At 36.0% G+C, this 57,671-nt stretch carries 52 protein-coding genes (2 of these 52 cut by a window edge); 22 read left to right on the plus strand and 30 right to left on the minus strand.

The annotated features are described in order from the left end of the window. Nucleotides 1–200 carry the 5' portion of a (Fe-S)-binding protein gene (locus DN389_RS22315; RefSeq protein ID WP_001086763.1) on the minus strand. The gene continues 1,912 nt to the left of window position 1, outside the view, so the window shows 200 of its 2,112 coding nt (coding positions 1–200); its start codon is at nt 198–200; its stop codon lies off the left edge, out of view. Nucleotides 201–553: 353 nt separating this feature from the next. Here DN389_RS22315 and cls point away from each other — a divergent pair, with 353 nt between their 5' ends. The 3 genes from cls to DN389_RS22330 all read left to right on the plus strand — a co-directional run bounded on the left by cls (nt 554) and on the right by DN389_RS22330 (nt 5,540). Next, on the plus strand, nt 554–1,747 hold the full coding sequence (cls, locus tag DN389_RS22320; protein ID WP_149237630.1) for a cardiolipin synthase: 1,194 nt from the start codon (nt 554–556) through the stop codon (nt 1,745–1,747). Nucleotides 1,748–1,779: 32 nt separating this feature from the next. After that, nucleotides 1,780–2,733: a UV DNA damage repair endonuclease UvsE gene (gene uvsE, locus DN389_RS22325; protein WP_142343576.1), complete on the plus strand. Its 954-nt coding sequence runs from the start codon at nt 1,780–1,782 to the stop codon at nt 2,731–2,733. 128 nt (nt 2,734–2,861) lie between these two features. Beyond that, complete coding sequence (locus DN389_RS22330) at nt 2,862–5,540, plus strand: DUF4084 domain-containing protein (RefSeq protein ID WP_098189304.1); 2,679 nt, start codon at nt 2,862–2,864, stop codon at nt 5,538–5,540. Nucleotides 5,541–5,556: 16 nt separating this feature from the next. Here the strand turns inward: DN389_RS22330 and DN389_RS22335 are convergent, their stop codons facing one another. Together DN389_RS22335 and plcR are read right to left on the minus strand one after the other, a co-directional pair. Next, nucleotides 5,557–5,703, minus strand: a complete 147-nt coding sequence (locus DN389_RS22335) for a quorum-sensing peptide PapR (RefSeq protein WP_098189303.1) — start codon at nt 5,701–5,703, stop codon at nt 5,557–5,559. A gap of 87 nt (nt 5,704–5,790) precedes the next feature. After that, on the minus strand, nt 5,791–6,648 hold the full coding sequence (plcR, locus tag DN389_RS22340; RefSeq protein WP_088123792.1) for a transcriptional regulator PlcR: 858 nt from the start codon (nt 6,646–6,648) through the stop codon (nt 5,791–5,793). Between the two features lie 409 nt (nt 6,649–7,057). On the opposite strand from plcR, the gene DN389_RS22350 reads away from it, so the two are divergent. Then, the gene (locus DN389_RS22350; RefSeq protein ID WP_088123793.1) at nt 7,058–7,381 is read left to right on the plus strand and encodes a bacillolysin; all 324 of its coding nucleotides are present in this window, start codon (nt 7,058–7,060) and stop codon (nt 7,379–7,381) included. 12 nt (nt 7,382–7,393) lie between these two features. Here DN389_RS22350 and DN389_RS22355 read toward each other — a convergent pair whose 3' ends face one another. From DN389_RS22355 to DN389_RS22370, 4 genes are read right to left on the minus strand one after another with little or no spacing between them, the layout of a single operon-like run. Next, on the minus strand, nt 7,394–7,996 hold the full coding sequence (locus tag DN389_RS22355) for a response regulator transcription factor (protein WP_000619265.1): 603 nt from the start codon (nt 7,994–7,996) through the stop codon (nt 7,394–7,396). After that, a complete protein-coding gene (locus DN389_RS22360; RefSeq protein ID WP_149237631.1) occupies nt 7,993–9,123 on the minus strand; it encodes a sensor histidine kinase in 1,131 nt (376 codons plus the stop codon). Before DN389_RS22360 ends, DN389_RS22355 begins: the two co-directional genes overlap by 4 nt. Then, a complete protein-coding gene (locus DN389_RS22365; protein WP_064470371.1) occupies nt 9,124–9,858 on the minus strand; it encodes an ABC transporter permease in 735 nt (244 codons plus the stop codon). Then, nucleotides 9,855–10,757, minus strand: a complete 903-nt coding sequence (locus tag DN389_RS22370) for an ABC transporter ATP-binding protein (protein ID WP_064470372.1) — start codon at nt 10,755–10,757, stop codon at nt 9,855–9,857. Before DN389_RS22370 ends, DN389_RS22365 begins: the two co-directional genes overlap by 4 nt. A 157-nt stretch (nt 10,758–10,914) precedes the next feature. Between DN389_RS22370 and map the strand changes: the two genes are divergently transcribed. The 4 genes from map (at nt 10,915) to DN389_RS22390 (ending at nt 24,866) form a co-directional block, all read left to right on the plus strand. Beyond that, nucleotides 10,915–11,709: a type I methionyl aminopeptidase gene (gene map / locus DN389_RS22375; protein ID WP_002096176.1), complete on the plus strand. Its 795-nt coding sequence runs from the start codon at nt 10,915–10,917 to the stop codon at nt 11,707–11,709. Between the two features lie 778 nt (nt 11,710–12,487). Beyond that, entirely contained in the window at nt 12,488–22,453 is a 9,966-nt protein-coding gene (locus DN389_RS22380; protein WP_149237632.1) for a SpaA isopeptide-forming pilin-related protein, read from the plus strand. Between the two features lie 490 nt (nt 22,454–22,943). Continuing rightward, entirely contained in the window at nt 22,944–24,344 is a 1,401-nt protein-coding gene (locus tag DN389_RS22385; RefSeq protein ID WP_149237633.1) for a M28 family metallopeptidase, read from the plus strand. A gap of 147 nt (nt 24,345–24,491) precedes the next feature. Then, on the plus strand, nt 24,492–24,866 hold the full coding sequence (locus DN389_RS22390) for a hypothetical protein (protein WP_000738236.1): 375 nt from the start codon (nt 24,492–24,494) through the stop codon (nt 24,864–24,866). Between the two features lie 25 nt (nt 24,867–24,891). On the opposite strand, the gene DN389_RS22395 is transcribed toward DN389_RS22390, so the two are convergent. The 5 genes from DN389_RS22395 to DN389_RS22415 all read right to left on the minus strand — a co-directional run bounded on the left by DN389_RS22395 (nt 24,892) and on the right by DN389_RS22415 (nt 28,680). Next, complete coding sequence (locus DN389_RS22395) at nt 24,892–25,563, minus strand: ABA4-like family protein (protein ID WP_088123798.1); 672 nt, start codon at nt 25,561–25,563, stop codon at nt 24,892–24,894. Next, nucleotides 25,547–25,861, minus strand: coding sequence for a hypothetical protein (locus DN389_RS22400; protein ID WP_000133818.1), 315 nt, complete (start codon nt 25,859–25,861; stop codon nt 25,547–25,549). The genes DN389_RS22395 and DN389_RS22400 overlap by 17 nt, the downstream gene beginning before the upstream one ends. Continuing rightward, complete coding sequence (locus DN389_RS22405) at nt 25,848–26,375, minus strand: RNA polymerase sigma factor (RefSeq protein WP_064470135.1); 528 nt, start codon at nt 26,373–26,375, stop codon at nt 25,848–25,850. The genes DN389_RS22400 and DN389_RS22405 overlap by 14 nt, the downstream gene beginning before the upstream one ends. A 197-nt stretch (nt 26,376–26,572) precedes the next feature. Beyond that, complete coding sequence (gene argS, locus DN389_RS22410; protein ID WP_064470136.1) at nt 26,573–28,243, minus strand: arginine--tRNA ligase; 1,671 nt, start codon at nt 28,241–28,243, stop codon at nt 26,573–26,575. Then, entirely contained in the window at nt 28,243–28,680 is a 438-nt protein-coding gene (locus tag DN389_RS22415) for a YwiB family protein (protein WP_098189270.1), read from the minus strand. Before DN389_RS22415 ends, argS begins: the two co-directional genes overlap by 1 nt. Nucleotides 28,681–28,882: 202 nt before the next feature. Between DN389_RS22415 and DN389_RS22420 the strand changes: the two genes are divergently transcribed. Next, on the plus strand, nt 28,883–29,869 hold the full coding sequence (locus tag DN389_RS22420; protein ID WP_098189269.1) for a S66 family peptidase: 987 nt from the start codon (nt 28,883–28,885) through the stop codon (nt 29,867–29,869). Between the two features lie 25 nt (nt 29,870–29,894). On the opposite strand, the gene DN389_RS22425 is transcribed toward DN389_RS22420, so the two are convergent. Next, the gene (locus DN389_RS22425; RefSeq protein ID WP_000779928.1) at nt 29,895–30,257 is read right to left on the minus strand and encodes a YxeA family protein; all 363 of its coding nucleotides are present in this window, start codon (nt 30,255–30,257) and stop codon (nt 29,895–29,897) included. Nucleotides 30,258–30,491: 234 nt separating this feature from the next. Between DN389_RS22425 and DN389_RS22430 the strand changes: the two genes are divergently transcribed. Beyond that, entirely contained in the window at nt 30,492–31,529 is a 1,038-nt protein-coding gene (locus tag DN389_RS22430; RefSeq protein WP_000996323.1) for a PTS sugar transporter subunit IIC, read from the plus strand. 450 nt (nt 31,530–31,979) lie between these two features. On the opposite strand, the gene speB is transcribed toward DN389_RS22430, so the two are convergent. The 4 genes from speB to DN389_RS22450 form a co-directional block, all read right to left on the minus strand. Further along, complete coding sequence (gene speB / locus DN389_RS22435) at nt 31,980–32,852, minus strand: agmatinase (protein WP_001209823.1); 873 nt, start codon at nt 32,850–32,852, stop codon at nt 31,980–31,982. 215 nt (nt 32,853–33,067) lie between these two features. Beyond that, nucleotides 33,068–33,895: a polyamine aminopropyltransferase gene (speE, locus tag DN389_RS22440; protein WP_000424696.1), complete on the minus strand. Its 828-nt coding sequence runs from the start codon at nt 33,893–33,895 to the stop codon at nt 33,068–33,070. Nucleotides 33,896–34,081: 186 nt separating this feature from the next. Further along, nucleotides 34,082–35,245 carry an MFS transporter gene (locus DN389_RS22445; RefSeq protein WP_060487953.1) on the minus strand — a complete coding sequence of 388 codons (1,164 nt, stop codon included), beginning with the start codon at nt 35,243–35,245 and terminating at the stop codon, nt 34,082–34,084. Nucleotides 35,246–35,250: 5 nt separating this feature from the next. Then, complete coding sequence (locus tag DN389_RS22450) at nt 35,251–35,658, minus strand: MerR family transcriptional regulator (protein WP_000276564.1); 408 nt, start codon at nt 35,656–35,658, stop codon at nt 35,251–35,253. A gap of 152 nt (nt 35,659–35,810) precedes the next feature. Between DN389_RS22450 and DN389_RS22455 the strand changes: the two genes are divergently transcribed. Further along, the gene (locus DN389_RS22455) at nt 35,811–36,536 is read left to right on the plus strand and encodes a glycerophosphodiester phosphodiesterase (RefSeq protein WP_149237634.1); all 726 of its coding nucleotides are present in this window, start codon (nt 35,811–35,813) and stop codon (nt 36,534–36,536) included. A gap of 102 nt (nt 36,537–36,638) precedes the next feature. Further along, entirely contained in the window at nt 36,639–38,690 is a 2,052-nt protein-coding gene (locus DN389_RS22460; protein WP_149237635.1) for a transglycosylase domain-containing protein, read from the plus strand. A gap of 77 nt (nt 38,691–38,767) precedes the next feature. On the opposite strand, the gene DN389_RS22465 is transcribed toward DN389_RS22460, so the two are convergent. After that, complete coding sequence (locus tag DN389_RS22465; protein ID WP_000136686.1) at nt 38,768–39,277, minus strand: YwhD family protein; 510 nt, start codon at nt 39,275–39,277, stop codon at nt 38,768–38,770. 25 nt (nt 39,278–39,302) lie between these two features. Beyond that, nucleotides 39,303–39,977, minus strand: coding sequence for a site-2 protease family protein (locus DN389_RS22470; protein WP_000372469.1), 675 nt, complete (start codon nt 39,975–39,977; stop codon nt 39,303–39,305). 112 nt (nt 39,978–40,089) lie between these two features. Between DN389_RS22470 and DN389_RS22475 the strand changes: the two genes are divergently transcribed. Beyond that, a complete protein-coding gene (locus DN389_RS22475) occupies nt 40,090–40,275 on the plus strand; it encodes a 2-hydroxymuconate tautomerase (RefSeq protein WP_001147171.1) in 186 nt (61 codons plus the stop codon). A 39-nt stretch (nt 40,276–40,314) separates the two neighbouring features. On the opposite strand, the gene DN389_RS22480 is transcribed toward DN389_RS22475, so the two are convergent. From DN389_RS22480 to DN389_RS22505, 6 genes are all read right to left on the minus strand, one after another. Next, a complete protein-coding gene (locus DN389_RS22480; RefSeq protein WP_000262747.1) occupies nt 40,315–41,619 on the minus strand; it encodes an HD domain-containing protein in 1,305 nt (434 codons plus the stop codon). Nucleotides 41,620–41,765: 146 nt separating this feature from the next. Beyond that, on the minus strand, nt 41,766–42,710 hold the full coding sequence (locus tag DN389_RS22485) for an ABC transporter substrate-binding protein (protein WP_149237636.1): 945 nt from the start codon (nt 42,708–42,710) through the stop codon (nt 41,766–41,768). 190 nt (nt 42,711–42,900) lie between these two features. Further along, the gene (locus DN389_RS22490) at nt 42,901–43,713 is read right to left on the minus strand and encodes an ABC transporter ATP-binding protein (protein WP_000212066.1); all 813 of its coding nucleotides are present in this window, start codon (nt 43,711–43,713) and stop codon (nt 42,901–42,903) included. 15 nt (nt 43,714–43,728) lie between these two features. Further along, nucleotides 43,729–44,745 (minus strand): FecCD family ABC transporter permease, encoded by a 1,017-nt coding sequence (locus tag DN389_RS22495; RefSeq protein ID WP_149237637.1) that lies wholly within the window; start codon nt 44,743–44,745, stop codon nt 43,729–43,731. Further along, nucleotides 44,742–45,797, minus strand: coding sequence for a FecCD family ABC transporter permease (locus DN389_RS22500; protein ID WP_000388283.1), 1,056 nt, complete (start codon nt 45,795–45,797; stop codon nt 44,742–44,744). The genes DN389_RS22495 and DN389_RS22500 overlap by 4 nt, the downstream gene beginning before the upstream one ends. A 303-nt stretch (nt 45,798–46,100) precedes the next feature. Next, nucleotides 46,101–46,325 carry a YuzB family protein gene (locus DN389_RS22505; RefSeq protein ID WP_000526075.1) on the minus strand — a complete coding sequence of 75 codons (225 nt, stop codon included), beginning with the start codon at nt 46,323–46,325 and terminating at the stop codon, nt 46,101–46,103. A 286-nt stretch (nt 46,326–46,611) separates the two neighbouring features. On the opposite strand from DN389_RS22505, the gene DN389_RS22510 reads away from it, so the two are divergent. Together DN389_RS22510 and lipL are read left to right on the plus strand one after the other, a co-directional pair. Continuing rightward, nucleotides 46,612–47,304 (plus strand): RsfA family transcriptional regulator, encoded by a 693-nt coding sequence (locus DN389_RS22510; protein WP_000868353.1) that lies wholly within the window; start codon nt 46,612–46,614, stop codon nt 47,302–47,304. 128 nt (nt 47,305–47,432) lie between these two features. Then, nucleotides 47,433–48,278, plus strand: coding sequence for an octanoyl-[GcvH]:protein N-octanoyltransferase (lipL, locus tag DN389_RS22515; RefSeq protein ID WP_046955490.1), 846 nt, complete (start codon nt 47,433–47,435; stop codon nt 48,276–48,278). A gap of 48 nt (nt 48,279–48,326) precedes the next feature. Here the strand turns inward: lipL and pta are convergent, their stop codons facing one another. Then, a complete protein-coding gene (gene pta / locus DN389_RS22520) occupies nt 48,327–49,298 on the minus strand; it encodes a phosphate acetyltransferase (protein WP_000067215.1) in 972 nt (323 codons plus the stop codon). A 279-nt stretch (nt 49,299–49,577) separates the two neighbouring features. Between pta and hemQ the strand changes: the two genes are divergently transcribed. The 4 genes from hemQ to gerQ all read left to right on the plus strand — a co-directional run bounded on the left by hemQ (nt 49,578) and on the right by gerQ (nt 52,848). After that, the gene (gene hemQ / locus DN389_RS22525; protein ID WP_001287602.1) at nt 49,578–50,321 is read left to right on the plus strand and encodes a hydrogen peroxide-dependent heme synthase; all 744 of its coding nucleotides are present in this window, start codon (nt 49,578–49,580) and stop codon (nt 50,319–50,321) included. Nucleotides 50,322–50,523: 202 nt separating this feature from the next. Continuing rightward, nucleotides 50,524–51,795 carry a serine hydrolase gene (locus DN389_RS22530; protein ID WP_149237638.1) on the plus strand — a complete coding sequence of 424 codons (1,272 nt, stop codon included), beginning with the start codon at nt 50,524–50,526 and terminating at the stop codon, nt 51,793–51,795. 174 nt (nt 51,796–51,969) lie between these two features. Beyond that, nucleotides 51,970–52,392 (plus strand): cell wall hydrolase CwlJ, encoded by a 423-nt coding sequence (gene cwlJ, locus DN389_RS22535; protein WP_000538157.1) that lies wholly within the window; start codon nt 51,970–51,972, stop codon nt 52,390–52,392. Between the two features lie 27 nt (nt 52,393–52,419). Next, entirely contained in the window at nt 52,420–52,848 is a 429-nt protein-coding gene (gerQ, locus tag DN389_RS22540) for a spore coat protein GerQ (RefSeq protein ID WP_000068635.1), read from the plus strand. A 31-nt stretch (nt 52,849–52,879) separates the two neighbouring features. Here the strand turns inward: gerQ and DN389_RS22545 are convergent, their stop codons facing one another. The 3 genes from DN389_RS22545 to DN389_RS22555 form a co-directional block, all read right to left on the minus strand. Then, complete coding sequence (locus DN389_RS22545; protein WP_000688322.1) at nt 52,880–53,248, minus strand: DUF423 domain-containing protein; 369 nt, start codon at nt 53,246–53,248, stop codon at nt 52,880–52,882. A gap of 65 nt (nt 53,249–53,313) precedes the next feature. Then, a complete protein-coding gene (locus DN389_RS22550; RefSeq protein ID WP_001167358.1) occupies nt 53,314–53,601 on the minus strand; it encodes a YwdI family protein in 288 nt (95 codons plus the stop codon). Between the two features lie 6 nt (nt 53,602–53,607). Beyond that, nucleotides 53,608–54,600: a potassium channel family protein gene (locus tag DN389_RS22555; protein ID WP_149237639.1), complete on the minus strand. Its 993-nt coding sequence runs from the start codon at nt 54,598–54,600 to the stop codon at nt 53,608–53,610. Between the two features lie 95 nt (nt 54,601–54,695). On the opposite strand from DN389_RS22555, the gene DN389_RS22560 reads away from it, so the two are divergent. The 3 genes from DN389_RS22560 to DN389_RS22570 all read left to right on the plus strand — a co-directional run bounded on the left by DN389_RS22560 (nt 54,696) and on the right by DN389_RS22570 (nt 57,585). Next, nucleotides 54,696–55,979, plus strand: coding sequence for a purine/pyrimidine permease (locus DN389_RS22560; protein ID WP_060487946.1), 1,284 nt, complete (start codon nt 54,696–54,698; stop codon nt 55,977–55,979). 281 nt (nt 55,980–56,260) lie between these two features. Then, on the plus strand, nt 56,261–57,082 hold the full coding sequence (locus tag DN389_RS22565) for a Cof-type HAD-IIB family hydrolase (protein WP_149237640.1): 822 nt from the start codon (nt 56,261–56,263) through the stop codon (nt 57,080–57,082). A 209-nt stretch (nt 57,083–57,291) separates the two neighbouring features. Next, nucleotides 57,292–57,585, plus strand: a complete 294-nt coding sequence (locus DN389_RS22570; RefSeq protein ID WP_000953389.1) for a DUF3817 domain-containing protein — start codon at nt 57,292–57,294, stop codon at nt 57,583–57,585. Nucleotides 57,586–57,626: 41 nt separating this feature from the next. Here DN389_RS22570 and DN389_RS22575 read toward each other — a convergent pair whose 3' ends face one another. Next, nucleotides 57,627–57,671 carry the final stretch of a uracil-DNA glycosylase gene (locus DN389_RS22575; RefSeq protein ID WP_098189261.1) on the minus strand. Its footprint extends 633 nt past the window's final position, so 45 of the gene's 678 nt are visible here — the last part of the coding sequence; its start codon lies beyond the right edge, outside the window — the gene reads right to left on this strand; the stop codon is at nt 57,627–57,629.

Genomic DNA, 57,671 nt, shown 5'->3' on the forward strand with positions numbered 1-57,671 from the left:
TTATCTTTCAGCAGCTTTTTCTGACCGAAAACATTGACCTTAAGGAGATCCCAACGCTCTTTAAAACGACGGTCAAATTCAATCTTTTTTCCTAACTGTATGTAGGCCATCCTCGTCCGTATAAGATACACAAACAAATATCCTGCATAAGCAATAACAGCAATGGCAGCCAGCCAATTAATGATCAGTAAGCTATTCATTTTTATGCTACCCCTCTCTTTGTAAGCCCTCTTTCTTTTTTAGAATCTTCAAAAACATATAATTTTCTGAATTTTATCCCCTGTCTTCATTATATAATGAGTGAGCATTCAGTCAACAGTTTTTTGTTATACAACAACATATTTTTTAATAAAGCTGTTTATTTCGGTGAAACTATAAAGTGAAACTTTAATCCGTAGGGGGTTGTTTCCTCTCGCCTGATTCCTTTAAGTAAGCCTAATTTTTAAGTAGGAGGCTTACCGCCCCTTAATATGGGATAAGGTGAAGCCAATCGGGATTTTCCGGGCAGCCAGTAAAATGAAGGCGAAAAGAATGCAAAGGAGGGAATTCACTTATGTTCTTCTTATCTCTCTTGTTAATATGCGTTACTCTTTGGATCACAATTGACCTTTTATATGGGAGGATTCTTCATTTAAAGCGTGTGCGCTCTCGTACTTTGCCTTTACGTCAAAGTAATTTTCACCTTTATACATACGGGCAAGATTTATATGATGCTTTATTTACTGATATACAACAAGCAAGGCACCATGTGCACGTTTTATTCTTCATTGTAAAAAACGATAAAATCAGTCGTGAATTTTTAAAGTTACTTATCGATAAGGCACAGGAAGGAATTGAAGTAAGACTTTTACTCGATCGATTGGGAAGCCATTATTTATCAAACGAGGCAATTCGTTCCCTACAAAAACACGGCGTCTCTTTTTCATTTTGTCATAAAGTGAAATTTCCTTTTCCGTTCTTTTCTGCAAATCAAAGAAACCATAGAAAAATTACAGTTATTGACGGGAAAATTGGTTATATTGGTGGGTTTAATATTGGAGAAGAATATTTAGGGCATAATCAAAAATTAGGATTATGGCGCGATTATCATTTACGCCTTACAGGAGAAGGAATACAGGATTTACAAAAGCAATTTTTACATGATTGGCTCGACGATACGAAGCAAAATTTATTAGATTCACCTCTTTATTTTCCTAAGCAACAACCAGGAATCATTCTACATCGTTTTATCCCTACTGATGGTGCCTATTTGCAAAATACATTTTTACATTTAATCGAAAGTGCGGAAAAAGAACTCTTTATCGGTACACCATATTTCATTCCTGGGAAAAAAATTATGAATTCATTATTAAAAGCGCGAAAACGTGGGGTTCAAATCACGGTTCTCGTTCCAGAAAAAGCGGATCACGCCCTTGTTCGCGAAGCAAAATTCCCATATTGCCGAAAGCTAATAAAAGCTGGGTGTAATATTTACGCATTTCAACAAGGTTTTTTTCACGCTAAAGTTATTATAGTCGATGATTATATTTGTGATATTGGAACTGCAAACTTTGATATGAGAAGTTTATATATTAACCATGAAATCAACTGCCTTTTATATGATAAACATTTTATACAAACAGTAAAAAACAAATTCCATGAAGATCTAGAAAATGCGTCATTACTTTCCTTTAAAGATGTTAGCCCCCTTTCTCTTATTGATAGAGGGAAAGAATGGGTAGGAACGATACTTGCTTTCTTTCTATAGGAAAGATAATGGATAAAGGAGATGTATTCATTATGATTATGCGTTTCGGATATGTCTCACATGCAATGGCACTCTGGGACTGTTCTCCGGCTAAAACGATGACATTTACAAGCTTTCAAAAGCTTAGTAAACAAGAACGAGAAGATAAATTATACGATGTTACACGGCAAAATCTTGAGCATACAATACGTATTCTTCATTACAATATAGCTCATGAAATTCCATTATATCGCTTATCTTCTTCCATCGTCCCACTTGCAACACATCCCGAAGTCGAGTTTGATTACATCGGGTTGTTCACACCGCTTTGGCGTAAAATTGGGACATTAATTAAAGAATACAATTTGCGAGTAAGTTTTCATCCAAATCAATTTACGCTATTTACAAGCGACAAGCCACATATTACAACTAACGCTATTACAGATATGGCCTATCATTATAAAGTATTAGATGCAATAGGAATTGCAGATTCTTCTTATATTAACATCCATGTAGGTGGTGCCTATGGAAATAAAGAACAGGCGGTTGGACGTTTCCATGAAAATATAAAAAAACTTCCTGCACATATAAAAGAGCAAATGACGCTTGAAAATGATGATAAAACATATACAACTGCTGAAACTTTATCGATTTGCCAAAAAGAAAAGATTCCATTCGTATTTGATTATCATCATCACATGGCAAACCTTTGCGAAGAACCGCTAGAAGTATTACTCCCTGCGATTTTTGAAACTTGGTCACATACAAATGTCCCTCCTAAAGTTCACATTTCCTCCCCTAAATCAAAAAAAGAATTTAGGGCTCACTCTGAATATATTGATTTAGAGTTTATTAAGCCTTTCTTACACATTGCAAAAAAAATCAACCATAATTTCGATATTATGATTGAAAGTAAACAGAAAGATTTAGCAATGCTGCAATTAATACATGAATTATCCTCTATAAGAGGGATAAAAAGAATAAATAGCTCAACATTACAATGGTAAATTGTAATGTTGAGCTATTTTTTTCAAAAAAAGTAATTTTTATAGTAAAAAACAACCTATTGTATATGCTATGATTGGAATTAGCATTTTCCACCTGCGATTCAACTTTATTGAAACGGAGCCATAATATGATTAATCAAAAAAAATATGTACACTTTGTCACGATGTATATAATTATATTTTCCCTTTGGATATTTCTTATCCCTAAGGACTTGAATATAAAAGAAATTGGAATTCTCTTCTTATTTTGTTTTGCTGCACTCTTTTCTTGCTATTGCTTATATAAAGCTATTAAGAAAATGAAGCGTAGTGATAAATTATTTTGGGTTTTATTACTCTGCACTTGCATATGCGGACTAACTATGGAAATAACTTTATTCCTTCATTCACTTTCTATATATGATCAAGTCATATTCTCATATAAGGCACTACCTTTTTTCATCATACAATATATTTTGCTCTTTTCTGGGTTTGCTATCAAATTCATAAAACATTATTCTATTAGAGGCCTTGCTCAATTTTCATTCGATAGCATCTTTATTGTTATTATGAATATTTATTTTACCTTAACTTTTATTTTGGACCTCTCAAGCTTTCGTATGTTAACAACAGATCACTGGGTTTTAATTGGATACTTTATTGCACAAGCATTAGTAATTTACGCCGTTATTAGCCTATATAGACGAGAACAATATTCTGCTAGCAGAATTTCATTAATTATCGGTTTTACTATCATACTTGTGTACGGGTATATACATCTGTTCCAACTAAACATGGGGATGAAAACTTCTTCTGAAGTCTCTTATTTAGTACATACTGCTTCAATTTTATTAATTGGTTTATCTTCCATACTATACATTTTGGACAAACCAATGCAGCATGAAACGAAAACAAAGTATTATCGATTTGATTATGTGCGCTTTATATTACCCTATTTCAGTATAATCATTACTTTTTCCTTTATTCTTATTCAACCTTGGGATGATAAGTTCATGCTAATCGGTCTAGTATTATCACTCATCTTATTATTCCTACGACAACTTTACATGTGGAAAGATAATCAAGCACTAATCGATACATACGAACAGTTGACTACACAACTAGAAGGCAAAGTAGAAGAGGGTGCATCTGCGTTATCAAAGAGTGAACAACGCTATAAATCGTTATTCGAAGATCATCCTGATGCCGTTTTCTCTTTAAATATGGATGGTATTTTCCAACAATCTAATACAGCTTGTGAAAGCTTATTTACTGCCTACTATTGTGAAGTAGAAAGCTATTCTCTTCTACACTTTATTGACTCAAAAGACCATGATCTACTAAAGAAAGCTTTACAAATAACAAAAGAAGGTAGACCACAAACTTTAGAAGTTCGCACAAAAGAAAAAGAAGGCTATTACTATTACCTTCACGTTACACTCATCCCTACTTTCATAAACAAAGAAGTTGTTGGGATGTTCGGCATAGCACGTGATATTACAACTTTATATGAAAAACAAAAACAAGTAGAACATTTAGCCTTTCATGATGCACTGACTGGATTACCAAATCGCCGAAAGTTTGAAAAAGATTTAAAAAACATTTTAAATACAGCTCAAACTAGCGTGAATGATGTTGCCGTTATGTTCCTTGATTTAGATCGATTCAAAAAAATTAACGATAGACTTGGTCACGATGTCGGAGATCTATTATTAATTGAAGTAGCAAAAAGATTACGTGGTTGCTTGCGTTCAAAAGATATCGTTGCTCGCCAAGGTGGAGATGAGTTTACAATTCTATTACCAGATATGTACTCAGAAAAAAGTGCGGCTTTTATAGCTGAACAGATTTTAACCGTTTTAAACAAACCATTCTTCATTAAAGACGAAGAACTGTCTATTACACCGAGTATCGGAATTGCCATGTATCCTGATTACGGGACCGATGTTACTGAATTAATGAAAAATGCTGATATGGCTATGTATCGCGCGAAAGCAAATGGAAAAAACAGATTTGTTTTCTTCTCAAAAGAAATAAGTATCGCCCAAAATGAAATCCAATTCTTAGAAGGTGAACTTACAAAAGCATTACAACAAAATGAATTTTTCCTTGAATATCAGCCACAAGTAAGCACAAAAACAAAACAAATTATCGGTTTTGAAGCATTAATTCGTTGGAAGCACCCAAAACTCGGCATCGTGTCTCCTGCCCAATTCATTCCTCTAGCGGAGGAAACCGGATTTATTATTGAACTTGGAAATTGGATTTTACGTACCGCTTGCTTAGAGGCAAAAAGATGGCATAATCAAGGGTTTTCTCACTTAAAAGTTGGTGTGAATTTATCTGTTGTTCAATTTAACCATGCAGATTTAATCCCTACTATTTCAAAAGTGTTAGAAGAAACCGAACTAAAATCAGAAGCACTAGATATCGAAATCACAGAAAGTATCGCAATTAATCAAAATCAATCTGTCATTTCCAAACTAGAACAGCTTCAAAATCTCGGTATTCAAATTTCAATCGATGACTTCGGAACTGGTTATAGTTCTTTAGCTTATTTAACAAAATATCCAATCAACACATTAAAAATTGCTCGAGAGTTTATTTGTGGAATTACAAATAGTCCTTTAGAGGAAGCGATTATCTCCTCCATCATTACACTATCTAAAGAACTAAACTTAGAAGTTATTGCAGAAGGTGTAGAGACGGAAGAACAATGGACGTTTTTATATGAACAAAACTGTGACCACATTCAAGGATTCCTTATTAGCAAGCCTGTTTCTAGTAAAGACGTTTGGATGTTACTACACAAAAAAACAACCGTCTAAGTAAGACGGTTGTTTTTTAATATTCAAAAGGTAGATCTCCAGCTAATTGTACCTCTTGATCATTATGAGAAATTACTTGGCTTTTCTCTAATGCTGTATCACCTAATGAAATACCCCATGCCATTGCTAACGTTAATAGGCTACCAACAAGTAGTTTCTTCATATTCCATCACCCACATTTTTTATTTTAATATATCATGAAATTTTATCCATATCCTATGCAATTATGCATATCCATTTTTTGGGTTATCTATCTACTGATTTTATCTGCGAGCGCTTCTTTATATGCATGCATTTCTAATATATCAAAAAAGAAACTTGCCTTTTTATATGCATCTTCAATCTCTGCCTCATCATACCCCAATTTTCCTAGGCATTCGCCTCTTTGATAATATAGCTGTCCAATTAATGCCATACTATTAATTCGGCATGATATTTCAATTGCTTTATTTACTTGATAAAGTGACCCTTCATATTGCTCGTCTAAGTATAATGCTTTTGCATGATTATATCTTACCTTCACGTCGAATTCTTCATTATCATGCAATGTCTCTAATTGTTTTAATATATCTTCAAATAACTCAATACTTTTCTTAAAATAATTATTTTCAGCATAAATATTTGCAATTGCATTCTCTATATAGAGATTTTGGTATACGTCTATTCCAGCTAATTGTTGGTTTAACAATTTTTTTAATTCTAAAATACAATATTCGTAATCGATTTTCTTCAATATGTAAGCTGCTACATGATATTGCCATTGAAGAAACTGCTGGAATTCAGGATGATATTCTTCCTTTTTTAGCTCATTCCATACTCTATTATAAATCTCTTTATATTTTTTTTGCTTACACAGCATAATGACTTGATCTTTAAACTGTTTTTTTCTTTCAATATCAGAATAAATAAGTACCTCATAAAAATGAATAATGGGAACTTGTAACTTCGCTGCAATGCCTTGCAATATATCCATACTTGGGTATACCGCGCCCGATTCAATTCGACTCACTTCCGATTGATGACATATGTTATCGGATAACTGCTTTTGTGTTAATCCTCTCATCACCCTAATTTTCTTAATTTCACTTCCTAGTTTTTCTGCGTGCATACTTACTCACCATCCCATTATAACAATCTAATTTTTTAAGTTGTCATACCACTACAATAATGTGAATTCGACAATTTTTGATATGAAATAATGCATAATATATATAAAATTCGGCAAATTTTTCATACAATCCATCTCACATAATATAATAGACTAGTAATTTTATAGATAAATTATAGAAAATTTGCCCGTGCTTTCGTTGCATTCGGTCTTCTTTATCCTTTATCAGCAGAAGCTATTCACACCCAAGAACTAGATAGAAATGAAGTAAAAGTTGAAATCGCTCAGCCTAGTTTAACGATTTAAAAATTAACACAACCTCAAAATGATATAAAAATATATGGCGAAAAAGTATTTAAAGGGTGAGATAAACGAGGCTAAAGCTCAACAAGAGTGAGTGACAACTGAAATGAATGTAGATTCCCAACCTACAAATAAAGAAACAAAAGAAAATCAAACCGAAGTTCACCTTGCACAAACTTACAAAAATTACAAAGTATATTGCCAAGATTTTATTGTAAAAGTAGATAAAAATGGAGTAATTACAACTGTTAGTGGTAAAATTGCCCAAAATTTAGACCAACAACCTAATCTTACTATAACAAATTTTTTGTCGAAAAATGAAGTAAAATCTAAATTACGCGATATACTTCAAATTCTGAGCGATGCGACTGCGACGAAACTCTCTATTGAAATACTTGTTTATAAGAAAAAAGAAGTTTACCACTCATAGGTAAACTTCTTTTCATATCCATCCCTTTTCTTCCGCAATTGTAATTGCCTCAATTCTATTTTTCGCATCTAGCTTCGTTAATACTTCAGAAATATAATTACGTACTGTACCAGGCGAAAGATAAAGTGCCTTCGCAATTTCATTTGCCGTCTTTCCTTCTTTCGCAAGTAACAATACTTCTTTTTCACGATCTGATAACGGATTTTGCTCCTGCCATAAGCCGAACATCAAATCTTGAGAAATCTCTCGCTTTCCTTTCATTACATTACGAATCGCTGCAGCTAAATCTTCACTTGGGCTATCTTTTAATAAATATCCGTGCACGCCAGCTTTCATTGCTCGTTCAAAATATCCAGGGCGCGCAAATGTTGTTAAAATCATTACTTTGCATGCTGATTTTTCTTTCTGTAACGTTTCCGCAACATCTAATCCGCTTTGAATTGGCATTTCAATATCCATAATGCTTACATCAGGTTGTAGCGATTCAATTAGTTTTAGCGCTTCTTCCCCGTTCGCAGCTTGCCCAATTACTTCAATATCATCTTCTAGATCAAGTAGGGCCCCCAATGCACCACGAAGCATCCGCTGATCTTCTGCAATAATAATTCGAATCATGCCCTCACCTCATCTTTTCCTGTTCTAATGACAACTGGTACTTTTACTATTAATAGTGTCCCTGGATTGATCGTACCCAGTTCAACAAACCCGTCAATAAGAGCGATGCGCTCTTTCATACCACGAATGCCATTTCCATCATGGTTTTGATCTGCTAAACCAACTCCATTATCTTCTACTGTCAAAATTAATTCACCTTGTGATTCTAGTACAGAAACTGTGCAACGCGTCGCCTTACTATGCTTTACAACATTCGTCACAGCCTCACGTAAACACATTCCTAAAATATTTTGTTCAATTGGTGATAACGAACTTGCACTCGTTTCTTGTTTTATTTCTAATTCAATAGTAGCAGCTTGTAAGATTGCTTTTATTTGCTCAAGCTCTTCTTCTACTGTAATCATACGCATATCAGAAATTAGTTCCCTTAGCTGCTTTAAAGCGGTACGAGATGTTTGTGTAATTTCCTTTGCTTCCGCGCTTGCACGCTCCGGATTTTTTACAATTAACTTCTCCACGAGCTGGCTTTTTAAAGTAATGAGTGATAACGTGTGCCCTAACGTATCATGAAGATCTCTTGCAATCCGCTGCCGCTCTTCACGTTTTACTAAGTCTTTAATTTGTTCATTCGCTTCTTTTAATTGATTTCTTAACATCTTTTTTTGATTAAAGTTGCGCATACCAAATGGCGTAATAAGCATTAAAATAAACATCGGAACAATATTCACTAAACTTGTAGTTGATATTTGATTCATATTTACAAATATAAAAATTCCAAGCATTACAGCTAACAAACTTAACAACACTCGAAACTCTTTCTTATTTGGCGCAAACCCTATCGCACTTGCTGTGAAAAAACCAAAGAATATCATGAAGGCATTATAATAAAAAGCAAATAGCAGTGTGAGTATCATTTGCATACATGCCCATAAAACGAAAGTCTTATTAACAAAATAAAGTTGACGGTATGTGATAACAAAAAGTATCAACATACCACTCCCCATTACAAGCTTCCATCCCGATGCTTGTGCTAGATGGTAAATTGGAAATAACAGATACACAAGCCACATATACGGGAAGAAACCCATCTGTTTCGGAAAAATCTCAATCCTCTTCTTCTCTATCATTTATACCGCTTCCTGTCTTTTTCTTATATATATTGATATTACAACAAATATAAGGAAATAACCTCCTAGTACCGCGATATTTTCCCAACCAACTGATTTTCCAGCTACAATATCCCATGCACCGCTTCCGAAGTGATATGTTGGTGTCCATTCACCAATCGTTCTTAATATTTTTGGGAATACTTCAATCGGCATCCATAGGCCACCAATTACAGCTAGACTCATATTTAAAATATTCGCTAAACCCGCTGCTGCATCTGCCTTTTTAATAGAACCTATTACTGTTCCTAACGCTAAAAATGGTGTTACACCTAACAACAACCATAATCCAGCGCCAATCCATTGCCCTACTGTTAACTCGACATGATTAATTAATATTCCTGCGATAAAGATAACTAAGATTGAAAAAGCATTCACTACAGTTTGAGCGATGATTTTGGCTGTTATATATGCCCCCTCTGGAAGTGGTGTAATTTTTAACAAATGTGTCCACCCTTGCCCCTTTTCCTGAGAAATCCTTACACCGAAACTAAAAAGTGCCGTCCCTACAATACTAAAAGTCGCCATTGAGATTAAATAATGCGCTTTCCAAGCATCTCCGTTTTGTGGCACTTGAATAACATTTGTGAAAATGTAGTAAAACATAACTGGCATTAGTAATGAGAAAAAGATAAACAATTTATTACGAAACGTACGTAAAATTTCTATTTTGCATTGCATCCATAAAGCTCTCATGCGATTCCCTCCTCCTGATTTGCGATAAACTGTTCAAATGCTTCATCAAGACTTCCACGTTCAACTGAAACATCTGTTACAGGTAAGTTCTTTTGATAAATTGCTTTTAAAGTTTCATCTGTATCTTCAGTTGTTAAAGTGAAGTGCCCTTCGTTTGACTGTACTTCGGTTACGTTTGGTAATTCTTTTAGTAATTTTGCAGGAATACTTTCCTTCGAATAAAACTTGATTGTTTTTCGCGAAATCGTCGCCTTCATCTCATCTGGTGTACCATCTGCGATAATCTTTCCATTCGCAAATAATAAAATACGATTCGCCAATGCATCCGCTTCTTCTAAATAGTGCGTTGTTAAAATAATTGTTTTCCCTTCACTTGCTAACTTTCGAATTGTTTCCCAAAACGTTCTTCGAGACGTAATATCCATTCCAACTGTCGGCTCATCTAAAAATAACAAATCAGGATTTCCTGCAAGTGCGAGTGCAAAGTTTAATCTTCTTTTTTGCCCACCTGATAATTTCTCACATCTTTGCTTTCGCTCCGATTCTAAATTTGATAACTGTAGCAACGTTTCTTTCGCTACCGGATTCGTATAATAACTACGGAATAACTCAATTGCCTCTTCTACTGTAATGCTATCAATGACACTTACTTCTTGTAGCATCGCACCGAGGCTATTACGAACATCTCTATGCTTGGGACTCTTTCCAAATATAGAAACAGTTCCTTCCGTCGGATCCTTTAATCCAAGCATCATCGACATCGTCGTCGTTTTCCCTGCACCATTCGGTCCAAGTAGTGCTACTATTTCTCCTTTATTCACATGAAATGAAACGTTATTTACTGCCTTTTTATATTTAAATGTTTTAGAAACACCATTTACTTCTATAATCTTTTCCATCTCTCCACCCCCGCTGTTTCTTATATTTACATTGTACGTGTTGGAAAACTTAGGAAACAGTATGATGCGTCATGACATCGATATGACAATTGTCATGTATTCCTTATGAGAGGAATCAGCCCACATACCGCAAGCGAGTAGCAGGACGAAAATAAACATGATACAATCGGGTAAGATATACATTCGAGGAAGGACAGTGGTTTTCATGATTATTCGTAATGAACAAGATTTAGAAGGCTTACGAAAAATCGGCCGCATCGTTGCACTTGCACGTGAAGAAATGAAAAAAGAAGCGAAGCCAGGTATGACAACGAAAGAGCTTGATTTGATCGGTAAAAAAGTATTAGATGAGCATGGTGCTATTTCTGCACCTGAAAAAGAATATGATTTCCCAGGTGTAACTTGTATCAGTGTAAACGAAGAAGTTGCTCACGGTATTCCAGGAGATCGCGTATTAAAAGAAGGCGACTTAGTAAATGTCGACGTATCTGCTGCACTTGATGGCTATTATGCAGATACAGGTATTTCATTCGTACTTGGAGAAGATGAAGCAAAAGAAAAGCTTTGCCAAGCAGCGGTTGATGCATTTTGGGCAGCAATGAAAAAGGTGAAAGCCGGTTCCAAACAAAACCAAATTGGTCGTGCTGTTTCAAACTTTGCACATAAAAATGGATATAATGTAATTCAAAACTTAACTGGTCACGGTATTGGTCTTAGCTTACACGAAGCACCAAACCACATTTTAAGCTACTTTGACCCAATGGATAATGCGCTTCTAAAAGACGGTCTTGTTATCGCTGTAGAACCATTCATTTCTATGAAAGCTGATCACATTATCGAACGTGGCGATGATGGTTGGACATTCGTTACACCTGATAAAAGCCTTGTTGCACAATGTGAACATACTGTTGTCGTAACACGCGGCGAACCAATAATTTTAACAGAAATCTAATACCAAAAACGGCTGTTTTGTAGATTTATTCCACATAAAACAGCCGTTTTTATTTTTGGGAAAATATGTGAACTATTGTTGAACTCTTTATCATTTAAGTATATAATCTTTAGCGGAGGTTACTTAAGCTTATCTTTACTAAAAAGATATTGTAACTAAGGAGGAAAACACCTTCTTTCTTATTGTTTAAACAGTCTCAAAAATGACCGTAGTAACGTGTTAGTCGAATATTCTGTAATCCTTATATTTTTCTAACAATGTAAGAAACTATCATCTTTCAACTTCGGTCCACTAATCGCACAACTCTCTTTAGACAAAATAAATGACTAATTTCAAAGTACATATTGTCTTCATTCTGACCAAAACCAACCCTATCTAGATTTTTATTTCCACATAACTTTAAGGCAAAAATAAGCCTTCACAAAGGGATACACTACCTTGGTTAGTATGTATCGTAAAACTTACCTTTATAACCATTCTTTTTCACTAGATATACATGAAAACTATCTCACATATAAAGGTCTGATATCATTCTTTATATCAGTATTTTTTTCGACATTTTTTGTCGAATTGTGTATATTTCCACAGAACTGTGTAAATATACATTTTGTTTTACGTTAAATAATATTACTTTGAACATAATCCTGTTTGTCTGAGAACGCGTATAGAAACGGAGGGATAACCAAAAATAAATAGCTTATAACAAATACTTTTAATATTCCATTTGTTCATGTGGAATAAGTCCCCAATGGACAAATGAATGTTCAGAGGAGGAAAAATGAAAAAACTTTTCAATGTATGTTTAATTGTATTCGTACTATTTTCGCAACTTGCTAGTTTTCCATACAATCAAGTAAGAGCGGAAACCTTAACAGGAGATTCCTTATTTGACACTGTTGAAATGAAAGATGCAACGAATCATATTATTGACGAAGCAAAAAATCCTAACAACTTAGTAAAGATAGGATCAACCATTCAAGTAGAATACGCTTGGTCAATAAAGGATCAACAAGTTGCACACGCAAATGATACAGCAGTAGTTCAAATACCACTTGCATTAAAAGTACCTAAAGATTTGCAAGGGGATTTAGTAACAGATCAAAAAAATATTGGTCAATATTTTATAACAGCTAAAGATAATAAATTAAAATTAATATTTAATGATCAAGTAGAAAATTTGAAAGACGCTAAAGGAAAAATTAAAGTTGATACCGTGTTTAACTCAACTTTAAAAACTGGGGAAAAATCAGTTCAAATCGCTTTTCCTTTAGGAACAATGGTTCAGCCTATATCAGTTCCTGTTCAGGTAGAAGACTCTAAAGAAGCTGGCACCAAACAGGATACTAATAAACCAGTGCAAGATCCAGTAGCTAAACCTGTTACTGACAATCCGGAGCAAGATCCAGCAACTAAACCTGTTACTGATAATCCGGAACAAAACCCAGCAACTAAACCTGTTACTGATAATCCGGAACAAAACCCAGCAACTAAACCTGTTACTGATAATCCAGAACAAAACCCAGCAACTAAACCTGTTACCGATAATCCGGAACAAAACCCAGCAGCTAAAATTGCTACTGACAATCCGGAACAAAACCCAGCAGCTAAAATTGCTACTGACAATCCAGAACGAAAGCTAGCAAGCGACCCTGCTGAGAATACAAATTCAGGTCCAAAGCAAATAACAACAAACATTTTAACCGGTGTAAAGCTCACGGATAAAGACGGAAAACCATTTACAGAGGATAACCGTCCAAGTACAGATTCCCCTGCCAATATTGAGTTTACATGGGAACTTTTAAAATCAATGAATGTGAAAAGTGGAGATTACTATATTTTTGATCTTCCTAAACATTTTAAGATTTACAATACAATTAACAGTCCTTTATATGATAGTGAAAACAATCAAATTGGTAATTTTACTGTTACAAAAGATGGAAAAGTCACGATGACATTCAACGATTATGTTGAAGAGCATCCAGATGTTGCTGGTAACCTACAATTAAAGACAGAATTTAATAAAGCTGAAATTAAAGGTACAACAACACAAGAAATTCCTTTCCCGATTAAAGATAAGGATGTTTCTATTACAGTTGACTTTAAGCCTAATGTACAAACAGCTACGAATAAAAAAGGGGTACCTGATAGACCAATTAATACAAATGAAATTAATTGGAAAGTAGAAATGAACAAAACGAAAGACACCCTTAAAAACGCTGTTTTTAAAGATAACATTCCACAAGGTACAAGCTTAAATAAAGATTCTATTAAAGTTTATTATTTAGAAGTTGATGTTAATGGGAATGTAACGCGTGGTGCAGAAGCTGAGCCAACAGATTACAATATTATTTCATCAGATGGCTCAAAATTGGAGATTGCTTTCAAAGATTCTATCAATAAAGCATATCAAATCGAATATGCCACAAAAATTACTGATGAAAATATTAAAAGTTTCCGAAATAACGTTACGATAACGAGTGATAATCAAAAGCAACAAAACGCAAGCTCTACTGTAACGGTTTCTCGTGGTACACACTTAAATAAAACAAGTAAATATGATCCAAAGACGCAAACAATTGAGTGGACAATTACTTACAATGGTGATCAAAGAGAGATCAAAAAAGCTGATGCGATTTTAAAAGATATTTTTGACGATACACACGAACTAGATGCAAATTCTATTGTTGTGAAAAACGCTTCATATAATGAAAAAGGAACGCTTGTAACAGGAGACGCTGTTAATAATTACACTGTAAGTAACAAGAAGAATGGATTCGATTTACAGTTTAATGATGATATTAATAGTGCTTATGTGATTACCTATAAAACCAAGCCAACTAATAAAGTTATAGAAGATGGAAAAGTAAAAAATAAAGTTACAGCTGATAATGATTCAAGTAAAGAAAATGAAGCTAGCTTCAAGCAGCAAAATATTATTAAATCTAATAATAAAGCTGAAACAAATTATAAAGACAAAACAACAACTTGGACAATTATAGTAAATAATAACAACTATCCATTAAACAACGCGATCATTACGGACACCTTTGATCATGGTGGATTACAATTAAAAGATAAGAAACTAGAAATTAAAGATGGAAATTATACCCTTCAAGCTGGGACTGACTATGTTTTAGATGCAACAGATAAAGGATTCAAAATTACTCTTATAGGTACGTATCAGTCTAATATGAAAAAGACATTAGTCGTAAAATATACGACAGACTTTGATTATACAAAGCTAGAAAGTGGTAAAACTTCATTTAAAAACACAGGTAACCTATCTTGGATAGATACGGATTCTAATCCACAATCAAATAAAGTTGAAGCTAATTTCGATCCTGATACTTTCACAAAGGCAAATGGTTATAAATACGGTTCTTATAACGCCCAAACGAAGGAAATTACTTGGATAATAGGCTTTAACTATAATAATGTTGAGATTAAAGATCCTTATGTTATAGACGTAATACAAGATAAACAAAAGTTAGTGCCTGGATCCATTGAAGTGCGCGATATGATTTTAAATGGAAATCCTGATAATGCACAACCTGGTAATGCTGTACCAACTGAGAAATATGAACTTGAAGAACCTACAGAGAAAAATAAAAACACCCTAAAGGTTCATTTCAAACAATCAATTAATTCACCTTACTATATTATCTTTAAAACAAGCCTTGATGGTGAACTTATCCAAGGCACCTACAAAAACGAGGCAGATTTAAACGATGGCTCTAAAATTGTAAACACCCTTACAGGTGACACTCAAGTAAATAAAGGTGGCAGCTTCGTTACTAAAAAAGCTGTGCAAGACGACAACTATATTAATTGGAGTATCGCAATTAACGAAAGCCAATCAACCATTGCAGATGCGGTTGTAACAGATGACCCCACCGAAAATCAGGTAATTGTGGAAGATTCATTCCACTTATATCCTACAACTGTTGATCCATATGGAAATTTAACAAAAGATACAGTAAACGAATTAAAAGAAGGAACAGACTATAAACTCAAAATAACAACAGACAATAATACCGGAAAGCAACATTTCGAAATTGTCTTCTTGAAAAAAATTGATCGAGCTTATATTTTAGAATATCGCTCACTTATTAATGCAGACGATAAAGAAAAAGTAAGTAATAAAGCAAAAATCACAGGCAATAAGTTGACAGTTAAAAACACAGAAACTACTGAAACGATTGAAGTGAGAATGTCTTCTGGTTCAGGCGGAGGATCTGCTACTAAAGGTCGTGGAAACCTTGAAATTATAAAGGTAGATAACGACAATAAGAACGTACTATTAGCTGGGGCAGAATTTACTTTATACGATCGTACAGGTAAAACTGTTATCCGTAAAATTACAACAGACAAAGACGGTATCGCTAAATTTAATAATTTAAAACGCGATAAATATTTATTAAAAGAAACAAATGCTCCTGAAGGCTATGTAATTAGCTGGGATTTAAAACAAGGGAAAATTGTTGAACTTGGTACACAAGAGACTACAACATATAAACTTGCAAATAAGAAGTTTGTCGGGAAAGTAGTTTTAACAAAATCTGATGACCTGAACAAAAACGCAACACTACAAGGCGCCGTTTTCACACTACTAGATAAAGACAAAAAAATAATTCCAGAACATGAAAAATTAACAACAAATAATAACGGACAAATTATTATAGATAAACTAAAACCAGGAACTTACTACTTACAAGAAGCGAAGGCTCCTGAGCATTATCAATTAGATAGCAAACTTATTCCGTTTACTATCTCTGAAGATCAAACAACAGTAGTAAACCAAACTGCGACAAATAGTTTAACTAAAGGATCTGCTCTTTTAACAAAAGTGGATAATTATAATAAAACTTTAGCAGGGGCAGAGTTTACTGTTCAGGATCGCAACGGAAAAAATATTCCTGGATATGAGAAATTAACAACAAATGAACATGGACAAATAGAAGCAAAAGATTTACGTCCGGGTAAATACCAGTTTGTCGAAACAAAAGCTCCTGAGCATTATGAATTAGACAAAACGCCTATTCTATTTGAAATAGAAAAAAGCCAAACTACAGCCGCTTCTATTACAGCAAAAAACTCTTTAATTAAAGGTGGCGTTACGTTAACAAAAGTGGATGATATTGATGACACTACCCTTGAAGGTGCCGTATTCAAAATTGTTAACGACAAAAATGAAGATGTCCGTACAAACTTAAAAACAGAAAAAGATGGAACTTTGACCGTTAAAGATTTAGATCCTGGTGATTATCAATTTATTGAAACAACACCACCTAAATACTATGACTTAAATAAAGAACCAATTCCGTTTACAATCGAGAAAAGTCAAACAAGCATTATCTCAATTACTGCAAAAAACAGTTTAACAACAGGTGCTGTTGAGCTATTAAAAGTCGACGAATTTGATAAAAAGACTCCTCTTGCTGGAGCTATGTTCAAAATCGTGAATGATAAGAACGAAGACGTTCGTACAGAATTAACTACCGATACAAACGGAACTGTTAAAGCTTCTGACTTACGTCCAGGCAAATACAAATTTATTGAAACGAAAGCTCCTGAACATTATGAACTGCGATCAACACCAATTGAATTTACAATTGAGAAAGGTCAAAAAACACCGATTGTTATTACAGCTGAAAATGGTCTACTACCAGGCGATGTTGAACTAACAAAACTCGATGATACTGATGGCACTGTACTTACAGGCGCCGTATTCAAAATTGTTAATAACAAAAATGAAGATGTCCGTACAGAATTAGTTACGAATCAGGAAGGTAAAATTATTGCTACTGGTTTACGTCCAGGTAACTATAAATTTATCGAAATGAAAGCTCCTGAGCATTATACCTTAAATAAAACACCGATTGAATTTACAATTAAGGAGAGCCAAGCGACTGCTATTAACGTTACAGCTACTAATAGCTTAATAAAAGGCGGTATTGAATTAACAAAAGTTGATTCTGTAAATGCTAAGGAAACCCTTGAAGGTGCAGTATTTAAAATTGTTAATGACAAAGGTGAGGATGTTCGTACGGAACTTACTACTGATAAAGACGGTAAATTAGTAGTACAAGACTTACGTCCGGGTAATTATAAGCTAATCGAGACGAAGGCTCCTACTTATTACGATGTAAATGAAGAACCAATCGAATTTACGATTGAAAAGAGCCAACAAAAGCTCATCCCTATTACTTTCAAAAATAGTTTGACGAGAGGAAAGGTCAAATTAATTAAAGAAGATGACGTGGAGAGCGCGAAAGCTCTTGCCGGCGCTGTATTCACATTACAAGACGCAACTGGCAAAGAAATTATGAAAGATTTAAAAACAGATGATTATGGAGTACTAGTTATTCCTGATTTAGCACCAGGGGATTATCAATTTATTGAAACAGAAGCCCCTGAACATTATAAATTAGATCAAACACCGATGAAGTTCACGATTAAAAAAGGTAGCACGGAAGATCTTCCTATCCCTGTCACTGTAAAAAATAGTTTACTTACAGGTGGCGTCACTTTAACAAAAGTGGATGACGTTGATGGCATTACACTTGAAGGTGCAGAATTTATAATTGTTGATGCTCATGATACGAAAAAGGTCGTTCGTAAAGGGTTAACTACTGATGAACATGGTAAAGTTTCTGCTTCTGATTTACGCCCAGGTGACTATCAATTTATTGAAGTAAAAGCTCCAAAAGACTATGACTTAAGAAAAGATCCTATTCCGTTCACTATCGGAAAAAGCCAACAAGAAAACATTACCGTTACTGCTACTAACAGCTTAACGAAAGGCGGCGTCATTTTAACAAAAATTGATGACATCGATCGTACAATGCTGAAAGATGCAGTATTTAAAATTGTTGATATGAAGGGTAACGAAGTTCGCACAAACCTTGTTACAAACGACAATGGTGAAATTTCTGTTTCTAATTTACGTCCAGGAGACTATCAGTTTATTGAAACAGCTGCTCCTGAACATTATATGTTAGACGAAACACCGATTCCATTTACAATTGAAAGAAGTCAAACGGAAAAAATTACTGTTACAGGTAAAAATACGTTGAAAAAAGGTAGCGTGGAATTAACAAAAATTGACGATATTGATACTGATACGAAGCTCGCTAATGCTGTATTTAATTTATTAGATGCAGACGGAGAGATAGTTGAAGAAGGCTTAAAAACAAATGCTGAAGGAAAAATTGTTGTTGAAAATCTACGTCCTGGTACGTATAAGTTTATTGAAACAGCTGCTCCTGAACATTACGATTTAAATAAAAAACCGATCGAATTTACAATTAAGAAAAACCAAACTGAAACTCTTCATGTTACAGCTAAAAACGCTCTAACAAAAGGTGCAGTGGAACTTTCTAAAGTAGATGACATCGATGACACTACCCTTGAAGGTGCAGTATTTAACATTGTTGATATGAATGGGACTGTAATTCATAAAGACCTTGTTACAAATGGTAAAGGGAAGATCGAAATTAACGACCTACGTCCTGGTGATTACCAATTCATCGAAACAGAAGCTCCTAAGCATTACGTTTTAGATGAAACACCAATCAATTTCACTATTGAAAAAGGACAGAAGAAAACTATTTCTTTAACTGCTAAAAATAGTTTAAAACAAGGCAGTATCGAATTAATTAAAGTGGATGATTTAAACGATCAAACAAAACTCGCCGATGCCGTGTTTAATTTACTAGATCAAAACGGGAAAGTACTTAAAACGGATTTAAAAACGAACAGTGAAGGAAAAATCATTGTTGAAAACTTACGTCCTGGTACGTATCAATTTGTCGAAACAACGGCTCCTAAACATTATGATTTAGACAAAAAGCCAATTGTAGTTACAGTTGAAAAAAGCCAGAAAGATATTGCTACTGTTACTATGAAAAATAGTTTAACAAAAGGCGGCGTTGAACTTACTAAAGTGGACGACGTCGATGGTACTACTCTTGAAGGCGCAGTATTCAACATTGTTGATATGAATGGGACTGTAATCCGCAAGAATCTTACTACAAATTCACAAGGTAAAATTAGCGTTTCTAACTTACGTCCGGGTGATTATCAATTCATCGAGACGAAAGCTCCGAAACACTACGATTTAAATAAAGAACCGATTCCTTTTACTATTGAAAAAGGACAAGCTGAACCGATTTCTGTTACTGCTAAAAATAGTTTAACAAAAGGTGCGGTAGAGCTTTCTAAAGTGGATGATATCGACGGTACAGCTCTTGAAGGTGCAGTATTTAAAATTGTTGATGACAAAAACAATGATGTTCGTACTGACTTAACTACTGTTAAAGATGGAAAAATCTCTGTTCCTGATTTACGTCCAGGGGACTATCAGTTTATTGAAATAAAAGCTCCTGAACATTATAAATTAGATAGTACACCGCTTAAATTTACAATTAAGAAAAGCCAAGCAGAGAAGCTACAAGTCACTGCTACTAACAGCTTAATTGAAGGTGCTGTTGAATTAATTAAAGTGGATGATATAAATCCAGATACAAAACTTTCTGATGCAGTATTTAACATCATTGATGCGAAAGGTAAAGTTGTTCGCACGAATTTAACTACTGATAAAGACGGGAAAGTTTCTGCTTCTAATTTACGACCAGGAGATTATCAATTCGTTGAAACGAAAGCTCCTAAAGATTATGATTTAAATAAAACACCGATTCCTTTCACTATCGAGAAAAGCCAACCAGCTCACGTTTCCGTTACTGCTAAAAATGGCTTAACTAAAGGTGGCGTGGAATTAACGAAAGTTGACTCTCTAGATGCGAAAGAAACGCTGGAAGGTGCGGTATTTAAAATTACTGATATGAACGGTAACGACATTCGTACGAATTTAGTTACCAATAAAGACGGAAAAATCATCGCTAAAGACTTACAACCTGGAGACTATCAATTTATTGAAACGAAAGCTCCGAAACATTATGACTTAAATGAAGAGCCGATTAAGTTCACAATTGAAAGAAGTCAAACAAAACATGTCTTCGTTACAGCTACGAACAGCTTAACGAAAGGTAGTGTGGAGTTAATTAAAGTTGACGATGTTGAAGAAAACACAACACTTGAAGGTGCGGTATTTAAAATTGTTAATAAGGATGGACACGACGTCCGTACTGATTTAACTACTGATAAAAACGGCTGTTTAGTTGTGGATGAATTACCACCAGGAGACTATGAGTTTATCGAAACAAAAGCTCCTAATCACTATGACTTAAACGAAACACCTATTAAGTTCACAGTTAAAAAAGGACAAGAAAAAATCGCTTCCGTTACTGCTACGAATAGCTTAACGAAAGGCGCTGTTGAACTTTCTAAAGTGGATGACGTTGACGGTTCTGTCCTTAAAGATGCAGTATTTAAAATCGTCGATATGAACGGGCACAACGTTCGTTCTGATTTAACTACTGATAAAGACGGCAAAATCTCTGTTTCTGATTTACGTCCGGGAGACTATCAATTTATTGAAACAAAGGCTCCTAACCATTACGACTTAAATCAAAACCCTATCAAGTTTACTGTTGAAAAGAGTCAAACAGCTAAAGCTTCTGTTACTGCTACAAATAGCTTAACGAAAGGCGCTGTTGAACTTTCTAAAGTAGATGACGTTGATGGTTCTGTCCTTAAAGATGCAGTATTTAAAATCGTCGATATGAACGGGCACAACGTTCGTTCTGATTTAACTACTGATAAAGACGGCAAAATCTCTGTTTCTGATTTACGTCCGGGAGACTATCAATTTATTGAAACAAAGGCTCCTAACCATTACGACTTAAATCAAAATCCTATCAAGTTTACTGTTGAAAAGAGTCAAACAGCTAAAGCTTCTGTTACTGCTACAAATAGCTTAACGAAGGGCGCTGTTGAATTAACTAAAGTCGACGACGTTGACAACTCTACTCTTGAAGGGGCTATCTTTAAAATTGTTGATCATAACGGCTTTGATGTTCGCACTGATTTAACTACTGATAAAGACGGCAAAATCTCTGTTTCTGATTTACGTCCGGGAGACTATCAGTTCGTTGAAACGAAGGCTCCTATTGGATACGATTTAAGTGCTAAGCCAATTCCTTTCACAATTACGAAAGGACAATCTCAAGTTACTTCTGTTACAGCTTTAAATAGTTTAACAACAGGTTCAATGGAGTTAACTAAAATTGATATTGATCACCATGGAACACTTGCAGGTGCCCTTTTCAATATTTTAGATCACGACGGAAAAGTAGTACGAGAAGGTTTACAAACAGACGGGCATGGTAAATTAATCGTAAATGATTTGAAACCTGGTAATTATCAATTAGTGGAAACAAAGGCTCCTAAAGGCTATCAATTAGATGCATCACCAATAAACTTTACAATTGAAAAAGCTCAAGCTGCACCACTACAAGTTACAGTTTCAAATAAAAAAATCGATTCTTCATCCGGTGGAGATGATAAACCAATTACTCCTCCTAATAAAGAAGAGGAAACAAGGAAAGAAACTTCTGAAGAACTAGAAAAAGGAAATCCTGACACACATGGTAAAGGAACTTCTGAAGAACTAGAAAAAGAAAAACCTGACACACAAATAAACAAACAGCAAGATGACCGAAATAAGGGTAAAGAACTTCCAAATACAGGTCACAAAAATGATCCTACTCAAACAGTAGGCATCGTACTTCTACTAGCTGGTTTGTTAAGTATTTTAGCTACAAAACGAAAAAAATATTATTAATAGTTTTTCACACCTAATCAAGTGAACATTTGATTAGGTGTTTTTTTATGCCAAAAAAGGACGATACATAGAGTATCGTCCTTTTAACGGGGTGAGGCTGCCCAAAAGTACGGAAAACCTTTGAACAGCCTCGTATTTTCATATGGATGCCTTACATATATCACTGATAATAAGTATGAAATGCGGAAACATATTTATCATCACATGATTCAAACATGAGAAAAGAAACCCTATAGGATTCTTTTCTCTACATAATCTAAAGTTTGGGTACACTAGATTCATGCAATGTAGGAGCTTTCCAAGCAGAAAGCGAACCTTCATTTAAAATGATAGCATACATATCTCCATCAAAAATATGCAAATATGCATATAGCATTTTTTTATTTCTCGATGTCAGAATATTGAAAAATAATGAAGATGACGGTAAAATAAAGTCGTTATCCGTCTTCTTTTGTCAGTCAGAGAGAATAGAAGAATAGGAGAGGAAAAAATGAAAAAATCTTTGAAACAAAAAATAGTAAGCTCTTTGCTTGCTGTATCACTCGCTGTTAGCTTAGCTCCAATTGGACAAGCCAAAGCTGATTCCACGTCAGAAATCACACAGACTTCACCTATCACAAAACAAGTTGATGCAAGCCGCGCCATCGAACACATCCGTTTCTTATCCGAAACAATTGGTCCTCGCCCTGGTGGGACAAAATCAGAAGAATGGGCTTCTCGCTACGTTGGTATGCAGCTTAAATCAATGGGCTATGAAGTAGAATATCAACCATTTCAAGTGCCGGATCAATACGTTGGATTTATTGAATCACCATTATCCACAAAACGTAATTGGCAAGCCGGCGCTGCCCCTAACGCACTAATTTCTACAGAAGCTGTTACAGCTCCTCTTATCTTTGTTCAAGATGGAACAAAATTAGAGGATATCCCAAATGAAGTAAACGGAAAAATTGTTCTATTTGAAAGAGGAACAACAGTTGCAGACTATAATAAACAAGTTGAAAATGCTGTTAGCAAAGGAGCAAAAGGTGTCCTTTTATACAGTTTAATTGGCGGACGCGGAAATTATGGACAAACCTTCAATCCCCGCCTAACGAAAAAGCAGTCTATCCCTGTCTTTGGTCTTGCTTATGCACAAGGAAATGCATTTAAAGAGGAAATCGCTAAAAAAGGGACCACTCTTCTTTCTCTAAAAGCGAGACATGAATCTAACTTAACATCACTTAATGTCATCGCTAAAAAGAAACCAAAAAACAGCACAGGTAATGAAAAAGCTGTCGTTGTAAGTTCGCACTATGATAGTGTCATTGGAGCACCTGGAGCAAATGATAATGCTTCTGGTACAGGATTAGTATTAGAACTAGCTCGTGCTTTTCAAAATGTAGAAACTGATAAAGAAATTCGTTTTATTGCTTTTGGTTCTGAAGAGACTGGCTTACTTGGCTCCGATTATTACGTTAATAGTCTATCCCAAAAAGAACGCGATCGAATTTTAGGTGTCTTTAACGCAGACATGGTTGCAACAAATTACGATAAAGCAAAGAATTTATATGCTATGACGCCTAACGGCTCTCCAAACCTTGTAACAGACGCAGCCTTACAAGCAGGTAAACAATTAAATAATGACCTCGTACTGCAAGGGAAATTCGGCTCCAGTGATCACGTGCCATTTGCTGAAGTTGGTATTCCTGCCGCCCTATTTATTTGGATGGGTGTCGATAGTTGGAATCCATTAATCTATCATATTGAGAAGGTATACCATACACCTCAAGATAATGTGTTAGAAAACATTTCGCCTGAACGTATGAAAATGGCATTAGAAGTTATCGGGACAGGAGTTTATAATACACTTCAAAAATCTGTTGCTCAAACTGAACAGAAAGCTGCTTAATCATTTAAAAGACCACTGATTTTTATCGGTGGTCTTTTATTGAGAAAATATATATATGCATAAAAGCATATTTCCTCCTGCCCATTATCCTATACAATATTAAGTGTAACAAAAATGATTACAACTAATAAGGAGGTTTTTTCTACTATGAAAAAAATGATTTTAGCTAGTGCTTTAACTTTAGCAGGAATTACTGGCGCTACCGCTTTTATTCCTGAAACAAAAGTCGCTGCTGCCACTCAAGAACAAAGTTTTACAAAATTTTATTCTTTACAAACTGGAAGTAGTTCTGAACAAGAACCTATTTTCCTTCAAAAAGGACAGGAACTAACAATTCAACCTAACAGTAAAACTCCTAGTTACAGTGTTTATGACTCAAGTCATAACCTTATTGGGCGCTATTCTGATGGTTACGGCCGAATTTTCACTGCAAAAACAGATGGAAATATGTATGTTCAATTTCATGCACCTTTCGTTTACTATAGTCCTGTTAGCTTTTCCGTTACGTATACAATCCAATAAAATAAAGGGCCTTTCTCAAGGCCCTTTATTTTATTTCCCAATTCACTTTTACAAAACCATCTTTCACCATTACACCACTTATATTAAATACATACTTTTCATTTGCCTTTAATGTAGCTTTGAAAGTACCTTTTTTCGATTCACAGATCTCTTTTAACTCTCTTATACCTTCTCCTTGCCTTTCATACAAGCTAAAGCATAAATTCCCACGTTTTGCATCTGTCTCATAAGAAAATGTTACTTCTGTATCTTTTGCATACTCAAGTTCAATATCTTTCCCAGCAATATCCCATGATGAGAATTTTGCCTCGTAGCTGGTCTCCCCTTTCTTCTCATTTTCTAAATATATATCACCAGCTCTCCACATATCATCTAACGTTTGAACGAAAGCAAAGCCGCTCAGTAATACAAACATCGTACTTGCAAATATGACAACTAATGTTATCTTTTGTTTTTTCATAGCCTTCATCGTATGTTCTCCTTCTATTTTCTTGTTACTTCTTCGTATCATATATAACAAAACTCCAATAAAAAATGGCAATACAATCGCTATAACACTCCACCACTTACTTATTCCACGCGTTCTCGCATCTGTATATACCCATGATGCTACACATACTAAAAGTGCTATAAAAGTTAAAAGCATTGTAATCCCAGCTATCTCAAATACTACAAATGGATTAGCGAACTCTATCATGTAATTTATACTCCTTCTTTAAAAATGACTGTATGACAACATATATAGGAACGTATAGATGCATCATAATCACACTTGCTATCAACATAGGGACTTTATGATTCAAATGAGTGACAAACTGCTCCATAACAATTGTTAATAAAATAATCCAAATCGCATGAATACAAATAACCCATCTCTTCTCTAATTTTCGAGCATTTCGTACGCTCTGTTTCGTATTATTTATCAGCTCTTCGCTTGGAATCATGTCTTCAGCTAAGCTGCTCCTTATCTTCTGATCAAACTTATCTTCCGTCATAAACGAACCCCTCCAAATGTTCCCGCATTTGCTTCTTCGCATAATTAAGGCGGTATTTCACCGTACCAATCGGTATATTTAATATTTCGCTCATTTCTTTATAAGAGTATTGTTCATAATAGTAGAGTACGAGCACGGTTTTATATTTTTCATTCAATAGCTGTATAACTTCCCGTATCATTTCCGCTTCCACTTTTTGAATAAATTCTTCTGATATATTCACTTCATCTGCGAAATCGATTTCTCCACCATCCTCTTTATGAAACAAATCCAATACGCGATCTTTCCACCTTTTCTTCTTACGATAAAAGTCATAAAACGTACGAACACAAATTGTAGTAATCCATTTTTTATAATTTTCCACGCAAGAGAGCTGGTGCCTAGAGGAAAAAACTTTTATCCAAGTCTCTTGAAAAATGTCTTCTGCATCTTCTTTCGTTTTTGCTAATTTATAGCATAAGGAATATATTTGCTGCTTATATATATCAATTAATTCTTCTACCTTTTCTTCCATCTTAAACCTCCTGTCATTTATATAAGACGACGCAAATTCTCCTTTTGTTTGATAAAATTTTATTTTTTTATTATCTCCATACAAAAAGGCAATCACAACATCGTGTGATTGCCTTTTACTGAAAACGAAAAATCGGTTAGAATACTCGGTGGCTTCACGCCTTCCTATTCTGAACGAGCCGCTTCCGCTTTTCTTTATTACATTTTTTCTGGTGCAGATACTCCTACGATTGCTAATGAGTTTTGAAGTGTAGTGCGTACTGCTTTCATTAACTCATAGCGAGCTTTACTTAATTCTAAGTTATCTTGGTTTAATACTTTTTCTGCATTGTAGAAGCTGTGTAATGCTGCTGCTAATTCAAATGCATAGCTTGTAATGCGGTGTGGCAGACGTTTTTGCGCTGCATCCGCAACTACAGCTGGGAATTCACCAAGTTTTTTCAGTAACTCTACTTCTTTCTCAGAAGTAACAAGTTTGTAGTTCACATCTCCGCCTGTAGCTAGTCCTAACTCTTCACCTTGACGAAGGATACTGCATACGCGAGCATGAGCATACTGTGCATAGTATACTGGGTTTTCATTAGATTTTGATACAGCTAAGTCCATATCAAAGTCTAAATGAGAATCACCGCTACGCATTGCGAAGAAGTAACGCATTGCGTCCACACCTACTTCTTCCATAAGCTCACGAAGTGTAACTGCTTTACCTGTACGCTTACTCATCTTCATTTTTTCACCATTTTGGTACAGTTGTACCATTTGGATGATTTCTACTTCAAGTGTTTCTTTATCGTAACCAAGCGCTTGAATAGCAGCTTTCATACGAGGAATGTAACCGTGGTGGTCAGCACCCCAAATGTTGATTAACTTATCGAAACCACGCTCTAATTTATCACGATGGTAAGCGATATCTGGCGTTAAGTATGTGTAAGAACCGTCGTTTTTAATTAATACACGGTTTTTGTCGTCACCGTAAGTCATAGAACGGAACCAAGTTGCACCGCCTTCTTCAAAGATCTCGTCACGCTCTTTTAATACTGCAAGTGCAGCATCGATTTTTCCGTTTTTGTATAATGATGTTTCTGAGAACCATACATCAAACTTAACACGGAAGCTTTCTAAGTCTTTTTGAAGTTTTGCTAACTCATATTTTAAACCGTATGAACGATAGAACTCATAGCTTTCTTCAGCATCAGCTTTTGCATAACGATCGCCAAACTCTTCAGCTAAACGCTTACCGATTCCAATGATGTCCGCACCATGGTATCCGTCTTCTGGCATTTCTTTCTCTAGGCCTAAAGCTTGCATGTAACGAGCTTCAACAGAAAGAGCTAAGTTATGAATTTGGTTACCAGCGTCATTAATGTAGTACTCACGAGATACATCGTATCCTGCTTTTGCTAATACGTTACATAAAGTGTCACCTACTGCCGCACCACGTGCATGTCCTAAGTGAAGGTCACCTGTTGGGTTCGCAGATACGAACTCAATTTGTACTTTTTCACCTTTACCAGTATTCGTTTCACCGTAAGCTTCGCCAGCGTTAACGATTGTTGGGATTAAGTCTGTTAAGTAGCTATTATCCATGTAGAAGTTAATGAAACCAGGTCCTGCGATTTCAATTTTTTCAATAGAAGCTTTTGCTTTATCGAAGTTTGCAACTAATTCTTCTGCAATCATACGAGGTGCTTTTTTCGCAACGCGTGCAAGTTGCATTGCCATATTTGTAGAGAAGTCACCATTTGTTTTATCTTTTGGAGATTCTAATACAACGTTTGGAATCTGTTCTTCTGTCGCTAATTCTGCCTTTAATACAGCAGCTTGAATTTCTTCTTTAATCAATCCTTTTACTTGTTCTAAAGAATTCATTATTTTGCCTCCTTCAAATTAAGTGTAATTGTATATCTGCCAGCTTCTTGTTCACTTAGAAGCAATGCGTACGTTAAGAAGAGTTGTCCCTTTTTCTTTTCATCCGACCATTTAAAAAGAACGTTATCAGTTTTCGTTTGCAATGCAAACGTACCAAGTTCACTCGTATACGTACCAGTTGTCCATTCACCTTTCACATGCGTTTGACGCATTGAAACAGCACCTGAACGCATAATGAGAACTTGTTCATCTTGAATTTTAATAATTGTTTTCACTTCGCCCTGTTCGTTCGGCTCTCGGAATGTTACATATGTACCTTGACCTTTTACATAGTATTGACCATTTGCTTCAAAAGCAACGGTTTCCTTCCTCGCCCCTTCACGGATTTCTGTTACGAAATGAACGTGTACCGGCAAGCCTGCAAGTTGTTTCTCCACGTCTTGCACACCTTTCAAATGTTATAGATATTAAATACTACTTATAATAAATCACTTTTCCTATCATATCAAAAAAAACCTCTGTCTGTCTGCTGAAAAATCAGGAAAACTCCATTTCAAAAAATAATTCACTTTCACTTTATTTCATATGATAAAATGTTTTTTAAATCTAAATATTCTTTCATTTGAAGAGGTGAGTTATGTGCTACCAACAAAATTGAAAAAAGGTGATGAAATTAGAGTTATTTCACCATCTTGTAGTCTAAGTATTGTCTCAAATACGAACCAAGAGCTTGCTATGAAAAGATTAACCGATATGGGCTTTCAAGTTACATTCTCAACATATGCTGATGAGATAGATCGATTTGCTTCCTCTTCTATTTCTTCACGTGTTCAAGACCTCCACGAGGCATTTAGAGACCCTAATGTAAAAGCCATTTTGACAACACTTGGCGGATACAACTCTAATGGTTTATTGAAACATCTCGATTATGATTTAATTCGAGAAAACTCGAAATTTTTCTGTGGCTATTCTGATATTACCGCTTTAAATAATGCAATTTACACAAAAACAGGACTTATTACGTTTTCAGGACCCCATTTCTCTTCATTTGGAATGGAGAAAGGTCTCGAATATACGACTGATTACTTTTTACAATGCTTAACTTCTAATAAGCCTATTGAAGTCTTGCCATCTGAAACGTGGAGCGATGATTCTTGGTATATAGATCAGGAAAATCGAGAATTCATTACAAATGAAGGTTATATTTCGATTCATGAAGGCGAAGCAACTGGAGAGATTATCGGTGGTAATATGAGTACATTGAATTTACTACAAGGTACACCATATATGCCAAACTTACAGGGGAAAATATTATTTCTTGAGGAGGATAGTTTAACTGGAAAAGCTACCCTTAACACTTTTGATCGTTATTTACATTCTCTTATACAGCAACCTGACTTTGAACATGTAAAAGGCATCGTTATAGGAAAGATGCAAAAAGGTGCAGAATGTACGATAGAAGACATTCAAGAAATGATTGCTTCAAAGCCTGAACTTGCACATATCCCCATCATTGCAAACGCAAGTTTCGGGCATACAACCCCGATTTTCACTTTCCCAATTGGTGGACGTGCAAAAATCATTTCCAATAAAGAGAATTCAGCTATCACCATTTTAACGCACTAAAAAAGGAGCGAACGATTCGCTCCTTTTACGGTTTTTCTATTTTTTCCAACGCTTTTTGCGGAATTGATTCTTTTGGGATTTCAGCCCATCCTTTTCCTTGCATACCTTTTGCATAAATTTTTATAAACGCCCCCGTATGCAATTCACGGTTCATCATTCTTTTCACAACTTGTAACTTTCCGTCTTCTGTATACCCTTTAAATGTATACAAGTATTCACCGTCTTTTTTCTCACCTTTATTTATAACCGCATAATAATCTTGTATTTCTTTATTTGAAAAGAAGTTGTCTACAAAAGCATGCACACCTTCTGTTTTCGTGTTTAAATAGTACGCTGTTCCACCTAAAATAATGGCGAATACAGCTAAAACTTTAATTACCAATTTCATACATGCGCCTCCTGTTTGCACTTCTTTCTCACTAATCTTATGTCTATACCTGTATTATACGGAAAAAGGCATACTATACTCTATTGAAAAGTCTTACACTTTCCTTACATTATTGTAAGGGTTTTTCAACTTATAGCAATTTCCCAATAAAAAATTTTTCCGTTTCATGAATTTTTATATTATTATTGAATGATACAAATTTTTATTACAAAAATCAAAGGAGACAGTTTTCAAATGGCTATCTTGCAAGGTTTAGCACTATTACTTGTTGTACTTTGTCTATTTACACTTTTTAGTTACCGTGCTCCTTACGGAATGAAAGCAATGGGTGCTTTAGCTAATGCAGCAATCGCAAGTTTTCTTATTGAAGCATTTCACCGTTATATCGGTGGAGAGATGTTTCATAATGACTTTTTACAATCAGTAGGAGAAGCTTCTGGTAGTATGAGCGGTGTCGCAGCGGCAATTTTAGTCGCACTAGCAATCGGTGTTTCACCCGTATATGCTGTTTTAATCGGTATCGCTACTAGCGGATTCGGTATTTTACCAGGATTTTTCGCTGGATACGTTTGCGCTTTCGTCGTGAAATTTCTCGAAAAGAAATTACCGGCTGGTGTAGAGTTTTTAGCAATTTTATTTATTGCCGCACCAATCTCACGCGGAATGGCCATGCTTATGGATCCGCTCGTGAACGCAACGCTCGGTAAAATCGGTTCTATGATTTCAGTTGCAACTACAGAAAGTCCTATCATTATGGGTATTATGCTTGGTGGATTAATAACAGTTATTTCTACCTCTCCATTAAGTTCTATGGCACTAACTGCAATGCTAGGATTAACAGGTTTACCAATGGCAATTGGTAGTCTTGCCGTAGCAGCCTCAGCCCCAATGAACTTTATTTTCTTTAAACGACTAAAAATTTGTTCAAAGAAAGACACAATCGCTGTAGCAATCGAGCCTTTAACACAAGCCGATGTTGTTTCAGCAAATCCAATTCCAATTTATGCGACAAACTTCGTTGGCGGTGCCCTTGCTGGTATTATTACATCTCTGTTCCAGCTCGTTAATAATGCGCCAGGAACAGCATCACCAATCCCAGGACTTCTTGTCTTATTCGGATTTAATGACGTTGTAAAAGTAACAATTGCTGCTGTATTATGTGGAATCGTTACCACTATTGTTGGATACATCGGATCAATCGTATTCCGCAAATATCCAATTCGTTCTGCTGATGAAATTCGCGGCATTACCTCGGAAGAGAAAGTTGCATAAGAAAAAGAGCTATTCTCATTGTTTGAGAGTAGCTCTTTTTCTTGTCATGTAACGGTAAATGAAATTATATTAGCGATTTTTCAAATATATCGGCGTAACTCGAATTATATCAGCGATTTTTTTAATATATCGACCGTAACTCGAATTATATCGGCGATTTTTCAAATATATCGACTTACCGACACATAACGACAAAATAAGAACTCCCTATTCATATAGGAGGCTCTTATTTTATCCAACTACAACGGAACGGCCAGAATCTCCGGCCATTTTACACTCTCGGTCGAGCGTTCCAATGACCTACGATTCTGAGCGAGCCACTTCCGCTTTTATTCTATCCAGTTACGCCTCCTAGACCCTTGCGTCTAAGAACCTTTCCTGCCAAAAGGTAAAAAGCACCTTTTGCAGGAAAGAACATTAGTCACCGTGTCTAAACAGTCGGCTTCACTTTTATTTCACCCAACCGAGCAGCATTTCCCGCACGAATTTGCTTGCTGCGACTGGTGTTTGATCACTATGGTCGTAGACAGGAGCTACTTCTACTAAGTCTGCTCCAACTACATTTATATTTGAATTTGCAATTGCCACGATGGAATCTAATAATTCTTTAGATGTGATACCTCCAGCTTCTAACGTTCCTGTTCCTGGGGCGTGAGCTGGGTCTAATACGTCAATGTCGATTGTGACATAAACTGGGCGTCCTGCAAGCTTCGGTAATACTTCTTTTAACGGTTCTAATACGTCAAATTTATATAAGTTCATACCTACTTCTTTTGCCCATTCGAATTCTTCCTTCATTCCAGAACGAATACCGAAAGAATATACGTTTTCCGGACCAATTAAATCGCACACTTTACGAATAGGTGTAGAGTGGGATAAAGGCTCCCCTTCATACGATTCACGTAAATCAGTATGGGCATCCATATGGATGATTGCTAAATCCGGATATTTTTTTGCCATTGCCTTAAAAATTGGCCAAGACACTAAGTGCTCACCGCCGAGACCTAGTGGAAACTTATCGGCATCTAAAAGTTTTGATACATACTCTTCAATCATGTCTATGCTACGCTGTGGATTTCCAAATGGTAATGGAATATCACCCGCATCAAAATATTTTACCTCTTCTAGTTCACGATCTAAATATGGGCTATATTCTTCAAGACCGATTGACACTTCACGAATACGTGCAGGGCCAAAACGAGAACCTGGACGGTAGCTTACTGTCCAATCCATTGGCATCCCGTAAATAACTGCCTCTGACTCTTCAAAACTTGGATGACTTTTAATAAATACTTTACCTGAATAAGCTTCATCAAAACGCATACTCTTTTCCTCCTTGTGTGGAACTTAAGGTATCCCAACCTTTCATTATTTCTCAAATTTGGAGCCTATAACTCCTCTTTCTCGATTTACCTGTGCCTTCTTCTTACAAGAAGACTACTTCATTTGTAGCAGTGTAAGTAACTAGCATGTTCAAGCCTTCTAGACAAACACCTTAAATGAGTCACTTACACTTTATTTATTTCAATTTAACGCTCTTACTTAATTAAATCGCCAACAAATTTCGGTAATGCGAATGCTGCATTGTGTAATTCTTTTGTGTAGTATTTCGTTTCGATTTCGTGGAAACGCTCTTCACTCACTTCTAATGGATCATGTTTTTTAGATCCAATTGTGAACGTCCAAAGACCACTTGGGTAAGTTGGAATGTTCGCTGTGTATAAACGAGTAATTGGGAAGATCTCCTTTACGTCTTTAAACACAGTTGTAATTAGTTCTGGTGTGAACCAAGGGTTGTCCGTTTGTGCAACGAAAATACCATCTTCTTTTAACGCTTTAGAGATTCCAGCGTAGAAGCCTTTTGTAAATAGATTTACTGCTGGTCCTACTGGCTCAGTAGAATCTACCATAATTACGTCATATTCATTTTCGCTTTCTGCAATGTGTAGGAAACCGTCTCCTACTTTTACTTCTACACGCTCATTATCTAGTGCGCCTGCAATTGATGGTAAGTATTGTTTAGAGTACTCAATTACTTTTCCATCGATTTCAACAAGAGTTGCTTTCTTTACGCTTGGGTGTTTTAACACTTCACGAATAACACCGCCATCGCCACCACCTACAACTAATACGTTTTCAGGGTTTGGATGTGTAAATAAAGGTACGTGCGCTACCATTTCATGATAAACGAACTCATCTTTTTCTGTTGTCATAACCATGCCATCTAAAATAAGCATGTTTCCGAACTCTTCCGTTTCAACCATATCAAGTTTTTGGAATTCTGTTTGCTCCGTATGTAATGTGCGGTTAATACGCGCCGTAATCCCAAAATGTTTTGTTTGTTTTTCAGTGAACCATAGTTCCATCGTACAATCACGCCTTTCAATGCAAATTTATAATAGGGACATCATTAATGTCCCCTAACAAAAATAAAACAAAACATCCAAAAAGTATAGTTAAAAGTACAAAAATACCGAAAATATATTTTAGTCAGAGGGTTCTAACATATGTACGAAAAGGGATTGCCCTGTAATAGGAAAGAAAACCCTTTCTTAAGAAAGGGCTTTTGTCTCTACTTCTACTGGTTTTCGAACCGGAATTAAAATCATTACACAACCGACTAACACAACAATTCCACCGACTAAAAACGGACTTTGCGGTGAAACAGTGTGGCCGATGATTCCTGATAAGATTGGAGCAATTGCGCCACCTAACCAACGAACGAAGTTATAAACACCTGATGTAACAGATCTTTCATAAGGTGAAATATCCATTACATAACTTGTAAATAATGCATTATTTAATCCAGATGCTAATCCCGATAGAACAATTAATACAATTTGTAACCACATAACTTTCACGAAGAATAGTGCGATTAAGAAAAGCGCAAATACGAGTAAACTACCTTTCAACAATGCTTTCGGTTCATATTTCCCTTCTAGCTTATGGGCCAGAATTGCAGAACCGTAAGCTAACGCTAATCCCCATCCGCAAAATACAAACCCTAATTGAATAGCAGATAAATGCATAATAAGTGGTGAATATGCTAGCACAACGAAAAATCCGTAGTAGTATAGCATTCCTGAAATCGCACCTTGCATAAACGGTTTATATTTCACCAGGTTAAGTAACTCCCCTACGCCTGCCGCTTTACGTTTCACTTTTCGCTCCGGTTCTTTTACAAAAAAGAAAACTAAAATAAATGCTAAGAAAATTAAAATACTCGTCGCAAAAAATGGGTAACGCCAAGAATGTCCACCTAATATCCCGCCTAATAACGGTCCGCCTGCCATCCCTAAACCGATAGCTGCTTCATATAGTCCTACTGCTTCATGAACTTCTTTACTTAATGCAATCAATAATGTCATCGCCGTTGCGAAGAACATCGCATTTCCTAATCCCCACCCCGCGCGGAAAATAGATAATTGGGCAATCGTTTGCGATATACCGCATATAAACGCAAATACAGTTACAATCGCAAGACCGATCGTCATCATTCGTTTATCACCAAATCTTGATGCGAATATTCCAGCTGGTAACATCATAATTGCCATCGTTAAAATATATGCTGTAAATAACATCTCTACTTGCCAATGCGATGCACCAATTTGCTCAGCAATACTTGGTAAGATTGGGTCGACTACCCCTATACCCGAAAAAGCAAGGAAGGTAGCCACCACTGTAATCAATCTCCCTAATTTTTGTTTGCTCTCCATTTTGATCATTCTCCTTTTGTACTCTCTAAAAATGTCGCTGCACGATGTAGGCTATCTTCGAGTTCCGCCTTTACACGCTGCATTTGCTCCATTTTCTCGTCTAGCGTTTGCACTTGTTTTTCAAGCATCTCTTTAATTTCTTGAATCACTTCGCGGTCACGAGGATTCTCACTATTTCTTCTTTGCTCCATTCTTTCTTTTAACGATAAAAAATGTTGCATTTCTTGAAGTGTAATCCCTAATACTTCTTTCGCTTCTACAATCCTTTTAATTCTAGCGATGTCCTCGTCCGTATACAGGCGAATGTTCCCCTCACTACGTTCAGGGGGATGAATTAAACCAATTTCCTCATAATAACGAAGTGTACGTTTTGTTAAACCAACTTGCTTTGTGACTTCATCAATTTTATACATGTTTATTCCTCCCTTCACTCGATTATTACATTTTACGTTAACGTTAACTTTTGTGCAACTGTTAGACTTTTGTAAATGTTTATCCCATTCAATTGTATTTTTCCAAAAGCAGTTTCATAATGAAAGAAAAGAAACGATAAGGAGATTTCCGTATGAATAAACCACTTATTTTCGCCCACCGCGGGGTAAAAGGAACACATCCAGAAAATACGATGATTGCCTTCCAAGAAGCAGAACGCATTGATGCCCACGGAATTGAGCTTGATGTCCACCTATCAAAAGATGGTGAACTTGTCGTGATTCACGATGAAACAGTAGATCGCACAACAAATGGCATAGGTCTTGTTTCTGAAAAAACGGTAGCGGAATTACAAGCTTTAGATGCTGGTAGCCATAAAGAACCTTCTTTCCATGAAGCAAAAATCCCAACGTTACGTGAAGTATTCATTTGGTTATCTACGACAAATTTACAGCTCAATATTGAGTTAAAAACAGATGTTATCCACTATCCAACTATTGAAGAAAAAGCTGTTGCTCTCGTTCGTGAATACCATCTATCTAATCAAATTGTATTCTCATCATTTAACCACGACTCTGTTTCATTATTAGCAGAAATAGCTCCTGAAATCCCGAGAGCAATTTTATATGACACACCACTTGCTGATCCGATTGCTGAAGCAAAAAATAGAAACGCAACTGGTTTACACCCAAACTTTCAATTATTAACAAAAGAATTTGTCCAATTTGCACAAAATCAAGGGTACGTTTTCCGCCCTTATACGATTAACGAATACAAAGATTTACAAACTATGATTGACTATGGCGTAGATGTCATTATTACCGATTGGCCAGCACGTGCCCTTGAGCTCCTTTCTTAATTGAAGGAGCTTTTTGTTTTCGAAATTTCATTGTTTAAAATAACCGAAAACCCTCAATACTAATACAATAATGTTTGTATTAGTATTGAGGGGCTGAAAAAGATGGATCAAACTATGAATCCGAAACTTAAAAAATATAAACGTCTTTTCTTCACCGTAATGTTTTCTTCTGTTCTTTTTTTCGTTTTTTCCTTTTTTGTTATTATTATAGTTGCAAAAATTATGGGACCTCCTCCTGTTGCTGTCCCACAAACGAGTGTCTTTTATGCTAATGATGACACTGTTATCGGACAAAGTAATGAAATGCAAAAACGTTACAATGTATCTCTCAATGAAATCTCTCCTTATGTAAAAGAGGCGACACTATCTATCGAAGATCAACGATTCTACAAACATCATGGCTTTGATATGAAACGTATTGCTGGTGCTATTGTTGCCGATTTAAAAGCGATGGCAAAGGTCCAAGGTGCTAGTACGATTACACAACAGTATGCTCGTAACCTATACTTAGATCATGATAAAACGTGGAAACGTAAACTATTAGAAGCGATGTACACAATTCGCCTTGAAGTGAACTATAATAAAAATCATATTTTAGAAGGATATTTAAATACAATTTATTACGGGCATGGTGCTTATGGAATCGAAGCTGCGTCTCGTCTATATTTCGATAAAACAGCAAAAGAATTAACATTAGCGGAAGCTAGTATGCTCGCAGGTATCCCGAAAGGACCTAGTGTCTACTCTCCCTTTTTAAAAGAGGATCGTGCGAAAGGACGACAATCTCTCATATTAGACGAAATGGTAGAACAAGGTTACATTACGAAGAAACAAGCAACGTCAGCAAAGAAAGAGCCACTAACTTTTTCCTCATTAGATACAAAAAAAGTTGCAGAGATTGCACCTTATTTCCAAGATGCTGTACAAGCTTCTCTTCTTCGTGATATCGGATTAGATGAACAAGCCTTACAAAAGGGTGGTTTGCGTATTTATACAACGCTAGACCCTAAATTACAATCGGTCGCAGAGCAAGCTGTAAAAGATCACATACCTGACACAACAAACATACAAACTGCGCTCGTCTCTATGAATCCAAAAACAGGTGAAGTAGCTGCCCTTGTTGGTGGAACTGATTATAATACGAGTCAATTTAACAGGGCTACACAGGCCGCTCGACAGCCTGGATCTACGTTTAAGCCATTCCTGTATTACGCGGCATTAGAACGAGGATTCACCCCTGCTACGCGCTTAAAAAGCGAATACACTGTGTTCACTTTAGGTGACGGTGTTTCAAAGTATAAACCGAAAAACTATAAAGACTATTATGCAGACGATTTTGTAACAATGGCGCAAGCTCTTGCGGTCTCTGATAACGTATATGCCGTGAAGACCAATTTATTTTTAGGCGAAGACATTCTTACAAAAACAGCGAAGACATTCGGTATTACTACCGCATTAAAAGATGTTCCGTCTCTCGCTCTCGGTACATCTCCTGTAAAACCAATTGAAATGGTTAACGCTTATAGCATGTTCGCAAACGGCGGAAAAGAAGTAAAACCGATGTTTATTCGCCGCATTATGGACCAGGAAGGAAACATGCTATACGATGCTCATTTGGAGAGTAAACAAGTTCTCGATAAAAGCAAAGCGTTTGTAATGGAAGAAATGATGACAGGTATGTTTAATAAAAACCTAAGTAGTTATGCCGCTGTAACCGGCCAATCAATGTTATCAAAGCTATCAAGAACATATGCCGGAAAGTCTGGTTCTACAGAAACAGATAGTTGGATGATAGGGTTTACCCCGCAACTTGTAACTGGTGTGTGGGTTGGATACGATCAACCTAAATCGATTTCAAACGTAGCAGAACAAGGATATGCGAAAAAAATATGGACCGATACGATGGAAAAAGGCTTAGATGGACAACCTCAAAAAGAGTTTAAACAACCAAGTGACGTCGTTGCAGTCGATATTAACCCTGAAAACGGAAAAATCGCTACAAAAAATTGTCCCATTTCAGTGAAAATGTATTTCGCAAAAGGTACAGAACCGACTGAATATTGTATGGATCATGTTGATGATAAAGAAGAATTTGAAAAGACAACTGAAGAAAAGAAGAAAACAAGTTGGTGGAAAAAATATCTTCCTTGGTAAAAAAAATAGCTGACGGATATCCGTAAAATATCTTCCTTGGTAAAAAAAATAGCTGACGGATATCCGTCAGCTATTTTTTATTCACTTAATAATGCACGGCGCAATTCTTCACTAGATTCGTTCCAAATCGCTTCATTATGTTCTTTCAAGAACGTACCAAGTACTTTTTTAGATGATTCATCCATATGGTCAACCATAATGTGACGCTTCATTGATTTATCCATTTTGTTTACGTGCTCTGGAAGTGATTTATATCCGCGGCGAATTTCACGGTCAACTGTCATTTCACAAGCTGTTACACCTGCATAATAAGCTCCTGTCGCCGTTCTTTCAACCGTTACCCACACAAGCCAAAATGGTTTTCCGTTTGGAACTTCATCTTTATTTGTTAAAAACTTAATACCTTTTTCGACTGTACTACGCGCATGCATCGCACCGATATCAACAAATGCTGTTTTCTCTAGTACATCGACAAATACAGGTGAAATGTTTTCTAGACTTAATGCTCCAACACCAAAACCACCATGTCCATCTGTTGAATCATTTTTCACGATATTAAAACCAATTTTTTTCTTTTTCTCTGTCATATGTAAACTCCTCCTCACTTAATGATTATAAAAGGCCAAAAATAGGCGCAATGATACTGTCTAAAAATACAAATACATATGGAATGACAACATTAAAAATAGGTTGAATTGTATAATTGCTAAGCGGTGTAATAACAAGAATTAATAACGCTATTGCTCCATACTTTTCATACTGTGTCATTTTCGCACGAATATTTGTTGGTGCTAGATCTTCCACAACTCGATACCCATCAAGTGGCGGAATTGGCAATAAGTTAAATACAAGTAATACGATATTAAGCATAATAAAAATTCGGAAGAATTGAGCCAATGTATCCGCTACTGCAAATGGAATTGAGTCTAATACACCAAATGTTAATAGGCTATACCAAATGATTAAACCAATTGCACTTAAAATTAAGTTACTAATTGGGCCTGCAATTGAAACTAATATACCTGCAAGACGCGGCCTTTTAAAGTTATATGGGTTAACAGGAACAGGTCTTGCCCAACCAAAACCAAGAATTAATACAGCGATCATCCCAATAGGATCTAAGTGCGCCATCGGTGATAATGTTAAACGGCCTTGCTTCTTTGCTGTATCGTCTCCAAATTTATATGCAACATATGCATGCGCAAATTCATGCACTGATAACGCAATAATAATGGCCATTGCTACCAACGGAATTTGTTGCAATGGGTATCTAAATAACTGATCCATGATTCATCTCCTCTTCAATCTGTCAAAAAAAGAAATTATTTGTTTTTTCGATTGTTCTTCCCCATAATCCGCTATAATAAGAGTGTAACTTACATAAAAGGAGCGATTATATATGCCATACGTAACAGTGAAAATGCTAGAAGGACGCACAGAGGAACAAAAGAAAGCTCTTGCTGAGAAAGTAACAGCAGCAGTAAGCGAAACAACTGGTGCTCCTGAAGAAAACATCGTTGTTTTCATCGAAGAAATGTCTAAAAACCATTATGCAGTTGGCGGAAAACGCTTAAGCGACAAATAATTTCAAGTTCTTTCATAAGAAGCAGCCCTTAGCTGCTTCTTATTTTTTTCCTTCTAGTAACTCGATGATTCTCTCTTTATATTTTCCTTTTCTTCCATCTTCATAGATTAAATCATGCGGATAGAATAATTTTTGATCCCTTCTCTTCTTACCAGTAATCGCCTCAACGATATCCGATTCACGTGAAAGCTCTCTAAGCTCTCCATTTGGCATAAGAAGTAAGATTGGCAGACGCTCTTCTTCTTCGCCAGCACGGTAAAAGTCATACGGTAAGTCTGATGTTGAATCAACTACTAAATAGTATTCTGGATCAAGTCCAATCTTTTTGAATAAGCTACTTAATTCCATCCAATTATCTAAACCGTGCTTATCTGTAAACTCTACGTATTTAAATAGGTTTCGATTCATAAAACGGCGGCATAAGTCACTTAAAATTGGATCTTCTTCGTCTTGCCATACTTGGAAGTAATAATACATAACGTTCTCGTCTAACTTTAAATAATCCTCTACTGTTACTTCTTCTTCAAATAAAGAATAGAAATGAACCGGATGATTTTTAAATGTATAATACTTCTCGTGCAATGATTTTGCACGGTGTAAAATCTTCGTTAAAATAACTTCGGCACTGCGCGTTACCGGATGGAAATATACTTGCCAATACATTTGATAACGACTCATAATATAATGCTCAACAGCATGCATACCACTATTTTTAATGACTACTTGATTCCCATATGGACGCATGACACGTAGTATACGTTCCATATCAAAGTTTCCATACTTTACGCCAGTGAAATACGCATCTCTTAATAAATAGTCCATACGATCTGCATCAATTTGACTGGAAATCATGCTAATCGCTAATTTATTCGTAGATGTTTTGGCGATTACATCGGCTACCTTTTGCGGAAAGTCTTTATCCACACGACTTAATATGCGATTAATTTCCGTATCTCCAACGATAATCTTTTGCGTAAATTTCTCATGATCTAATGAAAATACTTTTTCAAACGAGTGAGAAAATGGGCCGTGACCGACATCATGAAGTAATGACGCACATAAACATAACAATCTATCTTCAGCATTCCAGTTCGGTCTGCCATCAAACACATCATCAATCATACGACGAATAATTTCATATACACCTAACGAATGAGTAAAGCGACTATGCTCTGCACCGTGAAATGTAAAAAATGTCGTTCCAAGCTGCTTAATACGGCGCAAGCGTTGAAATTCTTTCGTTCCGATTAAATCCCAAATAACACGATCGCGTACGTGCACATATTTATGTACCGGGTCTTTAAACACTTTTGTTTCGCTGAGTTTGTCGTTTAAATATACCACCTTCCGACATCCCCCTTTCTTTACTGCATTCTTACTATATATTATAAACGAAATAGGAAACAGAAAGAAATGAAAGACTATATTAATTGCCCTTATATAAAGAAAAAATCACTTTTACCGAAGTAAAAGTGATTTCTGTTTATACATTATTTCCCTAAAACGAATTCAGCAACTTCATCTAAGATCATTTCTTTACCTAGAGGGAAGTAACCTTTGTTTACGTCTTCGTTTTTAATTGTAAATACGTGGTTGTTTTTAACAGCGTTCATGTTTTTCCAAATTGATTCTTCTTGGAATTCTTTTAGACGTTGAGAACCGTCACCAGTTGTAAATACGAATAAGTAATCCGGGTTGTAATCGATTAAAGCTTCTTTTTGTACTTGTACTAGTGGTTTATCCGTTGGTGTACCTTTAACTGCTGGTAATTTTAAATCATTAAAGATTACGCTACCGTAACCGTAGTCACCGTATACGCGGAAAGCATTTGGATATGCAGCCATTTTCATAAATTTAGCATTGCCAGTTTTCGCAACGATTTTATCATGTAATTTGCTTGCTTTTTCATCATACTGTTTGAACCATTCTTTTGTTTCTTTCTCTTTACCGAAGATTTGACCTACTTCTTCGAATTTTGGACGCCATTGATCTAATGGAGTTTTTAACATAACTGTTGGTGCAATTTTAGATAATTGATCATAAATCTTTTCTTGACGATTGTTTACAAGAATTAAGTCTGGTTTTGCAGCAGCTACTGCTTCGATGTTAATTTTATCGCCCCAAGCAGAACCAACTGGTTTTACGTCTTTTAATTTCTTTTCAATATGTGTATCAATTTTTTCTTGAGATGTATTAGCAGTAATAATTGGTTTCATACCAAAAATTAATAATTCTTCTGTTGAACCACTAAGGTCAGCAATTTTCTTTGGATTTGCAGGGATTTTAATTTCCCCTTTTGCATGTTGTACAGTGCGCTCTTCAGTCTTCGCATCCTTCGCATCTGCTTTCTTCTCTTCTTTGTTAGAACAAGCTGCAAATAGTACAGAAGTAACGACTAGTACCATTGCTAATAACGCCATTTTAAAATTCTTCATGTTCCCACTCCTTCTAGCTGTATTTCTCTTATAAGTTACAGTGAACTATAAGAAACAAGATTAACAATTAATAAATATATATTGATTAATTGTTGCTTATGCCCCGTTCTAACGGGTGTTCAACTTCCTATTTACTAATAAGAAGCTCAACGTCCATTAGAAGCCCCCCTCTTTACGAGGGGGATTCTACTTATGCTTTTTTACGCAATTGATTACTAATCATCGCTAAATCATATGTTAAACAAATTGGTTTACAGTTTACTGGACACGGAACGATTTGAGCTTCAATCTCAAATACACTGCGAAGTGTTTCACTTGTCATCACTTCATCTGGCGTTCCTTGTTTCATTAACTTACCTGCTTTTAATGCAATCATATGATCTGAGAAACGAGAAGCATGGTTTAAGTCATGGATAACCATAACAATCGTTCTACCTTCTTCTTCATTTAACTTTTTCAATAAATTTAATACTTCTAATTGATGCGCCATATCTAAGTACGTTGTCGGTTCATCTAATACGAGTAATTCTGTTCCTTGTGCAAGGGCCATCGCAATCCATACACGTTGACGTTGCCCGCCTGATAACGCCTCTGCTGAACGATTTGCAAATTCTGTCATTCCCGTCACTTCAAGTGCCCAATGAATGTAACGATAATCCTCTTCTTTCAACGTTCCAAATCCTTTTTGATGAGGAAAACGTCCATATGAAACAAGTTCAAACACAGTAAGGCCAGTTGGCACTTCTGCAGTCTGTGGTAAAATCGCCATTTTCTTTGCGATTTCTTTCGTTGGTTGTTTCTCGATTGCTTTTCCGTCAAGATAAACAGTACCTTTTTTCGCCTTCAAAATACGAGAAGCCGTTTTTAATAATGTGGACTTCCCACAACCATTTGGTCCAATAATTGTTGTAATTTTCCCTTCTGGAATTTCAACTGTTAATCCATCAATAATTAACCCTTCATTATAGCCAACAGATACCGCATCAACTGCTAAAGTTGCCATACAAAAAGCCTCCCTTTATTTTGTCCTCATAAGTAAATATATGAAATATGGTGCACCAACTACAGAAATAACAAGACCGACCGGTATTTCTGAAGTTGTTAACACACTTCTTGAAATTACGTCTGCGAATAAGAGTAAAAACGTCCCTATTAGTGCAGCGGTAGGCAGCATAATTTGATGTTTACCACCAACAAGGCGCCTCGCTAAATGCGGAGCCATTAAACCGATAAAACCAATTCCTCCGGCAACAGCGACAGATGCACCAGCTAAGCAAACTGCAATAAATAATAATTTACGTCTTTCTTTTTCTACATTTAGACCAAGGCCAACAGCTGTGGAGTCACCTAGATTCATTACATTTAATATGTGTGCCTTACTAATAGCAAGTGGCAAGAAAATAACCATCCATGGAAGTACACTTAGCACGAACTTCCAATCTGTACCCCATAGACTTCCTGCTAACCAAATCGTAGCAAAGCGGAAATCGTTAGATGTCATCTTCATAGAAAAAATTAAACTAACAGCACCAAACCCGGCTGCAACAGCGATACCAACTAGTATTAATCTCGTTGATGAAACGCCGTCTTTCCATGCTAGTAAATAAATAATAACCGCCGCTAATATTGCACCAACTAACGCGAAGAATGGAAGGATAAATACAGATAAAAATGTACCAGTCCCAACTTTTCCGAAGAAAAAGTAGACGAATATAACAACTGTTAATCCCGCTCCAGCGTTAATACCGATAATACCTGGATCAGCAAGTGGATTTCGTGATAACCCTTGCAAAATCGCACCTGACATCGCTAAAGCGGATCCGACTAATATAGCAATAACCATACGCGGCATACGGAATTCAAATAAAATAACAGACTGATCTTCAGCCCCAAGTCCAACCAATGACTTTAATACGTCCATTGGCGGTATTTTAAATGTCCCTGTATTTAAACTTACTAAAAATACAGTAACGATTAATCCTACTAAGATTGTTAAAACAGAAACGTTCTTTTTTGTTAAGACACTTGTCCTCACATTTTCCCTCTCCCTTCGTTACGTGCTAAGTAGAGGAAGAATGGAACCCCAATTAGCGCTGTAATTGCTCCAATTGGCGTTTCAAACGGCGGATTAATAACGCGAGATAACATATCTGCACATTCAATTAACAGCCCACCTAAGACCGCAGAACATGGAATAACCCATCTATAGTCTGAGCCTACAAGGAAACGAGTCATGTGCGGGATTACAAGACCAACAAATCCAACCGATCCTGCCATAGAAACCGCAGAACCTGTTAACACAAGAACAAGTACTGTTCCGATAAATTTAATTAATGTCGTATTTTGACCAAGTCCAATCGCAATTTCTTCACCGAAGCTTAAAATTGTAATATACCTCGACATCATAATTGCAATAAAGAGACAAACAAGGCCAATTGGTACTAACATATTAATACTTTCCCATTTCACTCCCGCAACTCCGCCTGCATTCCACATACTCACCTCTTGGGCAAGGTTGAAATATAGCGCAATTCCAGATGAAATGGCCCCTAATAAAGCACTAATTGCTGCACCCGCTAAAGCTAACTTCACAGGTGTTAATCCACCTGGTGAAGAAGACCCAATTCCATATACAATGCTCGCTCCAAACGCAGCCCCAATAAAAGATGCGATAACGAACATTAAATAAGGTGAATTAGGGAAGAATGCATACATAATTGCAATTCCAAATACAGCTCCATCTGTAATTCCCATTAACGATGGTGAAGCAAGTGGATTTCGCGTCATACCTTGCATAATTGCCCCTGATACCGCTAAAAAGGCACCTGCAACTACGCCCCCTATTGCTCTAGGCATGCGAAGTTCTTGAATTACGTTATGATGCGTAATAGAACCGTCAAACTGAAACACAGCTTGCCATACAGTCTTTAAACTAATATCTGCAGCACCAAACGAAATAGAAACTGCCATGCTTAAAGCTAACAAAACTGTACCTGCTACTAAAATAATAGAAGCAACGAGCGGTCTGCTCTTAATCTCTTTAACATTCACATCTTGCTGTTCTATACTCCTTGCGCTCGCTTCCATACCTCAACCATCCTAACCAACAACATATATTTAATGAAATGAAATTTATTCTCAAATAGTAATAAAAAAATTAGGTTAATTGACCTTTTCTTGATAATGATTCTCAGAATCAGACACTTTCTATTCTACCTATCGCTTCAAAAGACTGTCAACCATTATTTTGAAATATAAATTTATATTTGAATGAATAGATGATGCTCCTCCTTCATTGAATGTTAATCTACTCAATTGTATTTTCGTAGAATAACTCATTCCTCGTATGGGCATAAAAAAAGAAGAGTAATCTGTTCACTCTTCTTTTTCTTACTTATTTAACTTTGCTTCAATTTTTACAATTAATTCATCTTCTGTTGGAGCCGCGACTGGACGATTATTTACAAATGCGAATGATTTTTTACGACCAGGACCACAGTAAGACTGACATGCAACTTCAATCGTTGCACATGAATCTACTTTTTTTAACTTTGGAATCAACGTTTTAACGTTCGTTGCCTGACAATCATCGCACACACGAAATTCGTTTCCCATTATATATAACACTTCCTCTATTTTAAACTTTTCACAAGTACATTTAAAAATAAACACTAAATGGTATTTTACCGCTCTTTGAAGCTCGTTGCAAGTGTCCTTACAACGCTCTTTCTTCATATAATGTTACATATTTATATGCTCTTCTTCATAAGCTCTCATCATTCATAGCAAAATTTATACCTTTCATCGAAATCTACCATATTTTTAAAAGCTTTGTATAAAAGCTCATTTTTTTGCCCATTATAAAAATAGGAAGTTCATAAAAAGAAAGGGAGTTGAATCTATGAAAGTAAGACAAGATGCTTGGACTGATGAGGATGATTTATTACTTGCTGAAACTGTACTTCGTCACGTTCGAGAAGGAAGTACTCAATTAAATGCATTTGAAGAAGTGGGTGATCAATTAAATCGTACATCGGCTGCCTGTGGTTTCCGTTGGAATGCTGTTGTTCGCTATAGCTATGAACAAGCTCTTCAACTAGCAAAAAAACATCGTAAAGATAAAATGCGTGCTGCAAGCGGTGAACAAGCGAAAAAACGTTTACTTTATACACCACCAGCTTCAGATTCGATAACTGACTATGAAGAATTCGTACAAGAGGAATCAATTGTGCAATATAAAGAAGCTATTCCATATCAAGAACCTACTGTTCCTGCTGCAAAAGGCTCTATGACAATGCAAGATGTTATTTATTTTTTACAAACGGTCGGATCTTCAAATATAAAAGTGACAGCTCTTGAAAACGAGAATACGAGATTGAAACAAGAAATTAAATCACAAATCCTTCGAAATGAAGAACTAGAAAAGAAACTAGAAAAATTAGAAAAACAATCTCATACTGTACAAGAAGATTACGAAACACTTATGAATATTATGAACCGTGCTCGTAAGCTGGCAGTCATGGATGACGAAGAACGTTCTCAAACATCTTTCCGAATGGATCGAAACGGTAATTTAGAAAAAATTGCAGAATAAAAAGGATGCATTGTATGCATCCTTTTTATTATTTCACCTTTAAACTTTCCCTTTATATATGAAAAAACCCGTTTCTACATTTTTTGCTATAATAGAGATTGTCATTTTAAAGATAAGGGGTTAGTTATATGAGCAATTCCCGTTCCATTTTATCTCAGCCAGAGTGGCGTATTGTAGATCAGTCTAGTTTGGGACCAACATTCCATGCATTGCAGTCATTCGCAATGGATGACACACTGTGCACAAGCATTGGAAATGGTCAATCAGCTGCAACAATGCGTTCTTGGGTTCATCACAATACAATTGTTCTTGGCATTCAAGATTCACGCCTACCACACTTGGAAGAAGGTATTTCCTTTTTACAAGAAAACAACTTCAATGTTATCGTTCGTAATTCCGGTGGACTTGCAGTCGTACTTGATGAAGGTGTTTTAAACGTATCACTTTTATTCCAAGAGACAGAAAAAGGTATCGATATTGATCTTGGATACGATACAATGTGGCATTTAATTAAGGAAATGTTAAACGATTACGATGTTACAATCGAGGCAAAAGAAATTGTTGGCTCTTACTGTCCTGGTAGCTATGACTTAAGTATTCGCAATCAAAAATTTGCTGGCATTTCACAGCGACGTATTCGCGGCGGTGTCGCTGTCCAAATTTATCTTTGTGCTACAGGAAGTGGCTCTGAGCGTGCCGCACTCGTTCGTGATTTCTACAACCTAGCCATTCAAGGAGAAGAAACACGCTTTACGTATCCTGAAATTGTACCGAGTACGATGGCTTCACTTTCAGAATTACTTGGCGAAACCATTACAGTACAAGATTTAATGATGCGCCTTTTAAAAACACTGCAGCAATTCGCTCCAAAGTTAACACCATCTCAATTAACAATAGATGAAATACCTTTATATGAGACGAATTTACAACGTATTATTGATCGTAACAATAAAGCACTTGGCTTAGAAAAATAAAGACCGTCGCTATAATAGCGACGGTCTTTATTTCGATTCATTATAGAATTAAAGTGCTTGAGCTGCTGTAATTAAAGCTAACTTGTACACTTCTTCTTCGTTACATCCGCGAGATAGGTCATTTACAGGCATATTTAAACCTTGTAAAATTGGTCCTACTGCTTCGAAGTTACCTAAACGTTGAGCGATTTTGTAGCCAATATTACCAGCTTCTAAGCTTGGGAATACGAATACGTTAGCATCACCTTTAATTGTAGAACCTGGAGCTTTTTTCTCAGCTACAGATGGTACGAATGCAGCATCGAATTGGAATTCTCCATCTAAAGTTAATTCTGGAGCCATTTCTTTTGCAATGCGAGTTGCTTCTACAACTTTTTCTGTTTCTGGAGATTTCGCAGAACCTTTTGTAGAGAAGCTTAACATAGCAACGCGTGGATCAATACCGAATAGTTCAGCAGTTTTCGCACTCTCGATACCAATTTCAGCTAAATCTTGGCTGTTTGGTGCAATGTTAATTGCACAATCAGCGAATACATATTTCTCTTCTTCACGTACCATGATGAATACGCCAGAAGTTTTTGTAACGCCTGGTTTTGTTTTAATGATTTGAAGTGCTGGACGAACTGTATCAGCTGTAGAGTGAGCTGCACCACTTACTAAACCATGTGCTTTGCCCATGTATACAAGCATTGTACCGAAGTAGTTTTCGTCTTTAAGGATTTTGCGAGCGTCTTCTTCAGTTGCTTTACCTTTACGGCGTTCAACGAAAGATGCTACCATTGCATCCATTTCTTCGTATGTAGCTGGGTCATAAATATCAACGCCTGCTAATGTTAAATTCATGCTAGCAGCTTTTGCGCTAATTTCTTCTTTATTACCAACTAAGATTGGTTTTACTAACTCTTCTTTTGCTAAGCGCTCTGCAGCGCCTAAAATTCTTTCATCAGTTCCTTCAGGAAGTACGATAGAAATGCCTTTTCCTTGAACTTTTTCTTTTACTGTTGTAAATAAGTTGCTCACGAATAAACCCTCCTACATATGTTAAAAAACTCTATCTTTAAGAATACTGCTTTTCCTCTATATTTTAAACTTATAGCTCCCAAAAAATAGATAAAATGAAAATGATTATATTTTCATAAAATTCAGCCTAGAAATAAATCCCCTTTAAGCCTTATCTTCTCCTATTTTCAAGTAAATTTAAATGTGACAATTTTATGCGCTAAGGCTTTATATAGATGATTTTAAAACTATATATGCTATAGTTAACGTGTAAAACTATCATTAACTGAGGTGAATAGAATGAGTGAAGCAACAACAACGTTAGATGGCTGGTATTGTTTACATGATTTACGTTCTATTGATTGGGCTGCATGGAAAACATTATCTAGCGACGAACGCGGACAAGCTGTGTCTGAATTTTTAAATGTCGTTGAAAAATGGAACGAAGTATCTACCGCGAAAAAAGGTAGTCATGCAATGTATACTGTTGTTGGCCAAAAAGCTGATATTATGCTTATGATTTTACGTCCAACAATGGAAGAGTTAAATGAAATTGAGACAGAATTGAATAAAACAACATTAGCTGAATATATGGTTCCTGCATACTCTTACGTATCTGTTGTTGAACTAAGCAACTACCTTCCAGCTGATGAAGATCCATATCAAAACCCACAAATCTTAGCTCGCTTATATCCAGAACTACCAAAAGCAAATCACATTTGCTTCTACCCAATGGATAAGCGTCGCCAAGGTGATGACAACTGGTACATGCTTCCTATGGAAGAACGTAAAAAAATGATGTACAGTCATAGTAAAATCGGTCGCCAGTACGCAGGTAAAGTACGCCAAGTTATTTCAGGATCAGTTGGATTCGACGACTTTGAGTGGGGCGTAACATTATTCGCTGACGATGTTCTTCAATTTAAAAAACTTATATATGAAATGCGCTTCGATGAAGTAAGTGCTCGTTATGGTGAATTCGGAACATTTTTCGTTGGAAACATTTTACCAGACGAAAAGGTAGAGAAGTTTTTACACATATAAATCGTAAAAAAGGAACGAATTTCGTTCCTTTTTTTATTACCCTCTATATTTCTCCTCAAAATACTTCTTTTCTCTGCAAATTTGAACAAAAATCGACAAATTCTTTTCAATTTCCTTACAAAATTGTAACCTTTCTATATCCAAATTTATGCTAAAATGTTACGAGCTACATGCTAATAACGATGCGAAGGTGATAATCTATATGAAGAAAATCTTGTCTATTTTACTAGCGCTTTTATTGTCAATTTCTCCCTTAGGAGTAACAACATCCCATGCGGAAGAAAAAATACACATTGAGGCGGCAGCTGCACTTTTATTTGATGCGGATACAGGAAAAATACTGCATGAACAAAATCCAGATGAATTACTAGCTATTGCTAGTATGTCAAAATTAATTGTTGTTTATGCCGTATTAGAAGCAATTAAAGAAGGAAAATTTACTTGGGATACAAAGGTAAACATTTCTGATTATGCTTATGAAGTTTCACGTAATAATGAATTCTCTAACGTTCCGTTTGAAAAGGGACGTCAATATACTGTAAGAGAATTATATCATTCTATCGTTATCTTCTCTGCAAACGGATCTAGTATTGCCTTAGCAGAACTTCTTGCAGGAAGTGAGAAGAACTTCTTGAATCTTGCAAATGAACATGCAAAAAAACTAGGGTTAAAGAAATATAAATTTGTAAACGCTACTGGGTTAAATAACGCTGACTTAAAAGGAAAACACCCTGAGGGAACGGATCCGAATGGAGAAAATTCCATGTCAGCTCGCGATATGGGTATGCTTTCAAAAGCAATGATTACAAAGTATCCAGAAATGCTAGAGGATACAAAACAAAGATTTAGAAACTTCCCAGATAATCATCCGAAACCAATTCGTATGGAAAACTGGAACTGGATGTTACCAGGTGCTGCTTTCTCTTATGAAGGAACAGATGGTTTAAAAACTGGTAGTTCTGATACCGCTGGATATGGATTCACTATTACTGCTAAACGTGGTGATGTACGTCTTATTTCAGTTATTATTAAAACAAAATCAATGGACGAGCGCTTCACAGAATCTCGTGAATTAATCGAATACGGGTTTAATAACTTCGAAAAACAAAAGCTAAAAGTTGATAAAAATAATACAATCTCTGTAGTAAAAGGTAAAGAAGATCAAGTAACTGTTGTACCGGAAAAAGAAATAACAGTAATCGCGAAAAAAGGTAGCAAAGATCCTTATAAAATTGGGACTGAAGTAGATAAATCTCTTGCTGAAGATGGACATTTAGTTGCTCCTATTAAGAAAGATGCCAAAGTAGGCTCAATTACTTTAGAATCAACTGATAAATATGGTTTCTTAGACGGTAGTAAAAGTATGAAAGTTACTGCAAAAACGACAGAAGAAGTTGAAAAGGCAAATTGGTTCGTATTAACAATGCGCTCTATCGGAGATTTCTTCTCAAACTTATGGTCTAAAGTATTTTAATGATGGAAAGCTAGCTCACGCTAGCTTTTTTATTTTCCTCTCTCCATGTAAAACTTCGTTTGGTTGTCATATCTGAGTCCTTTTTCTCATACGTATGAACTAGTAATCGTTACACACTTCATCTAGAAATAAACCTCTTTCCACAAGGTATTCCAAAAAGAGAGGTGACACATAATGGGTGTTATTGCTTATAACGAAGAAGATGTAAAGTTATTAGCTAGACTGATGCGTGCTGAAGCTGAAGGAGAAGGACAACAAGGAATGTTAATGGTCGGAAACGTAGGGGTAAATCGTGTCCGCGGAAATTGTTTAGATTTTAAAAAAATACGTAATTTACGTCAAATGGTTTATCAAAATCCTGGCGGTTTTGAGGCAACGCAAAAAGGGTATTTTTATCAGCGTGCAAGAGAACAAGATATCGCATTAGCAAGGCGAACGATTCAAGGACAACGTTTTTGGCCTGCAAATTTCGCCTTATGGTTTTTTAGACCTGAAGGTCCTTGCCCACCAACTTGGTATGACCAACAAAACTCTGGACGTTTTAAAAAGCACTGCTTCTTCCAACCATCTGCCGGGGATTGCCCTAGCGTATATTAAGGAATGAAAACGAGGAGGGATTTTTGAATGGCACAGCAACAAAACCCGTATTATGGAACAGGTTTTTATCAACCATCTGGAACTTATGCACAACAGCAACAAATGACCCCACAGCAACAGCAACAACAGCAAGCGATGCAACAACAAGCTGCGCAAGCTCAATATGCCGTTTCTCAAGGCATGTTACCATTAGAACAGTCGTATATTGAAAATATTCTTCGCTTGAACAAAGGCAAGCAAGCCACCGTAGTAATGACTTATGAGCGTGGTAGTTCACTCGGTACACAATCTTATACAGGTATTATTGAGGCAGCTGGACGTGATCACATCGTTATTAGTGAACCGCAATCGGGGAAACGTTTTTTACTACTAATGATTTACTTAGATTATGTAGAATTCCCAGAAGAAATTATGTATTTACCTAGTCAACAAGCAACTTATGCTCCAAGACCATAAAAAAAGCTGGCATATGCCAGCTTTTGTTTTTTTATAAACCTTTTACAACTGCAGTTCCGACTAAGATCCATGCCACGATAAACGCTACACCACCAAGAGGTGTAATTGGGCCAAAGAACTTAATACCTGTCGTACTTAATGCATACAAACTACCTGAAAACATAATAATCCCAGCTACCATAAGCCAGCCAGCAGTAGTTAAAAGTGATGATTGAATTTTATCCATTAATAAAGCAACTACGAATAGTCCACCGGCATGAAACATTTGATATGTAACGCCTGTTTTCCAAACTTCTAACATTTTTGCAGAAACTTTATTTTCTAAACCGTGTGCTCCAAAAGCCCCTAACGCAACAGATAGCCCTGCCGCAATACAACCTAGTAAAAAGAAAATTTTCATCTTAATTCCCCTTTTTTTACCTTTATCATAAGCAATTTTTTCATATAAGCCAAACGATTTATCTTCTAAAAATCAAATAAAGAATTACCGTTTGCACCTTCTTCTTTTATATAAACAGGTTCTCCAGAAACCGGCATAACTGGTTGAACTGTCGTCATAGGCTGAGATCCAATTACTTGTGATGGAATCTCAGGTTCTCTATACATAGAAGGCTCAGCTTGTTCATCTAATAATAAATCACATAACGCTCGCACAACTAATAAATGCGCTTTTGATTGTTGCCCTTCACTGCTTTTTGCCTTTGCAATTTCATTCGCCATTTTATTTAAAATCTTATCGCTCGATATTTGCATTCCTTGTCACCTCTTACTTTGTAGTTCTTTCTCAAATTGTCCTAGCTTCTCTACTGAACCAAACACTATTATCATATCATGTTCTCGTAGTTTTTCCTGCCCCGTTGGATTATGTATAACATCCCCATTTCTCAAAATCGCTAAAATTGTTACATCAAATTGATTTCTCACATCACTCTCTAGTAACGATTTACTAGCTAAAATAGAACCTTTGCCGACTGCAATTTCTTCAATTACAAATGACTGTTCCACGCCATATAGTACTGTATCAATATAATGAACTGTTAGCGGATTCGCAATACCTTTTGCAATATGAATTCCTGCCATGCTAGATGGATTAATCACCTTATTTGCCCCAGCACGCTTTAATTTGTCTTCAGTTTCCGGTTTTTCCGCCCTTGCCACAATTTTAATTGCATCGTTTAGCCCTCTTGCCGTTAATGTAATAAATACATTTTCAGCATCATTTGCTACGATAGCAACTAAACCAGCTGCCTTTGAAATTCCAGCATGATGTAACACTTGGTCTTCCGTTGCATCTCCGTGTACAAATAAAAGCTTTTCCTGTTCCAATATACTCTCATCTTTATCAACAACGACAAATGGGATTTTCTTTTCTTGCAATTCATGTACAACTTGAAGCCCCACTCTACCGCAACCACATACGATAATATGATTTTGTAACTGTGCTATTTGTTTACCCATCTTCTTCCTCCGTACTGCATGAAATAAATTCCCTTCAATAATCATAGCTGCCACTACACCAATTGCATACGTAACAATACCGACACCAACAGGTATAATAAGGAGTGCAAATACTTTCCCCGCTTGCGTTACAGGAACGGCATCTCCGTATCCAACAGTCAATACAGTAATCATCGTCATCCAAAATGCTTGAAACAAACTAATCTCTTCAATCATCATAAATCCTAGCGTTCCTAGAATTACAACAAAAGTCATACATATAACTGCTATCCATAATTGCTTACGTGCATTCATATTGCGCTTCAACTCTTTTCTCTATCTACAATCTTTGCCAGTGGAAATGAAATACATATATACTAGATACGGAATCTATGAAAGAGGTTGATATAATGAAAACATTTCTTTCCGCCTTACAATGGGCACTATTTATTTTAGCTGGAAGCCTTATTGTACCAATTAGCGTCGCAACTAATTATGGTCTCGATGGCGCTGAAGCTATTGCATTCGTACAAAGAACATTATTTGTTCTTGGCTTTGCTGGCCTACTGCAAGCTATATTTGGGCATAAACTTCCTATTCAAGAAGGTCCTGCTGGACTTTGGTGGGGTATTTTCTCCCTTTATGCAAGTTTAGGTGTCGTATTATTTGGATCCAGCAATGAAACGCTTAAAGTCCTTCAGTACGCTTTCCTATTAAGTGGTATCATTTGTATTATTCTTAGTGTTTTTGGACTCATCGATAAACTAGTCCGCTATTTTACACCGACAGTCATTGGAACATATTTATTTCTTCTTGTCGCGCAACTTAGCGGGTCCTTCTTAAAGGGAATGTTCGGCCTTGACGGGCAACATACAGAAGTACAAGCTGACGTATTTATTCTTTCACTCATTGTTATTTTACTATCCTTTTTCATCATGAAGCTACCTATTATTGGACAATATTCCGTTCTTTTCAGTATCGTCTGCGGCTGGATATTATTCGCATGCTTCGGATTATCTAATCCAGTAACGCCTGTGACAGATATAATCCGTTTTCCGTCTCTATTTGTTTTCGGAATGCCTCGCATTGAATGGAACATGGCAATTACGGTAGTTTTCGTTACACTATTACTTCTAACAAATATGTTGGCAAGTATTCGCGTTGTGCAAAGGATTGTCTCTAAGTATGAAAAGGATGCCGCACCAGATCGCTTCAAACAAGCCGGCATTATAACAGGGATCAATCAATTATTAGGCGGTCTATTCTCAGCTATTGGACCTGTCGCGATTTCTGGATCAGCAGGATTTATTGCAACGACTAATATTTATAAACGACTCCCATTTATGTTAGGGTCAAGCTTTATTATTTTCGTTAGTATATTCCCGAAGATTACTTCATTCTTTGCGGCGATACCTGTCGCAGTCGGATATGCTGCCATTTACCCTGTATTTGCAAGCATGATTGGTCTTGCCTTTCGCGAATACGAAACAGTACAGGATAAAGAACGATTATTTAAAGTAGCGGGTCTTTCGATCTTTACAGGAGTCGGAGTTATGTTTGTTCCAGCAGGAGCATTTTCTACACTCCCGCCGTTTCTAGCATCGTTTTTAAGTAACGGTCTTGTTCTCGGATCTGTAATGGCAATTTTGCTCGAAATACTATTTTCTCGTTCTACAGAAAAACAACCATCGTAAATTGGAAAACTTCCATTATTGCACTCTATCTTTAGAGTTGTTACGATAATGATAAAGTGCAACTTTGATCAATGAGAGCCACTCATCTTTACTAATGATTAGCTCTCATCGATCGGGCATTAGCAGTATAAATTATCATGGGCAACGTGCTCGTGATAATTTATACTAAAAATACAGAACTTCTCCTAGCTTCACATAAAGAAGTTCGATTTCTTACTATATATTCCCCAATATCTTCATAAAACTTTATTTCTATTTCAACAAAGAGAGGAATTTTCAATATGACTTATAAAATGATTGTTTTAGACTTAGATGATACTTTATTACGTGACGACCATACCATTTCACCTCGTACGAAAGAGGCTCTAATGACTGCACAAGAGCAAGGTGTAAAAGTTGTACTTGCTTCTGGACGTCCAACATTCGCAATGCTTGCAATCGCAAAAGAGTTACATTTAGATGAGTTCGGTAGCTTTATTCTTTCATTTAATGGTGCAAAAATTATTAACTGTAAAACAGATGAAGAATTATTCAGTAGTACATTACCCCCTGAAATCGTTCACAGTCTATACGACATTAGTAAAGAAGAAAATATATGGATTCACACATATATTGGGGACGATATTATCACGGAAGAAAATAACTCTTATACAGAAATTGAAGGTCAAATTACAGGTATGCCAATCGTAGAAGTAAATAACCTGAAAGAAGCTGTGCAACAACCAGTTGTAAAAGTATTAATGGTAGAAAATCCAGAACATTTACAAACGGTAGAATCAAAACTACAAAAACAACTAGAAGGCCAATTAAGCGTTATGCGTTCTAAACCATTCTTCTTAGAATTTACTGAAGCTGGTGTTACAAAAGGAACGAGCTTAAACCAACTGATTCAAAAACTTGGCATTAAGCGCGAAGAAGTTATCGCAATGGGCGATAGCTATAACGATCAGGCAATGATCGAATTCGCCGGTCTTGGTGTTGCAATGGGCAATGCACCAGATGATATTAAAGAAATTGCAAACTATGTAACAGATACAAATATGAACGATGGCGTTGCAAAAGTTGTAGAGAAGTTCGTACTAAAAAGAGAAGCACTTGTTTAATATTTTCACTCATAAAACCTATTTGAAGTCAAACACTTCAAATAGGTTTTTATTTAAATTCTCATGCTTTTGTGACTATATTTTGAACTTTGCACTATTCTCGTAGTGTAAACTTTCTTTTTGTATATAATGAAACAAAATAGACTATTTTATTTTGAAAAAGAATACAAATTTACTATAAACAAGCATACGTTAAAGGAGGCTACTTTATGTTATCTACACCAATCGGACGATTAAGAGCAATCGGCTTAATTGAGGGGATTTCTTTCCTATTACTATTATTTGTAGCAATGCCATTAAAATATTTTGCAGGATTTGCAACAGCCGTTAAAATTACAGGTATGGCTCATGGTGTTTTATTTATTCTATTTATCTTTGCGGTAATTCAAGTAACAATCGTACACCGCAAATCAATTGCATGGGCACTTGGGGCATTTGTTTCATCAGTTATCCCATTCGGTACTTTTGTACTAGATGCAAAATTAAAGAACGAGCAACAATAATAACAAAAAGGTAGTTAACGACTGTTAACTACCTTTTTTATTTACAAATTTGGAATTTCCCAATCAATTTCTCTTTCGCCCATATT

It is taken from the genome of Bacillus sp. AY3-1 (assembly GCF_008368785.1).
Taxonomy (GTDB): Bacteria; Bacillota; Bacilli; order Bacillales; family Bacillaceae_G; genus Bacillus_A; species Bacillus_A wiedmannii.

What these genes read in the sequence shown, in the direction of transcription:
- DN389_RS22490 (WP_000212066.1), bottom strand. Translation starts at nt 43,713, where the DNA reads ATGGCAACTTTAGCAGTTGATGCGGTATCTGTTGGCTATAATGAAGGG.
- DN389_RS22475 (WP_001147171.1), top strand. Translation starts at nt 40,090, where the DNA reads ATGCCATACGTAACAGTGAAAATGCTAGAAGGACGCACAGAGGAACAA.
- DN389_RS22385 (WP_149237633.1), top strand. Translation starts at nt 22,944, where the DNA reads ATGAAAAAATCTTTGAAACAAAAAATAGTAAGCTCTTTGCTTGCTGTA.
- DN389_RS22550 (WP_001167358.1), bottom strand. Translation starts at nt 53,601, where the DNA reads ATGCAAATATCGAGCGATAAGATTTTAAATAAAATGGCGAATGAAATT.
- DN389_RS22380 (WP_149237632.1), top strand. Translation starts at nt 12,488, where the DNA reads ATGAAAAAACTTTTCAATGTATGTTTAATTGTATTCGTACTATTTTCG.
- DN389_RS22360 (WP_149237631.1), bottom strand. Translation starts at nt 9,123, where the DNA reads ATGATAGAGAAGAAGAGGATTGAGATTTTTCCGAAACAGATGGGTTTC.
- DN389_RS22350 (WP_088123793.1), top strand. Translation starts at nt 7,058, where the DNA reads ATGAATGTAGATTCCCAACCTACAAATAAAGAAACAAAAGAAAATCAA.
- DN389_RS22530 (WP_149237638.1), top strand. Translation starts at nt 50,524, where the DNA reads ATGAAGAAAATCTTGTCTATTTTACTAGCGCTTTTATTGTCAATTTCT.
- DN389_RS22430 (WP_000996323.1), top strand. Translation starts at nt 30,492, where the DNA reads ATGGCTATCTTGCAAGGTTTAGCACTATTACTTGTTGTACTTTGTCTA.
- hemQ (WP_001287602.1), top strand. Translation starts at nt 49,578, where the DNA reads ATGAGTGAAGCAACAACAACGTTAGATGGCTGGTATTGTTTACATGAT.
- DN389_RS22445 (WP_060487953.1), bottom strand. Translation starts at nt 35,245, where the DNA reads ATGGAGAGCAAACAAAAATTAGGGAGATTGATTACAGTGGTGGCTACC.
- DN389_RS22555 (WP_149237639.1), bottom strand. Translation starts at nt 54,600, where the DNA reads ATGAATGCACGTAAGCAATTATGGATAGCAGTTATATGTATGACTTTT.
- DN389_RS22370 (WP_064470372.1), bottom strand. Translation starts at nt 10,757, where the DNA reads ATGGAAAAGATTATAGAAGTAAATGGTGTTTCTAAAACATTTAAATAT.
- DN389_RS22485 (WP_149237636.1), bottom strand. Translation starts at nt 42,710, where the DNA reads ATGAAGAATTTTAAAATGGCGTTATTAGCAATGGTACTAGTCGTTACT.
- DN389_RS22450 (WP_000276564.1), bottom strand. Translation starts at nt 35,658, where the DNA reads ATGTATAAAATTGATGAAGTCACAAAGCAAGTTGGTTTAACAAAACGT.
- DN389_RS22335 (WP_098189303.1), bottom strand. Translation starts at nt 5,703, where the DNA reads ATGAAGAAACTACTTGTTGGTAGCCTATTAACGTTAGCAATGGCATGG.
- DN389_RS22560 (WP_060487946.1), top strand. Translation starts at nt 54,696, where the DNA reads ATGAAAACATTTCTTTCCGCCTTACAATGGGCACTATTTATTTTAGCT.
- speE (WP_000424696.1), bottom strand. Translation starts at nt 33,895, where the DNA reads ATGGAACTATGGTTCACTGAAAAACAAACAAAACATTTTGGGATTACG.
- DN389_RS22330 (WP_098189304.1), top strand. Translation starts at nt 2,862, where the DNA reads ATGATTAATCAAAAAAAATATGTACACTTTGTCACGATGTATATAATT.
- DN389_RS22510 (WP_000868353.1), top strand. Translation starts at nt 46,612, where the DNA reads ATGAAAGTAAGACAAGATGCTTGGACTGATGAGGATGATTTATTACTT.
- DN389_RS22570 (WP_000953389.1), top strand. Translation starts at nt 57,292, where the DNA reads ATGTTATCTACACCAATCGGACGATTAAGAGCAATCGGCTTAATTGAG.
- cwlJ (WP_000538157.1), top strand. Translation starts at nt 51,970, where the DNA reads ATGGGTGTTATTGCTTATAACGAAGAAGATGTAAAGTTATTAGCTAGA.
- argS (WP_064470136.1), bottom strand. Translation starts at nt 28,243, where the DNA reads ATGAATTCTTTAGAACAAGTAAAAGGATTGATTAAAGAAGAAATTCAA.
- DN389_RS22460 (WP_149237635.1), top strand. Translation starts at nt 36,639, where the DNA reads ATGGATCAAACTATGAATCCGAAACTTAAAAAATATAAACGTCTTTTC.
- DN389_RS22505 (WP_000526075.1), bottom strand. Translation starts at nt 46,325, where the DNA reads ATGGGAAACGAATTTCGTGTGTGCGATGATTGTCAGGCAACGAACGTT.
- DN389_RS22390 (WP_000738236.1), top strand. Translation starts at nt 24,492, where the DNA reads ATGAAAAAAATGATTTTAGCTAGTGCTTTAACTTTAGCAGGAATTACT.
- uvsE (WP_142343576.1), top strand. Translation starts at nt 1,780, where the DNA reads ATGATTATGCGTTTCGGATATGTCTCACATGCAATGGCACTCTGGGAC.
- DN389_RS22470 (WP_000372469.1), bottom strand. Translation starts at nt 39,977, where the DNA reads ATGGATCAGTTATTTAGATACCCATTGCAACAAATTCCGTTGGTAGCA.
- DN389_RS22355 (WP_000619265.1), bottom strand. Translation starts at nt 7,996, where the DNA reads ATGATTCGAATTATTATTGCAGAAGATCAGCGGATGCTTCGTGGTGCA.
- speB (WP_001209823.1), bottom strand. Translation starts at nt 32,852, where the DNA reads ATGCGTTTTGATGAAGCTTATTCAGGTAAAGTATTTATTAAAAGTCAT.
- DN389_RS22405 (WP_064470135.1), bottom strand. Translation starts at nt 26,375, where the DNA reads ATGGAAGAAAAGGTAGAAGAATTAATTGATATATATAAGCAGCAAATA.
- DN389_RS22465 (WP_000136686.1), bottom strand. Translation starts at nt 39,277, where the DNA reads ATGACAGAGAAAAAGAAAAAAATTGGTTTTAATATCGTGAAAAATGAT.
- DN389_RS22455 (WP_149237634.1), top strand. Translation starts at nt 35,811, where the DNA reads ATGAATAAACCACTTATTTTCGCCCACCGCGGGGTAAAAGGAACACAT.
- DN389_RS22400 (WP_000133818.1), bottom strand. Translation starts at nt 25,861, where the DNA reads ATGACGGAAGATAAGTTTGATCAGAAGATAAGGAGCAGCTTAGCTGAA.
- DN389_RS22425 (WP_000779928.1), bottom strand. Translation starts at nt 30,257, where the DNA reads ATGAAATTGGTAATTAAAGTTTTAGCTGTATTCGCCATTATTTTAGGT.
- plcR (WP_088123792.1), bottom strand. Translation starts at nt 6,648, where the DNA reads ATGCACGCAGAAAAACTAGGAAGTGAAATTAAGAAAATTAGGGTGATG.
- gerQ (WP_000068635.1), top strand. Translation starts at nt 52,420, where the DNA reads ATGGCACAGCAACAAAACCCGTATTATGGAACAGGTTTTTATCAACCA.
- DN389_RS22395 (WP_088123798.1), bottom strand. Translation starts at nt 25,563, where the DNA reads ATGATAGAGTTCGCTAATCCATTTGTAGTATTTGAGATAGCTGGGATT.
- DN389_RS22545 (WP_000688322.1), bottom strand. Translation starts at nt 53,248, where the DNA reads ATGAAAATTTTCTTTTTACTAGGTTGTATTGCGGCAGGGCTATCTGTT.
- lipL (WP_046955490.1), top strand. Translation starts at nt 47,433, where the DNA reads ATGAGCAATTCCCGTTCCATTTTATCTCAGCCAGAGTGGCGTATTGTA.
- map (WP_002096176.1), top strand. Translation starts at nt 10,915, where the DNA reads ATGATACAATCGGGTAAGATATACATTCGAGGAAGGACAGTGGTTTTC.
- DN389_RS22500 (WP_000388283.1), bottom strand. Translation starts at nt 45,797, where the DNA reads ATGGAAGCGAGCGCAAGGAGTATAGAACAGCAAGATGTGAATGTTAAA.
- DN389_RS22365 (WP_064470371.1), bottom strand. Translation starts at nt 9,858, where the DNA reads ATGAGAGCTTTATGGATGCAATGCAAAATAGAAATTTTACGTACGTTT.
- DN389_RS22565 (WP_149237640.1), top strand. Translation starts at nt 56,261, where the DNA reads ATGACTTATAAAATGATTGTTTTAGACTTAGATGATACTTTATTACGT.
- cls (WP_149237630.1), top strand. Translation starts at nt 554, where the DNA reads ATGTTCTTCTTATCTCTCTTGTTAATATGCGTTACTCTTTGGATCACA.